The sequence below is a fragment of the Halomonas sp. 3A7M genome (assembly GCF_014897875.1).
Lineage (GTDB): Bacteria > Pseudomonadota > Gammaproteobacteria > Pseudomonadales > Halomonadaceae > Vreelandella.
The window spans coordinates 1-49,997 of sequence record NZ_JABUZD010000119.1 but is presented as its reverse complement, the minus strand read 5'-3'; the positions used below and the strand labels follow the sequence as shown (position 1 = coordinate 49,997).

Below are 49,997 nucleotides of genomic sequence, written 5' to 3'. Positions count from 1 at the left end.
GCGTACTTTACGGATTCGCTGCCGTCTTGGCAAGTGGTTTTTTGGGAAAATGTGAATAAACTTTAGCTTTTAGGCTTGGCCTTGCGCATAACGGCCAATACCGGGCCTGAGCACACATAAGCACCAAAAAGCAGTAGCAGCATTACAGATGGTTCCACTGAGATCATTACGAACCCTAGCACTACCGCTAGAAGCACAACAAAAGGTACAGGCTTTTTGAAATCGAGGTCTTTAAAGCTGTAATAACGAATATTGCTAACCATGAGCACACCCGCTGCCCCTACAACAAACAGCATTAGCAGCTTAAAACCTACCGCATCCGCATCAAAACTATGGAAGGTCCACACACTTGCAGCCACTAAAGCGGCAGCGGATGGGCTTGGCAAGCCGATAAACCATTTCTTATCAACACTACCAATCTGCACGTTAAAGCGCGCCAGGCGCAGTGCAGCACAAGCCACATAAAGAAATGCCACCACCCAGCCAGTTTTACCGATATCTTGCAAAATCCAGGTAAAGGCCACCAATGCAGGCGCCATACCGAACGAGATCATGTCGGAAAGGCTATCGTACTCGGCGCCAAACTCGCTTTGGGTATTGGTCATACGGGCAACACGACCATCAAGCCCGTCAAGCACCATGGCGATAAAAATTGCCACTGCTGCCGAAGTGAATTCTCCGTTAATGCCAGCGACCACCGCGAAGAAGCCTGAAAACAGCGCAGACGTAGTAAACAAGTTAGGTAATAAGTAAATGCCTTTTCGGCGAATTTTCTTACCGTCTTCAACCGCTTCTTCAACCACTTCCGTTTCGCGCAAAAAAACGCTAGCAAGATCTTCATTACTTACGTTGTCATGACTTACGCTGCCATTGCTTACCTTTTCGTGACTAGCGTCTTCTTGCTCTCCAGCACCACTAGCTTCTGTTTTCTGGCCTTCTTGAGGCACTGACTGCGAGGCCTGTTTACGCTCTTGATCGCGAGCATCCTGGGTCATAAATATCATCCGTTTGAAGTGAAGTCACAAGCACAGTGATCCCTTTTCATTCTACACGGTGACGCTAACTCAGCCAGTCAATTGCAGCATGCGACGCCAAACGACTCGGGGCGCAACAATGTGCGCCCCGAGACTTTAACTAGCGTACTAACACGCTAACCGCTTAGTTTTTCGATTTATCAACCAACTGGTTGGCAGCGATCCACGGCATCATGCCACGTAGCTTAGCACCTACTTGCTCAATTTCGTGTTCAGCATTCAAGCGACGACGTGCCGTCATCGACGGGTAGTTGGTGTTACCTTCCTGGATGAACATTTTGGCATACTCACCCGTTTGAATACGCTTGAGTGCATTGCGCATTGCGGCACGAGACTCATCGTTAATCACTTCAGGGCCAGTCACATACTCACCGTACTCCGCATTGTTGGAGATGGAGTAGTTCATGTTGGCGATGCCGCCTTCGTACATCAGGTCAACAATCAGCTTAAGCTCATGCAGACACTCGAAGTAAGCCATTTCTGGCGCATAACCTGCTTCAGTCAGCGTTTCAAAGCCAGCTTTAACCAGCTCAACTGCGCCGCCACACAGAACTGCTTGCTCGCCAAACAGATCCGTTTCAGTCTCATCTTTGAAAGTAGTTTCGATGATACCGCTACGGCCACCACCAACGCCTGCCGCGTAAGAAAGCGCCAATTCTTTGGCATTACCAGACGCATCCTGGTGGATAGCGATCAAGTCAGGAATGCCGCCACCTTTAACAAACTCAGAACGAACCGTGTGACCTGGCGCTTTCGGCGCGATCATGATGACATCTAGATCTTTGCGCGGCTCAATTTGGTTGTAGTGGATGTTAAAGCCATGAGCGAAGGCCAAGGTCGCGCCTTCTTTCAAGTTCGGCTCTACTTCTTGCTCGTAGATCGCTTTTTGATTCTCATCCGGCGCCAGAATCATGACAACGTCTGCGGTTTTGCACGCTTCTGGAACGCTTGCCACTTTCAGACCTGCGGCTTCTGCTTTGGCGGCAGAGGAAGAACCTTTGCGCAGAGCAACCGTGACGTCGACGCCAGACTCTTTCAAGTTATTCGCATGGGCATGGCCTTGCGAACCATAACCAACAATAGTGACTTTCTTGGCTTGAATGAGGGACAGATCACAATCTTTATCGTAATAAACGTGCATAGCGAGACTCCAAAAATCGAATTTGATCAAAAAATGATCGTTATATAGGAATAATTTATATAGGTCGTATCAGCGTTGATGGCCACCCGTGCCGTCTTTTGCAGCACTGGGCTTTGGCGTTGAGATCACTCTACGCCACCGCCACCATTGCGTAAAACGCTATATTTGCAACATACTATTTCTAATTATGAAACGTCGATCTTAAAAGTGGGCTTCTATGGATTTTCGCTTATTAAAGCATGTGGTAACGCTGGCCGAGACGCTGCACTTTGGCCGCGCCAGCGAGCTTTGTCATATCAGCCCATCCACCTTAAGCCGCTCAATTCAGCAGGTTGAAGCCGAGCTAGGCACGCAACTATTTGAGCGCGACAATCGCCATGTCACGTTAACCCCTCAAGGCTTAGCGTTTCAGCGCTATGCAAAAGAGACCTTAGAGCAATGGGAAATGCAGAAGCGAACACTGGCCGCCACGGTGGCACAGCTGAGTGGCGAAATAAGCATTTACTGTTCGGTAACCGCGAGCTATAGCTTTCTCTACGAACTACTGAGTGATGTGCGTACTCGGCACCCTGGTATCGAGTTAAAGCTGCATACCGGCGACCCCGCTGATGCCATGTCACGGGTACTGGAAGGCGCAGACGATATGGCCATTACCCCCCGCCCGCGGATTCCACCCAGCGCTCTGGCCTTTAAATCGCTTACCCGCTCACCGCTGCTGTTTATTGCACCTACAGAAGCCCACAACTGGCTGCCCAGTCAGCCGGAAAGCTCAACAGCCGAGCAGTGGCGTGATGTCCCGATGATTCTTTCAGAGGCTGGGCTATCAAGGGAGTACGCCAACACGTGGTTTAAAGCGATGGGCATTACGCCGCGCATTTATGCTCAAGTAGCTGGGCACGAAGCAATTGTAAGTATGGTGGGGCTGGGATTTGGCGTGGGAGTGGTACCCAAAATCGTGCTAGATAACAGCCCGCTGTCCGAACGTGTGCAAGTACTCAACGTAAAACCCGAGCTACCCCACTACGATGTCGGAGTTTGCGTGCTTAACCGACGCCTCAAAAATCCGATGATTGACGCGTTTTGGGCGACTGTGACACCAGGTTAACGTGTGCTTAAAGGATACAAAAAAAGCCGCCCTGATAAGGACGGCTTTGCCAACGACAGATTCAGCTAGCATGTTACGTTTACAACGATAGAACTTTATCGCCGCGAGCGATACCGGACACCCCGGTACGCGCCACTTCAAGAATGCCTACCGGCGCCATGGCCTGTAGAAAAGCATCCAACTTAGCGGCGTCACCGGTAATCTGAACGGTATAAAGGCTTGGCGTTACGTCGACGATCTGCGCCCGGAAAATATCCACCGTACGCTTCACTTCATCGCGGGCAGCGCCTAACGCTTTTACTTTCACCAACATCAGCTCACGCTCAATGTGGTTACCTTCCGTCAGGTCGACCAGCTTCACCACATCAATCAGCTTATTAAGATGCTTGGTGATTTGCTCAATCACTCGGTCATCACCCACGGTGGTCACCGTCAGGCGTGACAGCGACGGGTCTTCGGTCGGTGCAACGTTCAGCGTTTCAATGTTGAAGTTACGCTGGGAGAACAGCCCGACCACACGTGACAGCGCACCCGGTTCGTTTTCCATCAGAATCGAGATGATATGACGCATCAGGTACGCTCCGTTTTAGACAGCAGCATGTCACGCATGGCACCTAGCGGCACCTGCATCGGATAGACGTGCTCAAAGGGATCAACCTTCACATCCAGGAACACCAGCTCATGCTTGTCGGCAAAGGCGCGCTCTAGCGCCGGTTCCAACTCATCAAGGGTATTCACGGTGATTGCGGTAAATCCGTAAGCCTCAATGAGCATGTGGAAGTCTGGCAGCGACTCCATATAGGAGTGCGCATGACGGGACTTGTAGTTCAAATCCTGCCACTGCCGCACCATGCCAAGCGATGCATTGTTGAGGTTTACAATTTTGACGCCCACGCCGTACTGCTTACAGGTAGAGAGCTCCTGCATCATCATCTGGAAGCTGCCTTCCCCTGTTACACACACGACGTCGTCGTCAGGGAAGTTCTGCTTGATACCCATGGCAGCCGGGAAGCCAAAGCCCATGGTGCCCAAACCACCCGAGGTGATCAGACGGTTAGGCTTATCAAACTTGTAGTACTGAGCAGCAAACATCTGGTGCTGGCCAACATCCGTCGTCACGTAGGCTTCACCGCGAGTAACACGGCATAGCGCTTCGATAACTTCCTGTGGCTTCAACACTTCGCCTGGCTTAGAAGGCTCATATAGCTTGCCTTCACGCTCGGCGCGCCAGCCGTCAATTTTTTGCCACCACTCGGTCAGCGCTTCAGGCTGCGAAATTGACTGCCCCTGAACCAGGCTGATCATTTCATTAATGACGCTAGACGCTGGCCCAACGATAGGCACATCTGCGCGTACGGTTTTAGATACCGAACTTGGGTCCACATCCACGTGAATGATTTTTGCCGTGGGGCAGAACTTCGACGTGTTGTTGGTCACTCGGTCATCAAAACGCGCGCCAATAGCGATAATCAAATCCGCATGGTGCATGGCCATATTGGACTCATACGAGCCGTGCATCCCTAACCAGCCCAGGCACTGCCGATCACTTTGCGGATAGGCGCCAATGCCCATCAGCGTTGTGGTAATGGGGAAGCCGAGCTGTTTGACCAAATCGGTCAATCCTTCGCTTGCCTTGCCAGTTACCACGCCACCGCCGGTATAGAACACCGGACGTTTGGCTTTCAGCATCAACTCAACGGCTTTTTTAATTTGCCCCGTATGCCCCCGGGTAACCGGGTTATAGGAGCGCATCTTGACCTTTTTCGGGTAGACGTACTCATAGCGCTCGGTCGGTGCCGTCATATCTTTAGGAATATCGACCACGACCGGACCCGGGCGACCAGTCGCCGCGAGATAGAAGGCTTTTTTCAGCACTTCTGGAATCTCAGACGGATGCCGAATTGAGAAGCTGTGCTTCACGATGGGGCGAGTCACCCCCACAATATCGGTTTCCTGGAAGGCATCGTCACCAATCAGGTGGCTCATGACCTGACCGCACAACACGACCATTGGAATCGAATCCATATAGGCAGTCGCAATGCCGGTAACCGCATTGGTAGCACCAGGACCGGAGGTGACAAGCACCACGCCTGGCTTACCCGCCGCACGGGCATAGCCGTCTGCTGCGTGAGTTGCAGCCTGTTCGTGACGCACGAGAATGTGCTTCACCTTGTCCTGGCGGAACAGCGCATCGTAAATGTGCAGCGCCGCGCCGCCGGGATAACCATAAATGTACTCTACGCCCTCATCCTGCAAGAAGCGGGCGATCATATCTGCGCCGGAAAGCAGTTCCACTGTGTTTCTCCCCTGGAGGTCTCGAGTGCGATCCGCAGGACATCCTGCGGTGTCGAGTGCGGCGGTATGCCGCTGCCGGCCCATGCCGGCACCTGATGCCAAACCCTGGCATATGGCCCGGTTAGGGCCTGCACTCTCATCGGAAGCACCGGTATATCATCAAATACGCCAGTAGCTACCTTACACGACGGTTTGCCGTGTCGGGGCGTTGGCCAGGTCGGGCGGTTAGCCCAAGCCCGGAAGTCCTTCGGCGGGTAAAGGCTTTCGCCTACCCTTCGCGCGGGGATTAGGGGTTGCCCGTTGGTTCCGCGCCCGCAAATCAGGAACACACAAGATTCCATTAGCGCCCTCAGCCTGTCAACCTCCGATCAGGACAAACGCAACAAACGTCGCAGTTAGCCATTAAAAAAGCCCCGCTAGCAGAGCTAACGAGGCTTTTGCCCTATTTCATTGCGCAGGCTAGCTGGGGTTCATTGCGCAGGCTTGCTGAGGATCACTGCACAGACGCGTTGAAAACGTAGGCGTTTTAATTACCCACCTTACTCAAATACCAGCTTGCCTTCACTCGCACTGATATGAATAGTGTCGCCAGGGGCATATTTGCCCGCCAGCAGGTCTTGAGCCAATGGGTTCTCGATGCGGCTTTGGATCGCCCGCTTCAGCGGCCTTGCGCCATACACCGGGTCGAAACCGACCACCGCCAGCTGGGCCATAGCGTCATCGCTAATTTCCAGACTCAGGTCATGCTCAGCTAAGCGAACTTTCAAACGCTCTAACTGAATACCGGCAATCGCCTGAATTTGCTCTTGGCCAAGGGCGTGGAACACCACCACCTCATCAATGCGGTTAATCAACTCAGGGCGGAAATGGTTACCCACCACTTCCATCACTGCATTTTTCATGACTTCGTAGTCGTTATCATCTCCACCCATGCGCTGGATGATGTCCGAGCCCATGTTAGAGGTCATCACGATCACCGTATTACGGAAATCGACTGTGCGACCTTGCCCATCAGTTAAACGACCATCCTCCAGCACTTGCAGCAGGATATTGAACACATCCGGATGCGCTTTTTCCACTTCGTCCAGTAGCAGCACCGAGTAGGGCTTACGACGCACCGCCTCAGTTAAGTAGCCACCCTCTTCATAACCTACATAGCCTGGGGGCGCACCAATCAAGCGAGCCACGGAGTGCTTCTCCATAAACTCCGACATGTCGATACGCACCATTGCCTCTTCAGTATCGAACAAGAAGTTAGCCAGCGACTTACATAGCTCTGTTTTACCCACCCCGGTTGGGCCGAGGAACAGGAACGAGCCGTTGGGTCGATTGGGGTCAGACAACCCTGCCCGCGAGCGGCGCACGGCGTTAGCCACTGCCTCTACCGCTTCATGCTGGCCAATCACTCGCTCATGCAGCGCTTCTTCCATGCGCAGCAGCTTGTCTCGCTCGCCTTCCAACATTTTGGAGACAGGTATGCCTGTCCAGCGAGAAACCACCTCGGCAATCTCTTCTTCGGTAACGTTTGAGCGCAGCAACTGGTGGCTGGCAATATCAGCTTCGCCTTCGCCCGCTTCGCTGATTTTCTTCTCAAGCGCCGGAATTTTGCCGTACTGAATCTCTGACATACGACCTAGATCGCCCTGGCGACGCGCTTGTTCAAGGTCAATGCGCGCCTGCTCAAGCTCCGCCTTAAACTGCGCTGCGCCCTGAATGCTGGCTTTTTCAGCTTTCCAGATTTCATCCAAGTCAGCGTATTCGCGCTCTAATTCGTGGATCTGGTTGTTCAGCGCCTCAAGGCGTTTCTTAGTGGCTTCGTCGGTCTCTTTCTTAAGCGCTTCGCGCTCCATTTTCAGCTGAATTAGCCGACGATCCAGCCTATCCATCTCTTCAGGCTTAGAGTCCAGCTCCATGCGGATACGTGACGCTGCCTCGTCGATCAGGTCAATGGCTTTATCGGGCAACTGCCGATCAGTGATATAGCGGGTAGAGAGCTTAGCCGCGGCGATAATCGCCGAGTCGGTAATATCCACGCCGTGGTGGACTTCGTAACGCTCTTTTAAGCCGCGCAGAATAGCTACCGTGTCCTCTTCAGAGGGCTCATCGACCAACACCTTCTGGAAGCGACGTTCCAGCGCGGCGTCTTTTTCAATGTATTTGCGGTACTCATCCAGGGTGGTCGCGCCTACGCAGTGCAGTTCACCACGCGCCAGCGCAGGCTTAAGCATGTTGCCTGCATCCATCGCACCTTCAGCCTTACCCGCACCCACCATGGTGTGCAGCTCATCAATAAACAGGATGACCCGGCCTTCTTCCTGGGAAAGCTCTTTAAGCACCGCTTTCAGACGCTCTTCAAACTCGCCACGGAATTTGGCGCCCGCCAGCAGCGAGCCCATATCCAAGGAAAGGACGCGCTTCTCTTTCAAGCCTTCAGGCACTTCACCGTTCACAATACGCTGGGCCAGCCCTTCCACAATGGCGGTTTTACCCACCCCTGGCTCACCGATCAGTACCGGGTTATTTTTGGTACGACGCTGCAGCACCTGAATCGTGCGGCGAATTTCATCATCACGACCAATCACCGGATCCAGCTTGCCATCTAACGCACGCTGGGTTAGATCCATGGTGTATTTATTAAGCGCTTCGCGCTGGTCTTCGGCATTCGGGTCGTCGACCTTAGCACCACCGCGCAAGCTATTGATTGCGGCTTCCAGGGCTTTCCGGTTGAGCCCTGCCTCTTTCATCAGCTTGGTAATCGCACTGTTCATTTCCAGTGCAGCCAGAAGTACCAATTCACTGGCAATAAACTGGTCGCCGCGTTTCTGCGCTTCCCGGTCAGTTAAATTGAATAGTTTAATGAAGTCGCGAGATGGCTGAACGTCACCGTCGAACTGGCTCACTTTAGGTAAGTCATCTAGCTGCTTCTGCAAACCGTCGCGCAGGCGCGAGCTACTGCCCCCAGCTTTTTCAACCAAGGCTTTAATGCCAGTGTCTTTGGTATCGAGTAACGCAAGCAATAAGTGCGCGGGATCAAGCTGGTTATGGCCGTGCCCAACCGCAAGGGATTGTGCCTCAGAAATAGCGGCCTGTAATTTGGCAGTAAATTTATCGAATCGCATGGAGTTCCTCCTGGGGGAGCCGTGCGTTTGGACCCACGGTGTTTCCCAACAACTTGTCTTTAATGTGCTAAAAACGTTTAGCTTGACAAGTTTAATGGAGTCAGTTCCACGCATTTCAAGAGCTGTGCATAACAAGCTCGAAGGAATAACACTACTTAATTGATCCAGATCACACTTGCCATGCGTCCAGTGTTGCCATTGTCTCGGCGGTAGGAGTAAAAACGCGACTCGCAGGCCGTGCAGAAGTGGCCTCCGCTGATGTGATGAATCCCCAGCGCTTCTAAACGAAAGCGCGCCAAGCGATAAAGATCCGCCATATAGTGACCAAGACGATAGGGGCTGTGGTCAAACGCTTCAGCGGTCTCAGGGTGTACCGCGACAAAGGCACCATACACTTCGGGTCCGACCTCAAACTGAGCATTTGAAATAGCCGGCCCGAGCCATACCAAAATGTCGTCAGGATCGCAGTTCATCGCGGCGACGGTCGCTTCCAATACGCCACCCGCCAGCCCGCGCCAGCCAGCATGGGCAACGGCTACCTGAGTCCCTTGGCGATTGCAGAACATCACCGGCAAGCAGTCTGCGGTTAACACCACACAGGCATAGTCGTTGCTGCTGGCAACCGAGGCGTCTGCTTCCGGTGTATCGTCTTGATACGCCTGCTGAACGCGTGCGCCATGGGTTTGGTTAAGCCACAGCAGCGGTCGATCATCGCCGATTTCTTTGTGCAACAAACGCCGACATAGCGCGACATGATCAGCATTATCGCCTACGTGGCTCGCTGGATTGAAAGCGGCAAAATCATCCTGGCTCGGCCCTGTTTCCCGAGTGGTCACAAACGCCCGCACATTCGCGGGGGCTGGCCAATCAGGCAACAGTAGCGTGGGCTTCAGATCAATCGCGTCGCTCATCTCATGGTCTCACTATCTTCGCGCAGGTAATCCAACAACATCAGTAGATCATCGGGCAAGTCAGCATGAAAAGTAAGCGTTTCACCACTTACCGGATGCACAAAGCTGAGCTTCCGAGCATGCAGCGCCTGACGCGGAAATTCACGCAAAATCTCTTTTAACGGCGCAGCAGCACCCGGCGGCAGCTTAGCACGGCCACTATAGAGCGGATCGCCAATCAATGGGTAGCGGGCATGAGCCATATGAACGCGAATTTGGTGGGTACGCCCGGTTTCCAGCTGGCAACGCACATGGGTATGCGCGCGAAAGCGCTCAACTACCCGAAAGTGAGTCACTGCCGGTTTTCCGGAAGCCGTGACCGCTTGGCGCTTGCGGTCTTTTGGGTGCCGACCAATGGGCGCGTCGATGGTGCTGCCCGACACGGGCTTGCCAATCACCACTGCATCATATTGACGAGAAACGCTGCGCGCCTGCAACTGCTCAACCAGCGTCGTTTGTGCGGGCAACGTTTTTGCCACCATCATTAGACCAGTGGTGTCTTTATCCAGGCGATGGACTATGCCCGCCCGAGGCACTTCTGCCAGTGCAGGATGATGATGGAGCAACGCATTCAACAACGTGCCATCAGGATTGCCCGCGGCGGGATGAACCACCATGCCCGCGGCCTTATTGATGACCATCACCGCATCGTCTTCATAAACGATATCAAGCGGAATATCTTGGGGCTCAAAACGAGTATCGTCTTCAATAGTCGCTTTTAGCGCTAATATTTCGTGGCCGTGCAGCTTGGCCTTCGGTTTTACTTTAGCGCCGTCGACGGTGAGCTCACCGGCGTTGATCCACGCTTTCAAACGCTCGCGGGAATAATCGCTGAACAACTCAGCGGCGGCTTGGTCTAAACGCGCGCCAGCTAATGTCGCGGGTACTCGCTGCGTGGCTTCAACAATACGAGACATGAACAACCTCTTTAAGACGCAAACACCGCGGCTACCCTATAATGCTTTTAACTCTTCAAACGGCATTAGAGTGTCGCTAAGCCTGCGTTTTGCGTCTAGGTGATTTATAGTGGGCGAACTGCGACCTATTCTACCATTTCTACTTATGGCCATCGTCGCTTTTCGGTGATTGAGGCTTGTTTGCAACGAGGATGATGATGCGCGCTTTTTCCGCTGCCAACCGCTTTGGCGTTCTAGCCTTAAGCCTTGCCCTTTTGGCAGGCTGTGCCAGTAACGACACCACACCTGAAGAAGAGGATGAATTCTCAGGTGTGCAAGAACGTGAACTCTATGAACTTGCCCGCACAGCGCTGGATAGCAACCGTTTCCCAATTGCCATTGAGCGACTGGAAGCGCTTGATACCCGCTACCCATTTGGCCCCCATGCCGAACAAGCTCAGCTTGAGCTAATTTACGCTTACTACGAAAACAGCAATTGGGAAGAGGCACGCGCCGCTGCCAGCCGCTTTATTCGCTTGCACCCTGATCACCCTCAAGTGGATTACGCCTACTACCTGCGCGGCCTTTCCGCTTGGCAGGCAGGGCGATTTAGCCTTGAACGCTTGCGCCTGATTGATATTTCTAAGCGTGACTTGGGTGCTTCACGGGATGCTTACAATGACTTCCGCGAATTAATTCAGCGTTTCCCCCAAAGCGAATATGCAGCGGATGCCCAGCAACGCATTGTGTATCTACGTGAGTTGCTGGCACGCCATGAACTGCACGTGGCCGATTACTACTTGCGCCGCGGTGCCTTCCTGGCCGCCGTTGAACGAGGTCGCTGGGTGATTGAAAACTATCCGGAGTCCGACGCAACGCGTGACGCGCTGGCAACCATGGTAGAAGGCTATCAAGGACTTGGCATGGACGATCGCGCCAACGAAGTGCTTACCGTGCTGCGCGAAAATGCGCCAAACCATGAGCAGCTTAGCAATGGCCGTTTCAAGCCTAAGCACCTGTAAATAAGCACTTATGAATAAGCGCCTGTAAAATAACGTCTGGTCCAATGGCCGAATAGGATGGATTAGCCAGGTGTACACCGCCCTAAATCATGCAGAAGCACGATTTAGGGCGTTTTTGATGCTTAATCGCCAGGCTGCCAGCCATTAACAATCGGGTAGCGCCGGTCGCGCCCAAACCCTCTGGGCGTCACCCGCACTCCGACCGGGGCTTGGCGGCGTTTATATTCACAGCGATCAACAAGCTTCACTACTTTATAAACATCCTCTTCATCAAACCCAGCGGCGATAATTGCCTCAGCACTCATATCGCCTTCAATGTAGCTCACCAAAATGGCGTCTAGGACGTCGTAATCAGGCAACGAGTCACTGTCCTGCTGGTCGGGAGCTAGCTCCGCACTGGGCGGGCGCTCAATCACTCGCTCTGGAATAGCGGGCGACTGGGTATTGCGCCAGCGGGCCAAACGATACACCCAGGTTTTGTAGACGTCTTTGATGGCGTTATAGCCACCCACCATGTCGCCATAAAGCGTGGCGTAACCCACGGCCATTTCGCTTTTATTGCCGGTCGTAAGCACCATCAGGCCTTTCTTATTGGAGATCGCCATCAGCAGAACGCCGCGACAGCGCGACTGCAGGTTCTCTTCAGTGGTATCCCGCTCGGTGCCCGCGAAACTTTCTGCTAGCGTGCCCATAAACGCTTCGACCATCGGCTCGATAGGCATTACGTCATAATGAACGCCCAGCATGTCCGCCTGTTCGGCAGCGTCCTGCTTCGAGATATCCGCCGTATAGTGATAAGGCATCATCACTGCTTGTACACGCTGAGGACCCAACGCATCGACGGCGATCGCTAAGGAAAGTGCGGAATCGATACCACCGGAAAGCCCCAGAACAACGCCTTTAAAACCACTTTTGTTGACGTAGTCGCGCAGCCCTGTCACCAGCGCACAGTAAAGGCTCTCTTCAGGCTCAACTTCTGGCTCAATTTCACCCACTTGGGGTTCCCACGTATCAGCGCTCGTTTGCAGCAGTTGAACGGGCATTAAGCCTGCTTGCCAAGAAGGCGCCAGCACTTTAAGTTCGCCTTGGGCGTCTACACAGCTAGAACCACCGTCAAAAACCAGCTCATCCTGCCCGCCGATCGTGTTCACATACACAATCGGGCGGTTTACATCCTGGGCACGCTGCTCTAACAGGCGCAAGCGCTCGCTGGGCTTATCCTGATGATAGGGCGAGGCGTTTAAGCTGATCAGTACTTCTGCGCCGGCTTCGCGGGCAGCATTAACAGGCGTACCTTCCCAAAGGTCTTCACAAATCAGCAGCCCTAGCTTGGCGCCTTTGTGCTCGTAAACCAGCGGTTTGGTGCCCGGCGTAAAGTAGCGCTGCTCATCAAACACCTGATAGTTCGGCAGTGCCTGCTTGGCATACTCCGCTTCCCATTGGCCGTTATACAGCACACCCGCCAGGTTATACCGCTTCCCTTCACGAACGCCCGGATAGCCAATAATCACCAGCACATCGCGGGCGATTTTTTCTGCCATCTTCGCCCGCGCTTCACGCAAGCGAGCTTCCATCGAGGGGCGAAGTAGCAGATCTTCCGGTGGATAACCGGACAAGAAAAGCTCTGGGAAGACAACAATATCCGCCCCATGCTCGATCCTCGCTTCGCGCACCGCTTCAATGGCGCGTGCAGCATTGCCGGGAATATCTCCCACTAAAGGGTCGAGTTGGGCCATTACCAGCGTTAAGTCTTGCATGGGCGTTAAAATCTCTTGAGAATCTTTAGAACACGTTGCCGCTCACCTACGTACATTGTCCCGCAAGGGCTGCCAACTGGCAAAGGTTAGCCGGCGCTCATGTTACTCTAGCTATTATTACATCCCACCATGGGAGTCATAGAGGATGAACCTTTTGATCATTCGGCTGATTATTTTTGCCGTGCTGTTCTATGTGGGCCTGAAACTTTATGGTCTCTACCGAGAGCGCAAACTTTCCCACCAACAGAGTGAACCCGAACGCCATGAAGGCGGACAAATGGTGCGCTGCCGCTGGTGCGATGTCCATGTTCCGGAAGAAGAAGCCCTACGCGATAGCGAACAGTGGTTTTGCTCAAGCGCTCATCGGGATCGTTTTTTGCAAGAGCAACAAGATAAGCAGAACCGCGATTAAAACCGCTACCGATAGACAACGTCAGCCATCAGCTATGCCAAATCCGTGATTAATCGATCTACCGTCGGCTGAAAGGGTGCTGGGTCGATAAGTGGCTCACGCCCTAATAGCTGATCAACCAATACGTGGGTAGACGCAGGTGCAAGCACTAACCCATTGCGGTAGTGGCCCGCATTGACATAAACACCGGACCATCCTGGCAGCGCCCCAATAAATGGAATGCCGTCCGGGGAGCCAGGGCGCAACCCTGCCCAATGATAAGCAACCGGGTGATCTGACAACCCAGGCACAATACTTTCAGCGGTCTGTTTGAGTGACGCCAGTGCTTCACTATCGGTCGTTTTATCAAAACCCGCTTCTTCTAAGGTTGAGCCTACCAACAGCAACCCATCACTACGCGGGATAATATAGCGACCATCTTTCAATACCACGCGCTGCACCAATCCTGGCGGCGCTTGATAAGCAATCATTTGGCCTTTTACGGGGCGTACCGGCAGGCGAATCGTTAAGCTTTCTAACAGCTTGGCTGTCCAGGCGCCACCACATACCACCACCTTTTCAGCGCGCAGCTCCCCTTGCGCGGTCGCAACGCCCAACACCTGTTGGTCATGCGTTATAAAACTATTTACCTCACAGCCTTCATTCAGCACAACGTTCGGCATTGCCAGCAGCCGAGCGCGCAGCGCCTGCCCAAGGCGTGGGTTGCGTACACTGCCAAGTGTCGGCATCCACAACGCACTCTCCTGCGCTGCTGCCACCATGGGCTCCTTCTGACGCACAAACTCAGCGCTAACACGCTCCAGCGGCTTGGCTAAGCCTCTCGCCCAGCCAAGCGCAGTGTCCGCATCATCAACGTTGAGATAGAGCAGCCCTTTTTGGCGATATTCAGGATCAATGCCGGTTTCTTCCAACAAGCGTAGCGACAACGTGGGATACACGCCCTCTGACCAGCGCGAAAGTTGCGAGATGGGCGGCGCATACCGCCATGGGTAAAGCGGCGAGACAATGCCGCCACCTGCCCAAGAAGACTCCTGCCCGCAAATGCCGCGCTCCACTAAAGTAACTTGCTGGCCAGCATCTGCTAGCTGCAGTGCCGTCATCATACCGATCACGCCACCGCCAATAATTAAGAAATTGCTCACAACGTTTGTCCGCTTTGGCTTACATAAAAAACGATCACCGCGAGGTAGGCTGTAGAAAAAACACACGCCTGGAGCCATCATGCCAGCTAACAATAACGGCGTTCCACACACGCGTATCCAAGGCTTTACCCTGATCGAACTTATTATTGCTCTTCTGCTTATTTCAGCCTTAGCCGCCTGGGGAGTGCCAAATTTTCAAGCACTTGGCCGAAGCACAGCCGTTACCGCCGATATTAACAGATTGCAGTCTGCCTTTTCGCTGGCTCGCAACACAGCCATCACGCAGCGTAAAACGACCACGGTTTGCCCAACCAATCAGCAAAGAAACAGCTGCACCAGCGACTGGAGTAATGCGCTACTGGTCATCAAGGGGGACGCGATAAATCAAATAACCAGCAGCGATGTCGTTCGTGTCTTTCCTAAGGAGCAGGCAACTACCGTCACTTATAATCGTAACAGGCGGCGTGTGAGCTATAGCACGCTTGGCCACGCAAACGGCTTCAATGGCCGTTTTTATATATGTGCGGCAAGCGCTCCAGGAAAAGTGCTCGTGCTCAGCCGACTGGGGCGCCTGCGCATCGATGAAACGCCCGCCGATTGTTGATCGCGACAGGCGTTTAACCACGGCTAACTCAGGCGATGCCATCCAGATAGCGCTCAGCATCTAGCGCTGCCATGCAACCACTGCCTGCAGAGGTAATCGCCTGACGATAAATATGATCCATCACATCACCACAGGCAAAGACGCCTGGCACGCTGGTAGCGGTAGCATTGCCTTCAAGGCCTGATGTCACCTTGATATAGCCGCCATTCATGTCCAGCTGGCCCTCAAAAATCCCCGTATTAGGGCTATGACCGATAGCGATGAACAAGCCGGGCGCGTGAATCTCTTTGGTAGAACCATCTTTAGTCGACTTAACGCGCACGCCCGTCACACCGCTGTTATCGCCCAACACCTCGTCCACTTCGTAGAACCACTCAAGGGCAATTTTTCCTGCTTCAACTTTCTCAAACAGCTTGTCCTGGAGGATTTTCTCGGCGCGCAGCGTGTCGCGACGGTGCACCAAAGTAACCTTAGAGGCGATATTTGAAAGGTACAGCGCTTCCTCAACAGCGGTGTTGCCGCCCCCCACCACAATCACTTCTTGATTGCGATAAAAGAAGCCATCGCAGGTAGCGCAAGCAGACACCCCTTGCCCCATAAATTGCTGCTCGGTTGGCAAGCCCAGATAGCGTGCGCTGGCACCGGTGGCAATAATCAGCGCATCACAGGTGTAAATGCCGCTGTCCCCTTTTAAGGTATACGGCTTCTCACCTAAGCTGACCTCATTGATATGGTCGAACAACACTTCCGTATTAAAACGCTCAGCGTGCTGCTTCATGCGCTCCATCAACTCTGGCCCCTGAACACCTTGTGCGTCGCCGGGCCAGTTATCGACATCGGTTGTGGTGGTCAATTGGCCACCTGCCTGCAGGCCGGTAATCAGCAGCGGTTTTAAGTTAGCACGGGCTGCGTAAACCGCTGCCGTATACCCGGCAGGGCCGGAACCAAGAATAATTAAACGTTCATGACGCGTTTCCATGACACCACCTTTGTCACAATTGAGCAGATATCGTTTGCAAGAGAGTCTGCCTGAAATGGCGTCAAGTACAAGCAATTACAAGGGTTAGCCTTCGCGATTAGGCGAAGACGCCTTGAAAGCCGGGGGTGAAACACCCATGTGCTATTAATAAGATAAGCCATACTGGGGATAAGCCACATTAAAGCAAAGCAGTGACCGTCGCGCCTAAGCATTGCGATCAGCAAATTGTGATCAGCAATTCGCTTAAGGCCAAGCAATCATAGGAGAGACCAATGGGCAAGATACCCGATACGCTCACCACGCTAGAAGTAGGCAACCAGCAGTATCATTACTATAGCCTGCCAAAAGCCGCCGACGCGCTCGGCAACATTGACCGGCTACCCAAAACGCTCAAAATTCTGCTCGAAAACCAGCTGCGCTTTGGCGATGACGAAAGTGTTGATCAAGAGGACATTCAGGCGCTAGTGGACTGGCAAAAAGAGGGCAAATCAAGCCGTGAAATAGGCTACCGCCCTGCCCGCGTCCTCATGCAAGATTTCACCGGCGTGCCAGGGGTTGTAGACCTTGCCTCTATGCGCGCTGCCGTTGAGAAGCTCGGCGAAGATCCCGCCCGCATTAACCCGCTTTCCCCTGTTGATCTGGTTATTGACCACTCGGTGATGGTCGACAAGTTCGGCAATGCTGCCGCGTTTCAAGAAAACGTCGATATCGAAATGCAGCGCAACCGTGAGCGCTACGAGTTTCTGCGCTGGGGCCAGCAAGCGTTCGACAACTTTAGCGTTGTCCCCCCCGGCACCGGCATTTGCCACCAGGTTAACCTCGAGTACCTGGGTCGCGCAGTGTGGACAAAAGAGCAGGATGGCCAGACGTTTGCCTACCCGGACACCTTAGTCGGCACCGACTCCCATACCACTATGATCAACGGCCTGGGCGTACTTGGCTGGGGCGTCGGCGGTATCGAAGCGGAAGCCGCCATGCTTGGCCAGCCGGTCTCGATGCTGATTCCAGAAGTCGTTGGCTTCAAGCTGAACGGCAAACTGCGCGAAGGCATTACCGCCACCGATCTGGTGCTTACCGTGACTGAAATGCTGCGCAAAAAAGGCGTGGTAGGTAAGTTTGTTGAATTCTACGGTGATGGCCTTAAAGATTTGCCGTTGGCCGACCGTGCCACTATTGCCAATATGGCACCAGAGTATGGCGCGACCTGTGGCTTTTTCCCTGTAGACGACGAAACGCTTAACTACATGCGCCTTACCGGCCGTGAAGATGACCAAATTGCGTTGGTAGAGGCCTATAGCAAGGCGCAGGGCTTATGGCGCGAACCTGGCGATGAGCCGATCTTTACCGACTCCCTCAGCCTCAACATGGACGAGGTAGAAGCGAGTCTTGCTGGCCCGAAACGCCCCCAAGACCGTGTGGCACTGAAAGACATGGCCGCCGCCTTTGACAAGTTCATGCAAGAGGACGCCAGCGCGGACACAACCGCAAACGGGGAATTCTCCTCGGAAGGCGGTCAAACTGCGGTAGGGGTTGAACGCAGCTTTAAACATGACACCAGCCAAACCGTTAAACTTAACGATAAGGATTTCAGCCTCGATCCAGGTGCCGTGGTAATTGCCGCTATCACCTCATGTACCAATACCTCCAACCCCAGCGTCATGATGGCAGCCGGGCTGCTGGCACGTAATGCACTCCAAAAGGGGCTTACCACGAAACCTTGGGTTAAGACCTCGCTTGCCCCCGGCTCCAAAGTGGTGACCGATTACTTAGCAGCCGCGAACTTAAGCGATGACCTGAATGCACTGGGCTTTAACTTAGTGGGTTATGGCTGTACGACGTGTATCGGCAACTCCGGCCCGCTGCCCGATGAGATCGAAAAAGCGATCAACAGCGGCGACCTTGCCGTGGCATCGGTGCTTTCAGGCAACCGTAACTTTGAAGGCCGTGTGCACCCGCTAGTCAAAACAAACTGGCTCGCCTCACCGCCCTTGGTGGTCGCCTATGCGTTAGCCGGTAACGTACAGTGCAACTTAACGACCGACCCGCTTGGCCAGGACAATGACGGCAACCCGGTTTATCTCAAAGACATCTGGCCTTCTCAAGCAGATATCGCCACTGCCGTTGAACAGGTCAACACCGAGATGTTCCGCAAAGAGTATGGTGCGGTATTTGAAGGCGACGATACCTGGAAAGCGATCAACGTTCCTGAAAGCAAAGTTTACCAGTGGCCTGAATCGACCTACATTCAGCACCCGCCGTTTTTCGAAGGCATGGAGCGTGAGCCGGACGCCATTGAAGATGTTGAAAACGCCCGAGTGTTAGCCCTGCTAGGCGACTCGGTGACCACCGACCATATCTCCCCGGCCGGCTCTATCAAACCCGATAGCCCTGCGGGTCGTTATCTGCAAGAGCATAGCGTTAAGCCCGTCGACTTCAACTCCTACGGCTCACGTCGAGGTAACCATCAAGTAATGATGCGTGGCACCTTTGCCAACGTGCGCATTAAAAATGAAATTCTGGACGGGGTTGTTGGTGGTGAAACCCGCCACGTTCCCAGCGGCGAGCAAATGGCGATTTACGATGCTGCCATGAAATATAAGGAGGAAGGCACTCCCCTAGTGGTGATTGCTGGTAAAGAGTATGGCACCGGCTCTTCACGGGACTGGGCAGCAAAAGGCACCCGCTTATTAGGTGTGCGCGCGGTTATCGCCGAGTCCTATGAACGTATTCACCGCTCAAACCTAATTGGAATGGGCGTGGTACCGCTGCAGTTCCCTGAAGGTGAAAGCCGTGCAACGCTTGGTTTGACCGGTGATGAAGAAATATCAATTGCTGGCTTAAGCGATTTAAGCCCAGGGGGCAGCGTAAAAATTGTCATCAAAAATGACGATGGGGAACGCACCGTTGATGCCAAGTGCCGAATTGATACCGTCAATGAGCTGGCTTACTACCGCCACGGTGGTATCCTTCACTACGTGTTGCGCAAAATGATCGGCGCAGCTTAAAGGCAAAACCTACCAATGCTTGCATAGCCCCCACCATGGTGGGGGCTTTTTTTTGCGCCCTGGTTTTGCTGTTTGGCTTCTCGCTATTAAGCTTAGAAGGCCCTGCGGCGATAAGCACGATACTCGGGCGACCAGCACGCTCTCTCGATACGCTCACGTAATTCGGTGCCGCTTGTTTTAAGCGCCACGCCGTTTTGCTGGGCCTGGGCTGCGACTTCAAAGGCAATCGATTTACTAATATCACGAATCCGCGACAACGGCGGTAGCAGTGCGCCCTTGCCCTCCTTAACCAGCGGCGCTTCGCGCGCCAGCGCCCGAGAGGCGCTCATCAACATTTCATCAGTCACGCGATTAGCATTCGCGGCAATCACACCTAAGCCAATACCGGGGAAGATATAGGCATTGTTACATTGGGCAATTGGATAGGTGCGGCCGTTATACACCACCGGTGCAAAAGGGCTGCCAGTCGCGACTAGCGCTTGGCCGTCGGTCCAGCGAATCACATCTTCGGGTACCGCTTCTGCCTGAGAAGTAGGGTTCGACAGCGGCATAATCACCGGATGTTCGCAGCCCGCGTGCATGGTACGCACCACTTGTTCGGTGAAAATACCGCGCTTGCCGCACACACCAATCAATATCGTTGGTTTCATTTGGGCAATGGTTTCTTCAAGCCCCTGACCATTCCAGTTAGCCACCAGCTCCGAATCGTGGGCCAAACGGCGCTGGAAATCCCGCTGCCAAGGCTGATCAGTGGTCATCAATCCATCTCGATCAACAATAAATATTCGCGCCCGTGCTTCGCTTTCAGTCAGCCCCTCTGCCTGCATGGCCACGACCACCTGCTCAGCAATACCACAGCCTGCCGAACCGCCACCAACAAACACTACGCGCTGCTGGGCAATCGTTTCATCGCGGGCCTGGCACGCCGCCATTAAGGTGCCCACTACCACTGATGCGGTACCTTGCACATCGTCATTAAAGCAGCATAAATCGTCACGGTAGCGCTCTAAAAGCGGTACCGCATTGGCCTGGGCAAAGTCTTCGAACTGCAGCAGAACGTTCGGCCAGCGACGTTTTACAGCGGCAATAAATTCCCCCATAAACGCATCGTACTCTTCCTGGCTAACCCGCTCATGACGCCAGCCCATATACATAGGGTCGTCCAGCAATGCCTGATTGTTAGTGCCCACATCAATCATAATCGGCAACGTATAGGCGGGGCTAATACCACCACAAGCGGTATAAAGTGCCAGCTTACCAATGGGAATGCCCATCCCACCAATCCCCTGATCACCCAGCCCTAGAATCCGCTCACCATCGGTGACAACAATCACCTTAACGTTATCCTTGGTGGCACTGCGCAGGATATCGTCCATATGCTCGCGATCCGGATAGCTGATGAACAGCCCCCGGTGATTGCGATAAATATTAGAGAACTCCTGACATGCCTGCCCAACCGTAGGGGTATAAATAATCGGTAGCATCTCTTCTAGATGCTGAGAGACCAAGCGAAAGTACAGCGTTTCATTGTCGTCTTGGATGGCACGCAGATGAATATGCTTCTCTAAATCACTATGACACTGTTGATACTGGCGATATGCTCTCGACAACTGCTCGTCAATGGTCTCCACTTTTTGCGGCAATAAACCAATCAAGTTAAACGCTAGCCGCTCCTCTTGAGTAAACGCGCTGCCTTTGTTCAATAGCGGCATTTCAAGCAAAGAAGGACCGGCGTAAGGAATGTACAGGGGGCGTTTACTCTTCGTAGACATAGGCACTCTCTTTTTATGTCGATTGCTATTGCAATGCAGCAACGCTGGGCGTTGGCGGCGTTTCGCATAATGTAACATGCTAGTACGACAAAGGTGGGAGGGACATAAATAATGGCAATAAAAAAACGCCTTGGTAGCTACCAAGGCGTTCATAAAAAGCATTAAAACTGATCAACCACTAGCAGCTTTTAGCAGCAGGTTGGCGGCCTTCAACACCGTTAAAAAAGAACGGCCGCAGCTTAACGCCCACCATGTTGCCGGCGAACGCCGCAACCATCCATAGCCAGCCATGCAAGCTGCCAGAGGCAATACCGCTGAAGTAAGCGCCAATATTGCAACCAAATGCCAGCCGTGCGCCATACCCCAGCATGACGCCACCAATAACAGCTGCTAATAGGGATTTAAACGGGATGCGGAAGTTGGGAGCAAAGCGCCCAGCTAGGCTCGCGGCGGCAAGCGCCCCCAGCATGATGCCAACATTCATCACCGTCGTGATATCACTCCATACACTCGCCTCTAATGCCGCAGCATTACCCGGCGCTTGCCAATAACCCCACTGACTGACATCGCCACCAACGAGTTCAAACCCTTTCGCACCCCACAGCGCGAACGCAGAGGTAATGCCCCAAGGGCGACCAGCAAGGGCTAACGTTGCGAAATTGAGTAGCGCTAGCGCCACTGCGCCAGTAATCAACGGCCACGGACCCGTTAACCAGCGCTGACTGCCAGGCTTATCGACCAGCGGTGCCTGCTCCAAGTGACCATGACGACGCTTTTCCATAATCACAGTAAACGCAGCAATCGTCGCAAACAGCACCAAGCTAATCGCAATACCACCGCCAGCACCTGCTGCATTCACCAGCGACACAGGCTGAAACGCTGGCAAGCTCTGCCACCACGCAAAATGCGCTGAACCAATCACCGACCCAACAATGAAGAACAGCAGCGTAATTAACATTCGTGCATTACCACCACCTGCAGTAAACAGCGTGCCCGACGCACATCCGCCACCTAACTGCATGCCCACACCAAAGATAAACGCCCCCACCACGACCGAAATACCAATCGGCGCAACAAAACCACTCACGCTGGTGCCAAACAGTGAACCGGCGCTTAACGCCGGAAAAAACAGCACCACTGCAATCGCCAGCATCACCATTTGGGCACGCAAACCACGGCCCCGCCGCTCGGTGATAAATACCCGCCAAGCAGCAGTAAAGCCAAATGCCGCGTGATACAGCACCAGCCCAAGCAAGCCGCCAACAATCATTAAGAGACCAATATTGGCGCCAAACACCACACCGATAATCACCGCGCCCAGCACGATGGCTGCCGTTGAGAGTAATGGCACCCGGTTCTGACTAGGTGCCACTGCAGAAATCGTCGACATAGCTCACCTTCTAACAACGCCAAAAGCGCCTGTTAGAAACAGGCGCTTGGCTGAGTTGGACAATAATGAGAAGCCTAACGCTGGCTGTAGAACGCTGGAAATTCTTTATTCAGCAGTGCATATGCTTTTAAAGAATATTAAACAAAGCGCCCTAAGCCTACCGCGGAACGTAAGCGATCCATGGTGACGGCGGCTTCTTCTCTAGCGCGATCAGCACCTTTTTGCAGCACCGCTTCAATATGTGCTGGGTCTTCCATGAGCGCGATGTAACGCTCGCGGGGTGCGGTTAAGTGCGCATTCAAGTAATCAAACACCTGGTTCTTAGCGTCGCCCCAGCCAATCCCTGCCACGTACTGCTCGCGTAGTGCAGCGGCTTCCTCATTGCTGGCAAACGCTGAGAATATCTGGAACAGCGTGCAGGTGTCTGGGTCTTTGGGCTCACCGGGTTCCAGTGAATTGGTTTTGATTTTGCGCACCAGCTTCTGCAGCTTTTTCTCGCTGGAGAAAAGCGGGATCGTATTGTTATAGCTTTTGGACATTTTGCGACCGTCCAAGCCCTTCAACACTTCGCCTTTTTCATCCACAACGGCTTCAGGCTGAACAAAATACTGGCCTTTAAACATGTGGTTGAAACGTCCAGCGATATCACGCGCCATTTCAATGTGCTGAATCTGGTCGCGCCCTACCGGCACTTTATTGGCATTAAACATTAAGATGTCGGCGGCCATTAACACCGGGTAACCGAACAAGCCCATGGTGACGCCTTTATCAGGGTCTTGGTCACCGGCTTCTTCATTTTCAGCGACCGCTGCTTTGTATGCGTGGGCGCGGTTCATCAGCCCCTTGGCGCATACACAAGACAGCATCCACATTAATTCGGGAATTTCAGCGATATCCGACTGACGATAAAAAATGGCGTTATCGGTATCTAACCCTAGCGCAAGCCACGTGGCGGCAATTTCCAGACGCGACTCTTGCACACGCTTCGGATCTTGGCATTTGATCAGCGCGTGATAGTCAGCAAGAAAGTAAAACGACTGTACATTGGGGTCTTGGCTTGCCTCAATGGCAGGCTTAATAGCCCCCACATAGTTACCAAGATGTGGCGTTCCGGTCGTGGTAATCCCGGTCAGCACGCGGGTTTTGGCTGTCTGACTCATAGTGTGGATCCAGCTGGATAAAGGTCAAAAAAGGTAAGTCATTGTACACTTAATGCCAAACTACCGTCGCCTGTGTCTGATGGCTTTCCTCACTCTCCTCTACTTTGATAAATACAGGTAGGCTCTGCGCCAGTAACGTTTCACTATCGGTATTGGCATTAGTAATAACCGCACCTAACGCCACTACCCAAGGTTGGCCGTCACGCTCAATGGGCGTAAATAAGCAACTATCGTGTTCGCAGTCATCGCCCAGCAGCGTGGTTAATGGGTGCGCTACGACATCTTCCCAGCGGAGAGTTTGATCGCTATTGATGGTGAGCACGTTGCTTCCCCACTCCAATTCACTAAAAGAAGCCACTGCTTGCGAGGCGGCTATTTCAGCGCGCATTTGCGCTAACGTCGACGCCCGGTAATTACTCGCTAAGCGTTCATCCACAAACGCAGATTGAACGCAGATAACGCCAATAATCAACGCGCTAGCTAACAGTGCCATCACCACAACTAGCGCAGCGCCCTGCTCCTGCGTTCGCGGTCTAAGCTGCATATCGCCTCCTTGCTCACACTCCATACATCTCATGGGCTAGCCGAAAACGTAGGCTGCAGAACAGCCTCTCGATGGGTAACGTGGAAATCGATATTGGCCCCTTGCCGACCTAATGGCAGTGACACCACGCTAACCCCATTGGTGGCGGGTGCTCCAAGCGGTTCATCCCGCTCACAGCTAGCGCCAGCGTCATAATCAAAGGTGACCAGCGGCTGAGCCTCCTGCATATCCTGAACCGTGCAGCGACAGCCAGACTCAATTACCACGCACTGCAAGCGAAAAAAAGGCGCTCCGTTTGAGTCGGTAGCGCCGTGCCTGCGTAGGGTGTCGGTAATCGATGTCGCCGCGTAAAGAAGCGCTTCCTGATTCCGCCCCAATTGATCCACCTGCTTAAACGTATGAAAGGTGCTTAAGAAAAGCTGTCCAGCACCTAGAATCACCACCATACCAATGGCCATGGCGACCAGTAGTTCTGTTAACGTAAAACCGCGCTGCACATCCATGGCAGGCCCACCTTTACGGCTGGTTGGGAAGTTGGAACACGTAGTTGAAGATATCGTCGGACTCATTAGGCTCAGTCCGCAAGCGCACCACCACATCAAACCGACAGCCTTGGCGCTCAATACGACTCTCTTGCCCCTGGGCATAGCCAAGCGCCGCCTGTTGACCTGCAAACCAATGGCTGTGCCATGCGGACTCAATGGTGGCTAACGGAATCGTGTCACAGTCTTGGTACGAGGAAAGTGCTGCCCATATCCGCTCTTGGGCATCTACCGCTGCGACGTTCGCTAGCGACTGCGTGTAGCCTGCACTAGCGCTTTGCAGTGCTGTCACCTGCATCGCGGCAACGCCTATCAGCCCAAACGCTAAAATCACCAGCGCGATAAGCGCCTCGATTAGCGAAAGGCCGCTTTGCCTAACCATTTACCAGCACGCCTCAGGCAGGCGCTCGCCCCGCGCATTAAATTGAATATCGCTGTTACAACCGTCAGTTTGAGATGTTGCCGCCGTCAGTAAAAACCCACCATCGTCCTCACTGCCGTCATCGGCCGTAATCATGTAATTACCATCGGGAGAAGAGGGAGTAAATGAGCAGTCGGCATAAGCGTATTGGCGGGAGTAGCAGCGCTCAAGCTCGGCGGCGGCCTGCAACAGGCCAGCATGGGCATCTGTGCGTAGCGAACGCTCAACATAGCGGGTGTAACTGGGGTAGGCAATGCCCGCCACTATGCCAATGATAGCGACGGCAATCAGCATTTCAATGAGCGTAAAACCGTGCTGACGAGCTTCCTGGCGCCCAGCACGGTTAGCAAAAGGCAAAGGCACTGAACGCGCTCCTGTATCAGTTGGCCCATACGCTGAGTATGTCGCAAACCGATAGGCTTTGCATCAGTCGCTTACAATCACCTGCTCACGCAGCTCTTTCGGCATAGAGAAGGTAATATTTTCTTCGCGGCCCTGCAGCTCAACAGGCACCTCTGCGCCAAACGTTTGCAGCTTGTCGATAACACCTTTCACCAGCACTTCTGGCGCACTGGCCCCGGCGGTGACACCAATACGGCTAACACCTTCTAGCCACGCTGGCGCAATTTGGTCGGCATTATCGATTAAATAGGCAGGCGTGCCCATCCGCTCGGAAAGTTCGCGCAGGCGATTAGAGTTGGAGCTATTGGGGCTGCCGACGACCAACACCAAGTCGCTATCTGCCGCTAGCTCACGCACCGCATCCTGGCGGTTTTGAGTGGCATAACAGATATCATCTTTGCGTGGCCCCTGGATCTCTGGGAACTTCTCCCGCAATGCATCAATCACCTTAGCGGTGTCATCCATCGAGAGCGTGGTTTGAGTCACAAACGCCAGCGCTGACGGGTCATTGACGGCTAACTTCGCCACGTCCTGCTCATCTTCGACCAGGTAAATCTGGCCACCGTGAGAAGTGTCGTAACGCCCCATGGTGCCTTCGACTTCCGGATGACCTTCGTGACCAATCAAAATGCACTCTTGGCCGCGCTTAGCATAACGCAACACTTCCAAATGCACTTTGGTAACCAATGGACAGGTCGCATCGAAGACTTTGAGACCACGCTGCTCAGCCTCTTGTTGCACGGCACGGGAGACACCGTGAGCCGAGAAAATCACGATCACGTCGTCAGGCACTTCATGCAGCTCTTCAACGAACACCGCGCCACGTTCGCGCAATGTTTCAACCACAAAGCGGTTATGTACCACCTCGTGGCGTACGTAAATGGGCGGACCGAAGACATCTAGCGCGCGGTTGACGATGTCGATCGCGCGATCCACGCCAGCACAAAAACCGCGCGGGTTCGCCAGCTTGATCTGTATTGGCTGAGAGGACTCTGATGACTGCATAAAAGCGCCTTGATGCAACTTGCATCGCCGGTTAAATGAAAACGAGTGCTTAAAATCAGTGTTTGGTGATGGGCGTTACGTTCAGCACATCGACTTCAAACGTCAACGTGCGACCTGCTAGCGGATGATTAAAATCCACTTCCACACGGTCGCCATCTATGGTTTTGACCACGCCAGGCAATTCCGTTCCCGCTTTATCAGCAAATGACATCACCATGCCGATTTCTGGCGCTTCATCACCGAAATCGGCGCGCTTCAGCGTTTGAATATTTTGCGGGTTATGCTGCCCAAAGGAGTGCTCAGGTGTGATTTGAAACGACCCGCTCTGGCCTGCGGCCATCCCTTTAATCGGGTGTTCGAAACCAGGTGGCAAGTTACCGTCGCCATACTGGAACGTCGCCGGGGCTTTCTCTTTGGTGGAATCGACTACCGTGCCATCTTCCAGCTTCAGCGTGAAGTGCAGGGTAATCTCCATACCATCATCAATTAGGTAGTCCATGGTTCCTCACTCGTCACTCTATGGCTTTCAATCACGCTGCTGTAGCGCGGCTTTCTTACGACGTCGATCACCCATTATCGACTCCCAAATTAACCCCACCGCTCCCAGCGTAATGCCGATATCCGCCACATTAAAGGCAGGATAGTACCAACCAGCGGCATGGAACGATAAAAAGTCCACCACATAGCCATGTACTAAACGGTCATACAGATTACCCAGGGCACCGCCAATAATCAGCGGCAACGCCACGGCCAGCAGCTTTTCATCGGCCTTAACGCGGGAAAGCCAGACGGTTAAGCCAATGCTGGCACCAATGGCAATCAGCGCAAAGAACCAGCGCTGCCAGCCGGGATGGTCCGCTAAAAAGCTGAACGCAGCGCCAGTATTGTGCAGCAGCGTTAGGTTGAAAAACGGCAGCACCTCAACGGGCTGGGCGTAATTCAACAAATGGCTGGCGGTGTATTTGGTCAGCAAATCTAACACGATGATCGCCACCGCTAGCCACAGCCAGCGCAGCGGCCGCCGCATCGGCGGCCGCTGGTGTGGATCATTGGTGGTTGACGCAGTGTTAGGCATAGTAACGAATCTCGCCGCTGCCTTCTGGAAGATTGCTGATACAGCGACCACACAGGTCGGAATGCTCAGCATGAGTGCCTACATCAGCACGATGGTGCCAGCAGCGCTCGCACTTCTGGTGCTCGCTTCCGCTAACCGCCACTTTCAAGCCTTCAAGCTCGGTGCTTTCTGCGTTGGCGGCATCCACTAGCGGTGCTAGATGGACTTCACTGGTGAGCATCACGAAGCGCAGCTCGTCGCCCAATTTAGACAGCGTAGCGTTCAGTTCATCGCTCACGTAAAGCGTAACTTCCGCCGCCAAGCTGCCCTTGATGACTTTGGCATTACGGGCGTCTTCCAAGCACTTGTTCACCGAATGCTTCACTTCCAGCACTTGCTCCCAGAAGGCACGGCCCAGCTCAGCGCCATCCTCTAAGGTGCCAAGCCCAGTGTAGTAAGTTTCCAGCAGTACGCTGTCGCCACGCTTGCCAGGAATATGCTCGTAGATCTCCTCAGCGGTAAACGACAGGATCGGTGCAATCCAGCGGCTCAGCGCTTCAACCACATGATAAAGCGCGGTTTGCGCGCTACGGCGGGCGAGTGAATCCGTTTGGGTGGTGTACTGGCGATCCTTGATGACATCCAGGTAGAAGCCGCCTAATTCCCGTGCGCAGAAACCGTGTACCTGCTGATACACATCCAGGAAACGGTACTCTTCATAGGCTTTTTCGATACGCCCCTGCAGCTGTGCCGCACGGTCAACCACCCACTGATCCAGTGCCAGCATATCGCCAAAAGCCACCTGATCGTTAGCCGGATCAAAACCGTTCAAGTTAGAAAGCAAAAAGCGTGCAGTGTTGCGGATACGACGATACACATCGGCGGTACGCTTCAAGATTTCATCCGACACCGCCATTTCACCGGAGTAGTCGGTAGACGCTACCCAAAGGCGTAAAATATCAGCGCCCAACTTATCCATCACACTTTGCGGCGCGACCACATTCCCCAACGATTTGGACTGCTTACGGCCCTGTGAATCGACGGTAAAGCCATGGGTTAGTAGCTGACGATATGGCGCATGACCATCAATCGCCGATCCGGTCAGTAGCGACGAATGGAACCAGCCACGGTGCTGGTCCGAGCCTTCCAGGTACAAATCAGCACGCGGGCCACTTTCATGACCATGAGGGTGCGAGCCACGCAGCACATGACGATGCGTGGAGCCGGAGTCAAACCAGACATCCAATGTATCGGTGACTTTGTCGTACTCAGCAGCTTCGGCACCGAGTAGCTCAGCGGGGTCGAGTTTAAACCACGCTTCAATACCCTCTTGCTCGACACGCTTAGCCGCCTCTCCCATCAACTCAACCGTCTTGGGGTGCAGCTCGCCCGTTTGCTTATGCAAGAAGAACGGAATCGGCACGCCCCAGTTACGCTGGCGGGAGATACACCAGTCCGGGCGATTAGCGATCATGCTATGCAAACGCGCCTTGCCCCACGCGGGGGTAAATTCGGTGGCTTCGATGCCTTCCAACGCCCGCTCACGCAGGGTTTTACCGTCTTTACCTTGAATATCCATGCCCACAAACCACTGGGCAGTGGCACGATAAATCACCGGGGACTTATGGCGCCAGCAGTGCATATAGCTGTGCTTGATGGGCGTGTGCGCCATTAGCGCATTAACCTCGCGCAGCTTCTCAACGATATGCGGGTTAGCTTTCCAGATCATCTGGCCGCCGAAGAACGGCAGATCATCAGCGTAAACACCGTTCCCCTGCACTGGGTTAAGCATGTCGTCAAAGCTCATGTCATGCTCACGGCAGGTGATAAAGTCATCCATACCGTAAGAAGGCGCTGAGTGAACGATGCCCGTGCTACCCACTTCGGACTCAACGTAATCCGCGAGGTAAACCGGCGAGAGGCGGTCATAGAACGGATGACGGAAATTGATTAGATCCAGCGCTGCACCTTGCGCGGTAGCGATTACGCTGCCCGTCAGCTCAAAACGCTCTAAACAGCTTTCCACCAGCTCTTCTGCGAGCAGCAGCAGGCGTTCGCCGGTATCCACGAGCGCATAGGTAAACTCAGGGTGAACGTTCAACGCCTGGTTAGCGGGGATTGTCCAAGGCGTGGTGGTCCAGATCACCACCGCCGCAGGCTTGGGCAATTCGCTTAGACCAAAGGCCGCCGCTAGCTTGTCGGCATCTTCTACCGGGAAAGCGACGTCGATGGCGTCGGATTTCTTATCGGCATATTCAACTTCCGCTTCAGCCAAGGCCGAGCCACAATCAAAGCACCAGTTGACCGGCTTTAGGCCTTTGAACACATAGCCCGCATCCACCATTTCCGCCAAGGCACGGATTTCGCCCGCTTCATTAGCGTAATCCATCGTGCGGTATGGGTGGTCCCAGTCACCGATGATGCCCAGGCGAACAAAGTCAGCTAGCTGCGTTTCGATCTGCGCACCGGCATATTCACGGCAAAGCTCGCGGGCTTTACCCGCGGCCAAATGTTTACCGTGGGTGGTTTCTACCTTGTGCTCAATAGGCAGACCGTGGCAATCCCAGCCTGGCACGTAAGGGGCATCAAAACCCGCCAGATTCTTCGACTTAACAATAATGTCTTTAAGGATTTTATTGAGAGCGTGACCAATATGGATGCTGCCGTTGGCGTAGGGAGGGCCATCGTGCAGAACAAACAGCGGCGCACCCGCGCGGGCATCGCGCAAGCGCTGGTATAGGTTCATATCCTGCCATTTAGAAACGCGCCCTGGCTCCTGCTTCGGCAGCATGCCGCGCATAGGAAAGTCGGTTTCTGGCAAGTTTAGCGTGTGCTTATAATCCATAGTCCGGTCAGCCGTCGTTAGCATCGGCGGCGTTATCCGCCGAAGAGAAATCAGAAGAAGCGGTCTCACGCCCAAGCGGGGCCGAGGCCAGCGGAAGAGAATTCATGCAGCCAGCACCCGCTGCTGCGAAGTAGCGGCGCGCTCTGGCTTGATCGTGTTCAATTTGCGTTTTTAGCGCATCAAAGTCGTCAAACTTCACTTCCCCACGCAAACGCGCGCAGGGGTAAACCGTCAGCCGCTGACCATAGAGGTCGCCTGAGAAATCCAACAGATGAACTTCCAGCGTGGGGCGTTTAGACCCCACCGTTGGCCGAAAGCCAACATTCGCTACGGCGGGATAACGCTGACCATTAGCCAGCTCGGCCACCACAGCAAACACGCCGCGCAGCGTTAATGGCTGAGGCAACAGCGGCAGGTTAGCAGTGGGCACACCAATAGTGCGCCCTAGCTGCTGGTCGCGTACCACACGGCCATGCAGCGAATACGACCTGCCCAGCAGGCGTGCAGCCACGTCAAAGTTACCGCTGGCCAGTAAGGTACGCACGCGTGAACTGGATACCCGCTCGTCATCAACTTTAAAGGTGCGCGTGTGCTCTACACCAAACCCTTCCACCTGCCCGACAGTTTTAAGCAAGGTGAAGTCGCCACGGCGGTCGCAGCCAAAGCGGAAGTCATCACCCACCACCAGATGCTTCACCCCCAAGCCCTTAATTAGCACTTGATCGATAAACTCGCGCCCGGTCAGGCTGCGCAAGGCATCGTTGAAAGGCAGGCACAGCACCTGTTCGGCACCATGATCACGCAGCAAGCGAACTTTTTCACGCAGGCGGGTAAGCCGCGGCGGTGCTTGATCACCAGCAAAAAACTCCCGCGGCTGAGGCTCAAACACCACCACGGTCAACGGCACCTTCAAGCGCGCCGCATGCTCACGGCACTGCTGCAGGATCGCCTGATGGCCGCGATGCACACCATCAAAATTACCGATGGTGGCAACGCAGCCCCGATGAGCCGCTGTCAGATTGTGCAGACCTCGAATGACGTGCATGGCACCTCTTTTTTAAAAGCCTTTTTTAAAAGCGTTTGATTATAACGAACGCGCTGATCAGGTGCAGGGGAAGATTACTTTCGCCCTGGCATCACCTTTTTAATCACCCTAACGCTGCCTATTGGCGCATCAGCTATTCATCTTAAAGTGACGCAGCCGCAGGCCAAACGCGGTCAACCAGGCAAAGTAAAGCCCGCCACCCAGCACGACTAACCCTGCTACCCAGCGAATGCGCTGCCACAGTTCAAAATCAAGCCACTCCTGCCAGTCGGGGGCAGCCAGATAAAGCGCAATACTCATCAACGCGCTACCGCCCACCAGTTGTACTGCGTAGCGTCCCCACCCCGGCTGAAAGATCAACACCTTCTGGCGATAGAGCAGATATCCCAGCAGCCCAGCATTTAAAAATGCCGACAGTGCAGTCGCCAATGCCAAGCCTGCGTGAGCAAGCGGCCAAATTAACAGCAGGTTGAACACCATGTTAGCCACCATGGCGATAATGCCCACTTTGACCGGTGTTTTAGTATCCTGACGAGCAAAGAAGCCCGGTGCTAACACCTTGATCAGCATAAACGCCACCAATCCAAAGGCGTAAGCGCGTAGGCTCATGGCGGCCATTTGAATATCGGTATCGGTCATTGCCCCGTAGTGGAACAAGGTAATCAAAAACGGTTCTGCCAGCACGGCCAGTGCCAGCGCGGCAGGCACCCCCAATAGCAGCACAACGCGAATGGCCCAGTCTAGCATCGCTGAAAAGTGTTCGGTGGACTGCTCCGCATGACGCTTGGAAAGTGCAGGCAAAATAATTGTGCCAATCGCCACACCGAAGACCCCAAGCGGAAGTTCGACCAACCTATCCGAATAGTACAGCCAAGACACGCTGCCCGCCGTTAACAACGAGGCCAACACCGTATCCAGCAGTAAGTTAATTTGCGATACCGATACGCCAAACAGCGCGGGAGCCATCAGCTTCAGAATGCGCTTCACGCCTTCGTGGGCAAAATTTGGCCACGGGGTCGGCAGCAACCCAAGGCGCAGCAAAAACGGCACCTGAAACGCTAACTGGGCAGCACCCGCAATCAACACCCCCCAGGCCAGCGCCATGGCGGGCTCTTCCATTAACGGCATTAGCAGTAGCGCCGCGCCAATCAGCGAAATATTCAGCAGCACGGGGGTGAACGCGGGTACCGCAAAGCGGTTCCAGGTATTCAGCACGCTACCCGAAAAAGCGGTTAACGAAATCAGTAGCAAATAGGGAAACGTCAGGCGCAGCATGTCGGCTGTCATGGCCAGCTTTTCGGGGTCGCGCCCGAAGCCGGGGGCAAATACCCACACCAGCCACGGGGCGCCCAGCATCGCCAACGCTGTTATTAGCGCCAAAATAGCCGTCAGGCTGCCCGCTACCGCATTCAGTAGCTCGCGAATTTCCTGCTTACTGCGCTGGGTTGAGTACTCTGAAAGCACCGGCACAAAGGCTTGGTTAAACGCCCCTTCGGCAAACAAACGGCGCAGAAAATTAGGAATTTTAAACGCAACGAAGAACGCATCCGAGCCGTTGCCTGCCCCCAAGAAGGTGGCAACCACCACATCGCGCACCAACCCCATCACACGCGACAACATGGTCATGGCACTGACCACTAACCCAGAGCGCATCAACCCGCGGCGCGGGGGCGACATATTTGCTTGCGGTGGCGTGTTGGCGGTCATCACTCAATCCATAGCGACTAAAACAAGAGACCCAAAGTCGCCGCGGGCAACGCGACGTATAGACACAAAAAAACCGGCCGCAGCCGGTTTTTTTATGGCGCCTGCCGGCTTACGCCGCCAGAGCCTTAATGCGCTTGTTCAAGCGGCTTTTCAGACGTGCAGCTTTCTTCTTAGAAAGAACGTCTTTATCAGCGATGCGGTCGACAACCGGCTGCATTGCCCGGAACTCTTCCATCGCTTTGCCATGATCGCCGGTGCTGATCGCTTTGATCACACGCTTGATGTAGGTGCGGACCATGCTGCGCTGGCTGGCTTTCAGGACGCGACGAGTCTCGGCCTGGCGGGCGCGCTTGCGTGCTTGCTTGCTGTTCGCCACAGGTATCTCCTTGGAGAATAAAGGTTGCCAATAAACGGCAACGGATTAACTATGTGTTTGTCGGTCGGCTTTCACCACGACATTTCCGTCAGAATCTTTCCACAATAACCAATTGATTTGGAAGCAATTAAAATACTACCAAATGGTGTAACGAGCAGTTCAAAATCTGCCCGTCCACGGGTCTTGTCTGAGAGGATGGCATAGTCTATCACGCGTTAAGCGGGCTTGCCAGCGCTTGTCAATGCTTTTCCCGCACAGATTGCCACTCACCCGTTATGGCAATGCCTGCCCCGTTGGCGCCAGAATTTTGCGCAGAAAACGCCGCGTCCGCTCATCTTGAGGATTGGTAAACAGCTCCTCAGGCGGCCCTTGTTCGACAATTTGTCCTTCATCCATAAACACCACCCGGTCGGCGACGTCTCTGGCGAACTGCATTTCATGGGTCACCACAATCATGGTTTGCTGCTCGGCGGCGAGCTGTTTCATTAAGCTCAGCACCTCTTCCACCCATTGCGGGTCCAGCGATGAGGTTGGCTCGTCGAATAGAATCACATCGGCATTCGCGGCCATCGCACGCCCAATGCCTACCCGCTGCTGTTGGCCACCGGACAGCGATGCTGGGTAAGCATCCGCCTTATCGGCCAAGCCAATGCGCTCTAAAATCTCCCTTGCCCGAGCGTGCGCCTGAGCCTTAGGCAGCTTATCAACGACAATCATGCCTTCGCTGATATTTTCTAACGCCGTTTTGTTGGCAAATAGCCCATAGTTCTGAAATACGAAAGCGGTTCGTCGGCGTAGCGCCAGAATATCGGCACGACTAGCACGCCGGGCATCGACCCTTAAGTCGCCTACCGTGATGTGTCCCGTTTCTGGGCGTTCTAGAAAGTTAATACAGCGCAGCAGGGTTGATTTACCGGTACCCGAGGGACCAATAATGACGATGATTTCACCCTGCTCCAGGTGCAAATCAACGTCGGTAAATACTGGCTGCTGGCCAAAACGCTTACTGACAGATTCGAGGGTGATCATCGCTGGTACGCCTTATTCAGATACGTTTCCAGACGGCGCTGGCCCCAGGAAAGCGCTTCCACCACCACCCAGTAAATAATCGCCACCAGCAGAAATGCTTCCAGATAGAGAAAGCTGCCCGAGGCTTCTTTTTGGGTAGCGCCCATCATTTCGGTAACACCCAGGGTAAACGCCAGGGAAGTCGCTTTAATCATATCGATGAAGTAGTTCATCAGCGTTGGCGTTGCCACGCGGGTGGCTTGAGGCAGAATAATCCGCCGCATCAATTGAGACTGGGTCATACCGATGGACAGCGCCGCTTCGGTTTGGCTGCGGTCAATACCGACAATCGCCGCGCGAATGGATTCCGCCATGTAGGCCGAAAAGTGCAGCGTTAAGCCCAGCACCGCTGCGGTCACCCCGTTGATGGAAATCAGCGCGTTAATCAGTTGGGGCAAGCCGTAATAGAACAAAAACAGCTGCACCAATAGCGGCGTTCCGCGAAAAAACGAGATAAACAGCATTGCCGCGCCGTTCAACACCGGCACTCGCGATACCCGGATGACCGCCAACAGGCAGGCAATGATCAGCGCCAACAACATGGCGATGCTCGCCATTTGCAGCGTTAACGGTAAATAGCTCAATAGGACCGGCAACAGGCCCCACATATACTCCACATTCAACATGGTTATTCCAAGGTCAGTTTCGCAACGTCGCTATAAGCGAAACGGCCGTGGCAGTGCCACGGCCGCAATCAGTTGCTGGTCGTCTAAAGATAAACGCCGCGATTATGGCTGGGTGATATCAGTATCGAACCATTTTTGCGATATTTCACCTAATGTACCGTTTTCACGCAGCTCTTCCAGGGCGGCATCTACGCGGTCACGCTGAGCACGGCCCTCTTCATCATCACGAAACGGCAGCGCGTTTTCTATGATGGTGAACGGCTGGCCAGCCAATGCAAGCGGCAAACCGCGCTCGCTGATCACCTGGCTGGCGCTAACGCGATCCATCACAAATGCATCGATACGGCCAAGCGCCACATCCTGCTCGACGTTGGATTCGTAGGTACGGATATCGATCTCATCGGCATTAGGCTGTTCACGCAGCAACTGCTCGTAGTTAGAGCCCAAGTTCACCGCAACGCTTTTGCCAGATAAATCTTCAACACCGTGAATGGTGTCATTACCTGCCCGCACAACAACCTGGGCACCATCGTAAACATACGGAGCGGTGAAGGCGTACTTCGCTTTGCGCTCATCGGTAATGGTGATTTGGTTGGCAATGGTATCAATGCGCCCAGACTCCAACATGCCCGCCAAGCCAGAGAAACTCGCTGTCACGAACTCAATCTCATCGCCAGTCACATCACCAACGGCGTTCATGACATCGACTTCAAAGCCTTTCAGTTCGTTTTGCTCAACAAACGTAAAGGGGAAATACCCCCCAGACATGCCGACGCGCAGCGTATCCGCGTAAGCAGCGGCAGACAGCACACTACCCACAACGCTAAGCGAAAGAACAGCAACAGCTTTTTTCCAACGGCTCACATTCGCCATATTCATTTTCCCCTCTAGGGCACCTAAGCCCCCTGCTTTAAACGTGGGCACCGGTTGCGACGTTCGTCGAGCATCTACCAGTGCAATGAGGCCAAGATACCAGCAAAAAAGAAATAATAAACAGCTTTCTTAGTCTTTTTTGGAATTTAGGATCAACCGGTGGTGCTATTGAAGATGACGTGCTCAGCACGTGTTCCACACATAACCACTCCTATCACCATTACTATTAGTATGCTTACACTTATACTCTAGTCCTTGTACTATACATTTATAAGGTGATTTGCAGACTGGGGAGATAATCGTGGCAACTAAACCTGATGCAGAACAAAGATTTGCAGCACAAACAGTGCGTTACACACGTCGCGCCTACCAAGCGTCATTGAGCCGAGGCCAGAAAGTCGTGGAAATCGCCAACGGAAATCTTGTCGAAACGCGCCCCGATGGCAGCACTTATGTGTTGAAAAAAGCACCCGCTAAACACAAAATTCCTGTAGGCGTGAAGCTGAAGGTGACCTAATGGATCCAACACCAAGGTTGAGAATGTTTGCTGGCCCCAATGGCTCAGGCAAAAGCACCATTCAGAGTGTCATACCTGCACATCTGAAAGGGGTTTACATCAACCCAGATGATATTGAACAAAGCGCCAAGGACACAGGCGCTATCTATTTTGGTGATTATTCTGTCGACATTTCAAAAGCGGATATCAAACACTATTTCTATCAATCGCCTTTAACACGAAAAGCGTCTCTGGCACCTCTGCTTGAAACATTACTATTTGAAGACAACTGCCTTTCCTTTTGTAAAACCGAACCAAACTCCTATATCGCTTCAATTGCCTCATCGCTCATTCGTGATCAGCTTATCGCCTCTAGAATTAGTTTTACGTTTGAAACTGTAATGTCATCAGAAGACAAGATAGAAGTATTACAGGCATCCCGTGCAGCAGGTTTTAAAAACTATCTCTACTACATTGCCACCGACGACCCAGACATTAACGTCCAACGAGTTCACAACCGAGTAGAATCGGGAGGACACACCGTACCAGAAGATAAGATTCGTCAGCGTTACCATCGTTCACTCGACTTATTAATAAATGCCATCAAGCTTGCTGATCGAGCGTTTATATTCGATAACTCAGGTAATGAAGACATATGGCTAGCAGAAGTAACTCCGGAAGGAGAAATTGAACCTAAAGCGGAAGAAATACCCGACTGGTTTTACCGAAGCGTTATACAGAAGCTCACTCCTGCCTATTAAGAAGCTAGCTCACGTCTGGACTTTTTCTCCGTTGCGGAAGCCCCCATTCTTAGCAGAGTGAACGAGAAGGCGAGCAGAAATGATGCCTCAGATGGCTAAACCTTGGCCTTACCAGAAATAACGGCTTTAAACCCTGCCTTGGTGATCGGCTGCTGATTGACGTCAACCACCTTGCCGCCTAAACGGGCCAATGATTTGGCAAGAGAAACCAACCGCGCAAGCTGGAGCTTGCTGGGCGAAAGAGAGCGACCACTCTCATTCACCTTAATAGTGACACCCTTAATTAAGTACTGGCTATTATCATCGGTAAAAGAAGGAAGTTGCCCAGGAGGAAAGGCGTTTTCAACAACGATAGGGTTACGTGAAGACTCCCCCATCACCGTAAAGGCTTTCGTACTAGGCTCATACACCGCTCCCGCAGATGCCAGCGCTACGCTTAAGCGCTCGTTTAGCCCAGGTGAAGGGGTTTCAAACAGCACTTGCACGCCCCAAGAAGTACCGCCCTCATTCGCCAGCGTGGGAACATCATCCGCTTGCATTTTAGCGCCCATCGATAGCTTTCTGGGCCGATCAGCAGGCTGGGAAGCGCTTCTAAACTCGCCGCTAAGAATTAAATACATAGCAACAAAGCCACAGGTCAGGCTAACCCACATCGTACCAATCGCCACCACTAGCGCGAGCGTATAAGTATCCATACTATTTTTATTATCCCTGCGGCACCCGCAGCGCCTCTAAGCCTCAGTCTATAAAACACCCTGTTGTTGCTAGCACGGCCCAAAATGAGCCTGCTAAGTGATTATGGTAGAAAAGCGCGTCATCACAAGCCACCCTTGGTCTATAGCACCTTTCAAGCTACCCCAACATCACTTGCGTATGCACCACGCCGCTATACCCGAGTAACCCACCGCACCGTCATTCCCGAGTAACCCTCCGCACCGTCATGCCCGAGTAACCCACCACACCGTCATTCCCGAGTGGGGTTATCGGGAATCCATTCTGACCTTTGCCCGATACTACCCAGCAGCCTGCCTCACCATGGATTCCCGCTAAGGGCATGCGGGAATGACGAACCTGGGGCGTAACCTCTGTGAGTGGCGGGTGCAAGCTACCCCAACATCGCCTTAGTATGCTCGCGCTGCTGCTTCACCGCACCATCTAATATACCCAGCAGCTTTTCATAATCCTCCGGCATCGCTTTATCCATGCCGGTGTCTTCAAAGCGTTGTAAAGTGGCTTGAGTGTCCGCTATGACAGTTTGCAGCTCATCGATAACGTGTTGTTGTTCTTCATTAGTCATACGTCACCTCAGTAAAAAAAACCGGCCCCCAAAGGGAGCCGGTTTAGTGTACTACTTAGTGATACAGCAAATGCTCTATCGAAACTAAGCCTCAGATTAACCCAGCAGTGAAAGAACGTTCTGCGGAATCTGGTTGGCCTGTGCCAATACAGAAGTACCAGCCTGCTGCAGGATCTGCGCGCGAGTCATATTGGCGACTTCTACCGCGTAGTCAGCATCTTCGATGCGCGAACGAGCTGCAGAGAGGTTAGTCTCATTGGTGCTCAGGTTGGTAATGGCTGATTCAAAACGGTTCTGCACAGCACCCAGCTCAGAACGCAGGCTGTCCAAGGCTTCCAGCGGGTTTTTGGTGGCGTCCGCATCGCTAAGCGCTTCTTGAGTCAGATCACCATCTTCGGTAATGAAGATTTCATTTGCAGCACCATCAGTGATCTTGCCATTGTCATTAACATAGACAGAGGCAGCAGCTGAATCGGAAAGAGTGAAGTCTCCTTCAAACCCGGAAGTAAAGACAGCTGCGCCGCCACCACCGAGGGCATCAGTCACCGCATTAGCGTTACTAATATTATACTGATTAGCAGCTGTACCTTCACCGTCTAAGTCTACATCGTAAGCGTTAGTTGTATCGTCTTGAATCTGATTCTGAAGATCTTCAAAGGCGATGGTTTCGTTTTCAGTATCTACTCCGGCGCCACCGTTCGCACTATAAACCGTATCGTCTGCAGTAGTAATGCTACCAGCAGTACGGCCTCCTTCAGCAAGCTCACTGACCAAGTCTTCAATCGTAGCGACAGGATCGCCGCCCGTATTTGTTACGCTTAGATCAGCAGAACCAGCGGTACCCGTCAGGTATAAGTTTTCGCCTGTAGAGGCAAGCGTTAGTGCACCAGAAGATGAAACGTTAACTTCTTTGACTCACCAGCGCCTGGTGTTAGGCCAAGATCGGTGGCTAAGTTACCAGCATTTCCATCTACAGCTACGCCAGCACGGTCGAAGCTGAAAGTGTTAGTGTCAGCGTCGAGAGTGTATACAGTATCGGTAGTACCCGGATCTAAAGTAATTTCAGCGCCATCTTTCAGATTCTGGAACACATCACCAACGTTAGAAGCGGTGTTGAACGCTGCGTTTGTACACTCGTTCGAGGTGCCAACTTGTTCAAAGTCATTGGCACGTAGGTCTTGAATCGACGCAGCTTTATTGGCGGTACCCGTACCGTTCACATTAAAGCCGCCTAAATTCAATGTTTCAGCATTGATCTGCTGTAGGTTGACAGAAATGGTCTGGCCATCGTTAGCACCTACCTGAATTTTCAGGCCGCTATCTTCTGCCAGCACTTTAGTGCCGTTGAAGTCAGTTTCTTCAGAGATACGGTTAATCTCATCCAGACTCAGAGTTAGTACCGTTTTGAGCCTGAACAGACAATTCACGAATACGCTGCAGGTTGTCATTCACCTGATTCAGCGCGCCTTCAGCGGTTTGCGCAATGGAGATACCATCGTTAGCGTTACGCTGAGCCTGGCCGAGACCGGTGATCTGTGAAGAGAAGCGGTTAGCGATGGCTTGGCCAGAGCTCAAACGCTCCATAGAGGTTTGCAGCGAGTTTTGTGATTTGGACAGGTTGGACTGGCCAATCATGGAAGTAATGTTGGTATTGATCACTGACATGGTGTGATTCTCCTTGCATGAACACTGGCCGGAAGGCCTGCTATTCGGCCACTTTGTGCGCCGTTATTAGAATTAACGGCACAGTGAGAAGAATCTTTAGGGCGGTTAGTAAAAAAAAGATGTAATGTTTGGTAACTGTAGGGTGAGAGGCTTACTTTTACGTGGGCAACAAAAGGGCGGCTTACGCCGCCCATTGCGGGTGCCTCGCTTCGCTCGTTACACCGCACTACTTATCTGTGGCTACTCAACCGAAGCGTTAAGGTTATTTCTTGCGGCCTAACTGATTATCCAGGGCATCAAACTGCTGGGCAATCATCGCATCTAGCTGACCGAACTGGGTGCGGTAGCGGGAGATGGTGCCTTCAATGGTTTTTTCCATACGCTCGAAACGGTCGTCCAAGCTTTTAACACGGTTTTCCGCGCCGCTAATCGCTAGTTTTACCACGCCATTGTTGCCCAGCATCTGTTCGATTGTAGTGTTTAGCCTACCCGCCATGCCGTCGCCCTCGTTTTCACCGGCAAAAAAGTCATTGAGGGCCTGGGGGTTATTGGCAACCAAGTCATCTAGCGTCTCCTCATCGACCTTGAGCTTGCCATCTCGCTGCAGAGTGATGCCTAGCTGGTTAAGGGTCGACAACTCACCGCCTTCTACCCCGCCGGTTAATACACTGCGCAGCCGGGATTCGATGGTGCGCACGGTGTTATCGCCCAATAGCTCGCCAGCGGTTTCGCTATCGCCGGTAAAGCTAGTGAGCTTGCCAATGGTGCCTTTTAAGTCGTTAAACGCTTTTACAAAGCCATTAATCGCTTCGCGCTGCTTTAGCGTGTCGCGCTCAATATTAATGGTGCTGGAAGCCGTTTCGCCGTCCACGATATTGAGTTCAGCAAGATTTAGCGTTACGCCTTGAATCGCGCCTTCAACACTGTTTTCTGCACTACTAATCGCAATGCCATTAACCGTAAGCGCGGCATTTTCACCTGGGCGTTTTGTTAGCGCATCTTCAGCAAAGGGGCCGGGGAGCACGGCGCCATTGGTATCAACAAAGCTAAAGCTTTCAATAGAAGCGTCTGCGCCAGTGGTTTTAGAGCTAAGTGCCAGCCGGTAGCCCGTGCCATCATTGATAATCGTGGCGTTAACACCAGCTTCTTTATCAGCGTTAATGGCATCACGAATATCTGCAAGGCTACTGCCTTCTGCGATGTTGATATCGACGCTCTCCCCATCGCCAAAGGTCAGCTGCATTGCGGTGGCCCCTTGTAGATCCAGGGCGGCGTCCCGCTCTGCCACGCGGTTTGAGGCCAGCGTACCAGAGGTGGCCAACTGGCTGACCTCTACCCGGTAGCTGCCCGGCAGCGCATCAGCGGCAGCAGTCGCTTTAATGGCATCGCCACGCACATTGGCGGAAAGGCTTTGGTAGAGCTTGGGGTCATTGATTTTGGCGACCGCATCTTGAAACGAGTTCAGCGACGTTTGAAGTTGACCGAAAGCAGAAATTTTCGCCTGCTGCTGTTTCTTTTGAAGCGTAATCGGCGCGAGTTTGCCTCGCTCAGCCGCTTGAAGCTGATCAAGCAAACCAGTGAGATCAAGGCCAGAACCAACGCCAAGAGAGGTTATCGTCGCCATGCGGGGGTATTCCTCAGTGCAAAAGGCTAAACCACAAGACCCAGGCACGCATGCGCACGCCCGTTTATTTAATAGCACTGCTATCGGCAGAAAAGCGCACAACTTTAGCGCCTTTTCGCGCTTTCGCCGATTTTCATACTTTTTTACTAGAAATGAGAATTTTCTAATGAAAACGCCTGCAGGAAGCAGGCGTTAGCGTAGGCGTTCAACAACCACCAAATTACTTTAGCGACTATTTACGCCCAAGCTGAGCGTCAAGGGCATCAAACTGCTGGGTTAAATAGTTGCTGGTTTGGTTCATCTGGGCAATCATGCCGTCTAACTGGCCGAATTGAGTGCGATAGCGGGAAATGGTCTGCTCAATAGACTGCTCCATATTCAGATAGCGCTCACCCAGAGATTCTTTGAGGCTTTCCGCACCGCTAATCGCCCCCGACACTCTGCCGTTGGAACTAAGCAGCTGCTCTATTGTGGTGTTAAGCTGCCCCGCCATGCCTGACTCATCCGCATCGCCAGCAAAGAAGGTTGAAAGTGCCTCCTGATTATTGGCAATGGCGTTATCAAGCTTGTCGCTATCAACTTCAAGCGTGCCATCGCGCTGTAAAGAAATGCCGATATCGCTGAGCATGGAAAATTCGCCTTCCACGCCACCGCTGAGCACGCTGCGCATGCGAGACTCAACGATACGGACAGTGCCATCACCTAGCAGATCACCCGCAGCACCGGTTTCAGAATTGAAACTGGTCAGCGCGCCGATGGTGCCCTTGAGGTCGTTATAGGCATCGACAAAGCCCGTAATCGCTTCACGAACAGCGCGTGTATTCTGCTCGACTGCCACGGTGCTATCGCCCTCATCTTGAAGGTTAAGCGTCACGCCTTGAATCGCCCCTTCAACCTGATTGGTAGGGCTGGTAATAGCAATGCCATTCACCGTCAACGCGGCATCGGTGCCTGCTTGCAGGGTGTTATCGGTGTCGGCGGCGAAGGGCGCTGTGCCTGCATCAGAAAAGCTAAAGCCGGTAATAGAGGCATCCGCACCGGTTTCGCTGGAACTAAGCGCCAGCCGGTAGTTGGTGCCGTCGTTCACAATGGTGGCGTTAACGCCTGAATCCTCACTGGCATTAATCGCATCGCGAATATCTTCCAGGCTGCTATTCGCACCGATGGTGACGTCTTTACTGGCCCCATCACCGAATGTGAAGGTTAGCGTTTGCTCAGTGGTCGTTTGCGGCGCGTCCAGTTGATCAACACCTGTGGAAGCCAGCGTGCCACGAGTAGCGAGTGTATCAACGGTGACATTGTAACTACCGGGCTGCGCTTCGCCATCTGCCGTGGCAGTAATGGCATCGCCTCCCACATTCGTGGAAAGGCTTTCATACAGCGCACTGTCGTTTAACTCAGCGGAGGCAGTTTGAAATTGGGAGAGCGCACTTTGCAGCTGACCATAAGCAGAAATCTTGGTCTGCTGGGTTTCCAGTTGACGCTCTATAGGCTTCAGCTTCCCTCGCTCAGCATCTTGCAGTTGATCCAGCAAGCCGTTGAGGTCGAGCCCTGAGCCAATACCGAGTGATGAAATGGAAGCCATAAGTTACTGCCCTTTTTTTAAATAACGCCCAACACGCTGGCGCTGCTCATACGTAAGAATGTGATTTATATTTAATACTATCGACCATTAAAGCTTAGACTTGAGCCTATTTGGCTTTTTTTACGTACTAAAAAGTAATGAATTGTAAAGAATGACGCTTACATAAAGCTAAAAAGGCATAACACCATCAATTTTAATTAATACTTTTTGCTTTTCCCCTAGCGGCCCACATGTTGAATTATCTAGATGACAGAAATATGTCAGAAAAAGGTCGGCGGTTGCTTTGACACCAATCCATCATAGACCTTGGTCTAATACCCGCATTGCTTTATAATGCACTGCAACAAGCCCATTTTGGGGCTGTTTGCAGGAGAACGACTTATGCCTTCCGAGGTGTCACAACCCGCATCCACCGTAGTGTCTGCCGCTTATCATGTGCAGCGCAGCCTACGCCACTGCCTTTCTACCGTTGCCGAGCTGCTTTACGATAACGGCCATGTGCTCGAAACCATTACCTTGCCGCAGCGTGGCCTCGCCCGACGCGAGCTGGCTCATTTGAAGGGGCATTGCCCTAGTTGGAAAACATGCCAACGGGTGCTTGAAGAGAGCGGTGCCGCTGAATTTAATGATTACGACCGCTTCGTACTGACGTCTATGGGGCGGGAGCTAATGTTTGATATGTTTGGTCAGGGTGCTGCCGACTGCGCGTAATCGCGTTTGCTTTGCTCTGCACGTTCTAAATACGACGCTCTAAATACGACGTTTTAAATACAAAGCGCCCGCAGCCCCTTGAAAAAAGAGCTGCGGGCGCTTTTCTATTAGCGTGATGTGCTTAGCGCAGTCCAAGCAGCGATAGAATAAACAGCACAACAACGATTAGACCAATAATATAGATAATGTTACGCATAACGGCACTCCTTGCTTTTGCGTTTAAAGGCTTGCTTCAAAGAAAGCAACACCTTGGGATAACATTTCCAGCCTAGCAGTGATTGATAATGTTTGCGTAATTTACCCTCGGCGGGTATTAACTCACTCGCTTAAGAGACAGCCCGACGATTCGTCTCACTCCCCCTTATGCCCAAGACTCATGAGATACAGCGCTGCCGCCAGCGCCAGCACCGAAAGCGCGAGGTAGATGGCTTCCAGTGGCGTCGTGAAACGGATATCCACCACAGCGCGGAAAAACTCAATAATTACCGCCAAAATCACCACGCGGGCAATCTTGTCCTTGAGTTGATCCAGTGAGCCTACGTTAAACGGATGCTTGGGATAGCGCACTTCCGCCTGGTCGATCCGGGAAACAAACAGCCGATAGATACCTAGCCCAAAGATCAGCAGCACAATCGCTATTAAATAAACATCAACGGCGATGATGATGTCCGGCACCAGGGTGTCGTGGATATCTTGAGAGCTATCCACCAGGTAGTAGCGCAGTACGTCACCCACCACGGTTAAGATATCCAGCGTGCCAACAATAAACAGCATCAGTGAACCCAACAGGCTTGGCACTACCGCCAGCATTACTAGAAAGCGCGAATTCCAAAGCACCGTTTCAATCCGCCGCTCCCAGGAGGATTGTTCACGGGGCGTTTTGGGCGCAGGCGGCAGTGCTGAATGTGGCGATGGTGAGTTCGATGATGATGACTCAGACGGTGCTGGATCAGACATGGTGCGTGCTTGCTCCTTTTAAAAAGCCGTCAGCTTAGGCGGCGCTAGGATGATCGTACGCGAACTTATAGCACGTTGATCAGCACAACCGTAAACGTAACTCCGGTGAGTAGAAAACCCAGCGAGAGCATAATGCCGTCTCTGGCGACTAAACCTAAACCAAACAGGGTAAGCGCCAAACCCGCGCCGTTGGCGCTAAACGGAATAAACTCCATCGGCGGCATGGCTAGCGCGATAAGCAGGCACATCACGGCGGTGACGCGTATCCCGATATAGCCAGTCATCCACGCTAGGCGCACACCTAGTAAGCTATCAATCCATGTGGCGGGCTTTTTCATGTAGTGAATAGCTTTATCGAATTTGTTTCGGGCAATAGAGCGTTTTACCAGCCATTTAGGTAACCAAAAAGTTTCCCTGCCGATTAATAACTGAACGGACGTGAGCAACACCAACGCCGCCATAAGCGTTGGCATACCGGGAATATCACCGATGATAGGCGCAAGTGTGATTAGCCCAGCAAGCAACAATAGTGGCCCAAATGAACGCCTGCCCACCGCGTGAACCACGTCGTCTACGCTTACCTTGGCTTTTTCACGCTCCATTCGCTCCATGGTGTTAATCAGTTCGGTTAAGTTCGATGCATCCTGCATATCACTCATTGGCGTTTCTGCGCTCCGAGCCCTGTATCAATGGGTCTATTAATGGTTATGTCGACGGCTGGGGATTTCTGCTGAGCCGGAAGGGAGCCGCTAGGCCTGGGGCGTGCTGGCAAGCTTGCTGCGAATAAAATCACTATGGCTAACGTGTAAAAGATCTGCCAGCCGCCGGATACGGTGCTCTTCGAGCGGGTCGATACTGCCGTCTGCCCAAGCAAGCTGCCACATTAACGCTACCAACTCGCAGCGCTGCTCATAACCGTAGTGCTCTTTTATCAGGCTAACAAACTGGTAATGATCGACGGCATCATCCACTTCTGCTTCCGCCAACGTCATTAACTCGTTAACGTCGCTGTCACTTAAGTGGTAGCGGCTGATTAACATCTGCTTCAGTGCGGCGCGTTCAGCATCGCTTTTATCGTAATCGGCACGCATGACTTCACAGAGCAGCGCCGCCGTTGCGAGTTCTAGCGTCAGGGTTTGATTATCACGCTGCTCAGGTTCTGCCAGCGCGCGTTGGAAGAAATTGCTAATGGCATCCAGCACGGTTTCTCTCCTGTTAATAAACCTGCCACTTCGACTGGCGATATGGCACTTAGTGCCCTTTACGCCTAAGCGCCCACCCTCACCTCACTATTCACCAATCACGATTCACGATTCACCAATCACTCCTTACGCTTCGCCAACTGCTCTTTTAGCTGCTTGGGCACTTGCTTGATAATCAGGCGATCCTGGTTTTCATCGTACTCAATGCTGGACCCGAGCAGGTGGGAGTCAAAACTGATCGATACGCCCCCAGCACGCCCGGTAAAACGGCGAAATTGACTGATAGTACGCTTATCCGGCGGAATCTCTGGAGAAAGGCCGTAGTCAGCATTACGGATATGGTCGTAAAACGCTTTGGGCTGCTTTTCGTCCACCAGCCCCGAAAGTTCTTCTAACGTCATTGGCTCGCCACGGCGCAGCTGCTCGTTGGCGTAGTCAACCAGGGTGTCGGTTTTTTCTCGGCTGGCTTCGTCGTCGTAGTCCTCTTTTTCGACGTAATCACTGAAGGCTTTCAGCAGCGTGCGGGTTTCAGCAGGAGCATCAATGCCCTCTTCCATTCCCAGCAGCGCTATCAAGCCATCGGCTAGCTTTTTGCCGCCGCGGTCTTTTAAAAACGACACATATTGTGCGCTTTCAGAATCGCTCTGCCACTGGGTAAGGTTTACCCGTGCCGCCAAGGTGAGCTGGCTGGTATTAAGCTGCGCGGCGGGCACTGCTTGGTGCTCTGCGTTAATGCCAATACCTTCCCGCTGATGAACTAAGCCTAAAAACAGCGTCTCGGTATCGCCCTGGCGTAGATGTGCGAACACTAAGTAGCCGCTAACGGAGAGCTGCTCTTGCAGTGTTTGCGCCAAGCGTTCGGCAATCGCAATAGAAAGCTGGGTAAAATCTTGCTCTTCTGCCATATACGCCCGAAGCCAAGCTACCAGCGGACCAGCCTGCTCGCCCTGCTCAGCAAATCGCCCCCACCCTTTGGCTTTGGTGTTGTAGGTGTCATTTAGCGAATTCACCAAGCTTGCCATCACAGGATCGTCGTTGGCCGCGGGTGTTGACGCAGGTGCCGCCGTGACGGTCAAACGTTCACCATCTAGTGATGGATCAAGGCGGTGCACAATACTTTGCAGTAGCGGCATAAGCGGGAGTTACCTTTTATTTAAGAGCGATTTAGCTAAGAACGGTTGATTAAAAAAACAAATCATCAAAAGAGCGGTGTTGGCAAAGAACCGCTCAACAGGCAATCCGCAGGTTTAGGGCTTTAAGCGATAACCGGTGCGGAAAATCCAGGCAATGGTGGCAAGGCTGGCCGCAAGGAAGAGCATGATCATCGCCACGCTGGCCGCTAAGCTAACATCGCCAATGCCGTAGAAGCTCCAACGGAATCCACTGACCAAGTAGACCACGGGGTTGGCTAACGTCACGGTTTGCCAAAACGGCGGCAGCATATCAATAGAGTAGAAACTCCCCCCCAAAAACGTTAGCGGGGTGATCACCAGCAAAGGCACCAACTGCAGCTTGTCGAAACCATCTGCCCAAATGCCGATAATAAAGCCCAGCAGGCTGAAGGTGACCGCGGTCAGTATCAGGAAGGTGAGCATCCAAATCGGATGAGCGATCTCCAGTGGCACAAATAAGCTGGACGTTGCCAGGATAATCAGCCCCAGAATGATCGATTTCGAGGCAGCAGCGCCCACATAACCGACCACCACTTCTAAATAAGAGATGGGCGCTGAGAGAATTTCATAAATGCTGCCGGAGAACTTCGGGAAGAAAATCCCAAACGAGGCATTAGAGACACTCTGAGTAAGTAGCATCAGCATAATCAGACCGGGCACAATAAAGGCCCCGTAGCTGACCCCGTTAATTTCGCTGATGCGTGAACCAATCGCCGCGCCAAACACCACAAAGTAAAGCGAGGTTGAAATCACTGGCGACACAATGCTTTGCAGCAAGGTACGGCGAGTACGCGCCATTTCTGCCATATAAATGGCACGAACGGGGTAGAGATTCATGGGCGCTCCTTTACCAAGTCGACGAAAATATCTTCCAACGAGCTTTGCCGGGTGTGCAGGTCTTTAAAGCCAATGCCCGCCCTTTCCAACTGAGTGAGCAGCGCAGAAATACCGCGCCCATCCTCTTCCTGACGGCCATCGTAGGTGTACACCAACTCATAGCCATCTGCTGCCAAACTCAGCTCGTCTTGATCAAGGGACGCAGGCAATGCAGAGAGCGGCGTGTGCAGCTGAAGCGTTAGTTGCTTGCTGCCAAGCTTGTTCATCAGCGCTGCTTTCTCTTCCACCAACACAATCTCACCGCGGTTGATGACACCAATGCGGTCGGCCATTTCTTCGGCTTCTTCAATGTAATGGGTGGTGAGAATGATCGTGACACCATTATCCCGCAGCCCGCGCACCACTTCCCACATATCACGGCGTAGCTCGACGTCTACCCCAGCAGTGGGTTCATCTAGGAATAGAATGCGTGGTTCATGAGAGAGCGCTTTGGCGATCAATACACGGCGCTTCATGCCACCGGAAAGGGTCATCAAACGATTGTTGCGTTTGTCCCACAAGGCCAGCGACTTAAGCACTTTCTCGATATGCGCTGGATTCGGCGGCTTACCAAACAAGCCTCGGCTAAAACTGACCGTATTCCATACCGTTTCAAAGGCTTCGTTGGTCAGCTCTTGAGGTACAAGACCAATACGTTCACGGGCCTGACGATAGTGGCTAACGCTATCATAGCCATCGACTAACACGTGGCCCTGGGTTGGATTCACCAGCCCGCACACCACGCTGATTAACGTTGTTTTGCCCGCCCCGTTGGGGCCAAGCAGGGCAAAAATTTCACCGCGTTGAATGGTTAAATCCACACGGCTAAGAGCTTGAAAGCCACCTTCGTAGGTTTTGTTCAAGCCTTCAATAGTAATAATGGGATCGTTCAAGGCGTGCTCCTCACACCGCGACAGCATTGCCGCGGTGCTTGACGGATGTTCGGCGCCATTAACTGCGGCTGGTAATTTCCAACAGGTGGTAACCAAACTGGGTTTTGACCGGGCCGTGTACCTTGTTCAGGTCACCGCTGAAAACGACCTTGTCGAATTCCGGTACCATTTGGCCGGGGCCAAAGCTACCCAGGTCACCGCCTTGACGGCCAGAAGGGCAGCTAGAGTGCTGCTTGGCCACTTCTGCGAAATCACGACCGTTTTCGATCTCTTGCTTCAGTGTGTTGCACTGCTCTTCACTGCTTACCAAAATATGACGGGCGCTGGCACGTGCCATAACAAACTCCTAAGTAATAAAAAAAGAACCTACATAATCTGTTGCTGTTTCATTTTGCCATAACCGTCATCGCGGGTGCGCTTCGCTTACCCAATGGGATGGACTCCTCCTCACCCTACTCCGGCGTCAG

Annotated in this window: 49 protein-coding genes; 8 read left to right on the top strand and 41 right to left on the bottom strand. The window is 53.1% G+C overall.

Going from position 1 to position 49,997, the window contains the following annotated elements:
* Window positions 1-62: 62 nt before the first annotated feature.
* Together pssA and ilvC are read right to left on the bottom strand one after the other, a co-directional pair.
* Window positions 63-995, bottom strand: coding sequence for a CDP-diacylglycerol--serine O-phosphatidyltransferase (gene pssA, locus INT19_RS11470; RefSeq protein WP_193060823.1), 933 nt, complete (start codon window positions 993-995; stop codon window positions 63-65).
* A gap of 163 nt (window positions 996-1,158) precedes the next feature.
* Complete coding sequence (gene ilvC, locus INT19_RS11465) at window positions 1,159-2,175, bottom strand: ketol-acid reductoisomerase (protein ID WP_016916053.1); 1,017 nt, start codon at window positions 2,173-2,175, stop codon at window positions 1,159-1,161.
* 217 nt (window positions 2,176-2,392) lie between these two features.
* Between ilvC and ilvY the strand changes: the two genes are divergently transcribed.
* Window positions 2,393-3,280: an HTH-type transcriptional activator IlvY gene (ilvY, locus tag INT19_RS11460; protein ID WP_193060822.1), complete on the top strand. Its 888-nt coding sequence runs from the start codon at window positions 2,393-2,395 to the stop codon at window positions 3,278-3,280.
* Between the two features lie 79 nt (window positions 3,281-3,359).
* Here the strand turns inward: ilvY and ilvN are convergent, their stop codons facing one another.
* From ilvN to rluD, 5 genes are all read right to left on the bottom strand, one after another.
* Entirely contained in the window at window positions 3,360-3,851 is a 492-nt protein-coding gene (gene ilvN / locus INT19_RS11455; RefSeq protein ID WP_027336791.1) for an acetolactate synthase small subunit, read from the bottom strand.
* On the bottom strand, window positions 3,851-5,575 hold the full coding sequence (locus tag INT19_RS11450) for an acetolactate synthase 3 large subunit (RefSeq protein ID WP_089040765.1): 1,725 nt from the start codon (window positions 5,573-5,575) through the stop codon (window positions 3,851-3,853). The genes ilvN and INT19_RS11450 overlap by 1 nt, the downstream gene beginning before the upstream one ends.
* Window positions 5,576-6,114: 539 nt before the next feature.
* The gene (gene clpB / locus INT19_RS11445; protein WP_089040764.1) at window positions 6,115-8,694 is read right to left on the bottom strand and encodes an ATP-dependent chaperone ClpB; all 2,580 of its coding nucleotides are present in this window, start codon (window positions 8,692-8,694) and stop codon (window positions 6,115-6,117) included.
* Window positions 8,695-8,849: 155 nt separating this feature from the next.
* Window positions 8,850-9,605 (bottom strand): peptidoglycan editing factor PgeF, encoded by a 756-nt coding sequence (gene pgeF / locus INT19_RS11440; RefSeq protein ID WP_193060820.1) that lies wholly within the window; start codon window positions 9,603-9,605, stop codon window positions 8,850-8,852.
* On the bottom strand, window positions 9,602-10,561 hold the full coding sequence (gene rluD, locus INT19_RS11435) for a 23S rRNA pseudouridine(1911/1915/1917) synthase RluD (protein WP_193060819.1): 960 nt from the start codon (window positions 10,559-10,561) through the stop codon (window positions 9,602-9,604). The genes pgeF and rluD overlap by 4 nt, the downstream gene beginning before the upstream one ends.
* A gap of 197 nt (window positions 10,562-10,758) precedes the next feature.
* On the opposite strand from rluD, the gene INT19_RS11430 reads away from it, so the two are divergent.
* Entirely contained in the window at window positions 10,759-11,562 is an 804-nt protein-coding gene (locus INT19_RS11430; protein ID WP_193060818.1) for an outer membrane protein assembly factor BamD, read from the top strand.
* Window positions 11,563-11,684: 122 nt separating this feature from the next.
* On the opposite strand, the gene INT19_RS11425 is transcribed toward INT19_RS11430, so the two are convergent.
* Window positions 11,685-13,319, bottom strand: a complete 1,635-nt coding sequence (locus tag INT19_RS11425; RefSeq protein ID WP_095603762.1) for an NAD+ synthase — start codon at window positions 13,317-13,319, stop codon at window positions 11,685-11,687.
* 145 nt (window positions 13,320-13,464) lie between these two features.
* Between INT19_RS11425 and INT19_RS11420 the strand changes: the two genes are divergently transcribed.
* Window positions 13,465-13,731 carry a PP0621 family protein gene (locus INT19_RS11420; protein ID WP_038478351.1) on the top strand — a complete coding sequence of 89 codons (267 nt, stop codon included), beginning with the start codon at window positions 13,465-13,467 and terminating at the stop codon, window positions 13,729-13,731.
* A gap of 32 nt (window positions 13,732-13,763) precedes the next feature.
* On the opposite strand, the gene thiO is transcribed toward INT19_RS11420, so the two are convergent.
* A complete protein-coding gene (thiO, locus tag INT19_RS11415) occupies window positions 13,764-14,873 on the bottom strand; it encodes a glycine oxidase ThiO (protein WP_193060817.1) in 1,110 nt (369 codons plus the stop codon).
* A gap of 79 nt (window positions 14,874-14,952) precedes the next feature.
* Between thiO and INT19_RS11410 the strand changes: the two genes are divergently transcribed.
* Window positions 14,953-15,477: a GspH/FimT family protein gene (locus INT19_RS11410; protein ID WP_193060816.1), complete on the top strand. Its 525-nt coding sequence runs from the start codon at window positions 14,953-14,955 to the stop codon at window positions 15,475-15,477.
* 28 nt (window positions 15,478-15,505) lie between these two features.
* Here INT19_RS11410 and trxB read toward each other — a convergent pair whose 3' ends face one another.
* Window positions 15,506-16,456 (bottom strand): thioredoxin-disulfide reductase, encoded by a 951-nt coding sequence (gene trxB / locus INT19_RS11405; protein WP_193060815.1) that lies wholly within the window; start codon window positions 16,454-16,456, stop codon window positions 15,506-15,508.
* 272 nt (window positions 16,457-16,728) lie between these two features.
* On the opposite strand from trxB, the gene acnA reads away from it, so the two are divergent.
* On the top strand, window positions 16,729-19,461 hold the full coding sequence (gene acnA / locus INT19_RS11400; protein WP_193060814.1) for an aconitate hydratase AcnA: 2,733 nt from the start codon (window positions 16,729-16,731) through the stop codon (window positions 19,459-19,461).
* Window positions 19,462-19,553: 92 nt separating this feature from the next.
* On the opposite strand, the gene INT19_RS11395 is transcribed toward acnA, so the two are convergent.
* From INT19_RS11395 to INT19_RS11315, 17 genes are all read right to left on the bottom strand, one after another.
* Window positions 19,554-21,233, bottom strand: coding sequence for an NAD-dependent malic enzyme (locus INT19_RS11395; protein WP_226912669.1), 1,680 nt, complete (start codon window positions 21,231-21,233; stop codon window positions 19,554-19,556).
* Between the two features lie 178 nt (window positions 21,234-21,411).
* A complete protein-coding gene (locus tag INT19_RS11390) occupies window positions 21,412-22,623 on the bottom strand; it encodes a YeeE/YedE family protein (RefSeq protein ID WP_193060812.1) in 1,212 nt (403 codons plus the stop codon).
* A 137-nt stretch (window positions 22,624-22,760) separates the two neighbouring features.
* A complete protein-coding gene (locus INT19_RS11385; RefSeq protein ID WP_193060811.1) occupies window positions 22,761-23,783 on the bottom strand; it encodes a tryptophan--tRNA ligase in 1,023 nt (340 codons plus the stop codon).
* A gap of 49 nt (window positions 23,784-23,832) precedes the next feature.
* Window positions 23,833-24,327 carry a pilus assembly PilX family protein gene (locus INT19_RS11380; protein ID WP_226912668.1) on the bottom strand — a complete coding sequence of 165 codons (495 nt, stop codon included), beginning with the start codon at window positions 24,325-24,327 and terminating at the stop codon, window positions 23,833-23,835.
* Between the two features lie 29 nt (window positions 24,328-24,356).
* Window positions 24,357-24,830: a PilW family protein gene (locus INT19_RS11375; protein ID WP_193060809.1), complete on the bottom strand. Its 474-nt coding sequence runs from the start codon at window positions 24,828-24,830 to the stop codon at window positions 24,357-24,359.
* A 13-nt stretch (window positions 24,831-24,843) separates the two neighbouring features.
* Window positions 24,844-25,251 (bottom strand): type IV pilus modification PilV family protein, encoded by a 408-nt coding sequence (locus INT19_RS11370; RefSeq protein WP_193060808.1) that lies wholly within the window; start codon window positions 25,249-25,251, stop codon window positions 24,844-24,846.
* Complete coding sequence (locus tag INT19_RS11365; RefSeq protein WP_193060807.1) at window positions 25,252-25,653, bottom strand: type IV pilin protein; 402 nt, start codon at window positions 25,651-25,653, stop codon at window positions 25,252-25,254.
* Window positions 25,654-25,716: 63 nt separating this feature from the next.
* Entirely contained in the window at window positions 25,717-26,697 is a 981-nt protein-coding gene (ispH, locus tag INT19_RS11360; RefSeq protein ID WP_038478382.1) for a 4-hydroxy-3-methylbut-2-enyl diphosphate reductase, read from the bottom strand.
* Between the two features lie 55 nt (window positions 26,698-26,752).
* Window positions 26,753-27,196, bottom strand: a complete 444-nt coding sequence (gene fkpB / locus INT19_RS11355; protein ID WP_038478384.1) for an FKBP-type peptidyl-prolyl cis-trans isomerase — start codon at window positions 27,194-27,196, stop codon at window positions 26,753-26,755.
* Between the two features lie 27 nt (window positions 27,197-27,223).
* The gene (lspA, locus tag INT19_RS11350; protein ID WP_089040749.1) at window positions 27,224-27,772 is read right to left on the bottom strand and encodes a signal peptidase II; all 549 of its coding nucleotides are present in this window, start codon (window positions 27,770-27,772) and stop codon (window positions 27,224-27,226) included.
* Complete coding sequence (ileS, locus tag INT19_RS11345; protein WP_193060806.1) at window positions 27,765-30,596, bottom strand: isoleucine--tRNA ligase; 2,832 nt, start codon at window positions 30,594-30,596, stop codon at window positions 27,765-27,767. The genes lspA and ileS overlap by 8 nt, the downstream gene beginning before the upstream one ends.
* 7 nt (window positions 30,597-30,603) lie before the next feature.
* Window positions 30,604-31,641: a bifunctional riboflavin kinase/FAD synthetase gene (ribF, locus tag INT19_RS11340; RefSeq protein ID WP_120386314.1), complete on the bottom strand. Its 1,038-nt coding sequence runs from the start codon at window positions 31,639-31,641 to the stop codon at window positions 30,604-30,606.
* 129 nt (window positions 31,642-31,770) lie between these two features.
* Window positions 31,771-33,348: a murein biosynthesis integral membrane protein MurJ gene (gene murJ, locus INT19_RS11335; protein ID WP_089040746.1), complete on the bottom strand. Its 1,578-nt coding sequence runs from the start codon at window positions 33,346-33,348 to the stop codon at window positions 31,771-31,773.
* 109 nt (window positions 33,349-33,457) lie between these two features.
* Window positions 33,458-33,724 (bottom strand): 30S ribosomal protein S20, encoded by a 267-nt coding sequence (rpsT, locus tag INT19_RS11330; RefSeq protein WP_009722795.1) that lies wholly within the window; start codon window positions 33,722-33,724, stop codon window positions 33,458-33,460.
* Between the two features lie 273 nt (window positions 33,725-33,997).
* Window positions 33,998-34,753, bottom strand: coding sequence for an amino acid ABC transporter ATP-binding protein (locus INT19_RS11325; protein WP_193060805.1), 756 nt, complete (start codon window positions 34,751-34,753; stop codon window positions 33,998-34,000).
* Window positions 34,750-35,418, bottom strand: a complete 669-nt coding sequence (locus INT19_RS11320) for an amino acid ABC transporter permease (protein ID WP_089040744.1) — start codon at window positions 35,416-35,418, stop codon at window positions 34,750-34,752. The genes INT19_RS11325 and INT19_RS11320 overlap by 4 nt, the downstream gene beginning before the upstream one ends.
* Window positions 35,419-35,520: 102 nt before the next feature.
* Window positions 35,521-36,291 (bottom strand): amino acid ABC transporter substrate-binding protein, encoded by a 771-nt coding sequence (locus INT19_RS11315; RefSeq protein WP_193060804.1) that lies wholly within the window; start codon window positions 36,289-36,291, stop codon window positions 35,521-35,523.
* Between the two features lie 301 nt (window positions 36,292-36,592).
* Here INT19_RS11315 and INT19_RS11310 point away from each other — a divergent pair, with 301 nt between their 5' ends.
* Both INT19_RS11310 and INT19_RS11305 read left to right on the top strand, forming a co-directional pair.
* Window positions 36,593-36,808, top strand: coding sequence for a hypothetical protein (locus INT19_RS11310; protein WP_193060803.1), 216 nt, complete (start codon window positions 36,593-36,595; stop codon window positions 36,806-36,808).
* Window positions 36,808-37,548 carry a zeta toxin family protein gene (locus INT19_RS11305; RefSeq protein WP_193060802.1) on the top strand — a complete coding sequence of 247 codons (741 nt, stop codon included), beginning with the start codon at window positions 36,808-36,810 and terminating at the stop codon, window positions 37,546-37,548. Before INT19_RS11310 ends, INT19_RS11305 begins: the two co-directional genes overlap by 1 nt.
* 95 nt (window positions 37,549-37,643) lie before the next feature.
* On the opposite strand, the gene INT19_RS11300 is transcribed toward INT19_RS11305, so the two are convergent.
* The 7 genes from INT19_RS11300 to fliD (INT19_RS11275) all read right to left on the bottom strand — a co-directional run bounded on the left by INT19_RS11300 (window position 37,644) and on the right by fliD (INT19_RS11275) (window position 43,719).
* A complete protein-coding gene (locus INT19_RS11300) occupies window positions 37,644-38,243 on the bottom strand; it encodes a hypothetical protein (RefSeq protein ID WP_193060801.1) in 600 nt (199 codons plus the stop codon).
* A gap of 410 nt (window positions 38,244-38,653) precedes the next feature.
* Complete coding sequence (locus tag INT19_RS11295) at window positions 38,654-38,845, bottom strand: hypothetical protein (RefSeq protein ID WP_193060800.1); 192 nt, start codon at window positions 38,843-38,845, stop codon at window positions 38,654-38,656.
* A gap of 96 nt (window positions 38,846-38,941) precedes the next feature.
* Window positions 38,942-39,619 (bottom strand): flagellin, encoded by a 678-nt coding sequence (locus tag INT19_RS19770; RefSeq protein ID WP_226912667.1) that lies wholly within the window; start codon window positions 39,617-39,619, stop codon window positions 38,942-38,944.
* Window positions 39,620-39,723: 104 nt separating this feature from the next.
* Window positions 39,724-40,272, bottom strand: coding sequence for a hypothetical protein (locus tag INT19_RS19765; protein ID WP_319022072.1), 549 nt, complete (start codon window positions 40,270-40,272; stop codon window positions 39,724-39,726).
* On the bottom strand, window positions 40,223-40,510 hold the full coding sequence (locus INT19_RS19760) for a flagellin N-terminal helical domain-containing protein (protein WP_319022071.1): 288 nt from the start codon (window positions 40,508-40,510) through the stop codon (window positions 40,223-40,225). The genes INT19_RS19765 and INT19_RS19760 overlap by 50 nt, the downstream gene beginning before the upstream one ends.
* A gap of 262 nt (window positions 40,511-40,772) precedes the next feature.
* Entirely contained in the window at window positions 40,773-42,134 is a 1,362-nt protein-coding gene (gene fliD / locus INT19_RS11280) for a flagellar filament capping protein FliD (RefSeq protein WP_193060799.1), read from the bottom strand.
* Between the two features lie 232 nt (window positions 42,135-42,366).
* A complete protein-coding gene (fliD, locus tag INT19_RS11275; protein ID WP_193060798.1) occupies window positions 42,367-43,719 on the bottom strand; it encodes a flagellar filament capping protein FliD in 1,353 nt (450 codons plus the stop codon).
* Window positions 43,720-44,100: 381 nt separating this feature from the next.
* On the opposite strand from fliD (INT19_RS11275), the gene INT19_RS11270 reads away from it, so the two are divergent.
* On the top strand, window positions 44,101-44,430 hold the full coding sequence (locus INT19_RS11270) for a hypothetical protein (protein ID WP_193060797.1): 330 nt from the start codon (window positions 44,101-44,103) through the stop codon (window positions 44,428-44,430).
* A 351-nt stretch (window positions 44,431-44,781) separates the two neighbouring features.
* On the opposite strand, the gene INT19_RS11265 is transcribed toward INT19_RS11270, so the two are convergent.
* The 7 genes from INT19_RS11265 to INT19_RS11235 all read right to left on the bottom strand — a co-directional run bounded on the left by INT19_RS11265 (window position 44,782) and on the right by INT19_RS11235 (window position 49,867).
* Window positions 44,782-45,387: a YqhA family protein gene (locus INT19_RS11265; RefSeq protein WP_226912666.1), complete on the bottom strand. Its 606-nt coding sequence runs from the start codon at window positions 45,385-45,387 to the stop codon at window positions 44,782-44,784.
* A 65-nt stretch (window positions 45,388-45,452) separates the two neighbouring features.
* Window positions 45,453-46,046: an exopolysaccharide biosynthesis protein gene (locus tag INT19_RS11260; RefSeq protein ID WP_193060796.1), complete on the bottom strand. Its 594-nt coding sequence runs from the start codon at window positions 46,044-46,046 to the stop codon at window positions 45,453-45,455.
* Between the two features lie 90 nt (window positions 46,047-46,136).
* Window positions 46,137-46,589, bottom strand: coding sequence for a tellurite resistance TerB family protein (locus tag INT19_RS11255; RefSeq protein ID WP_089040734.1), 453 nt, complete (start codon window positions 46,587-46,589; stop codon window positions 46,137-46,139).
* Window positions 46,590-46,708: 119 nt separating this feature from the next.
* A complete protein-coding gene (yejK, locus tag INT19_RS11250) occupies window positions 46,709-47,722 on the bottom strand; it encodes a nucleoid-associated protein YejK (protein ID WP_193060795.1) in 1,014 nt (337 codons plus the stop codon).
* A gap of 114 nt (window positions 47,723-47,836) precedes the next feature.
* Window positions 47,837-48,598, bottom strand: coding sequence for an ABC transporter permease (locus tag INT19_RS11245; protein WP_193060794.1), 762 nt, complete (start codon window positions 48,596-48,598; stop codon window positions 47,837-47,839).
* Window positions 48,595-49,530: an ABC transporter ATP-binding protein gene (locus tag INT19_RS11240; RefSeq protein WP_193060793.1), complete on the bottom strand. Its 936-nt coding sequence runs from the start codon at window positions 49,528-49,530 to the stop codon at window positions 48,595-48,597. The genes INT19_RS11245 and INT19_RS11240 overlap by 4 nt, the downstream gene beginning before the upstream one ends.
* A gap of 58 nt (window positions 49,531-49,588) precedes the next feature.
* On the bottom strand, window positions 49,589-49,867 hold the full coding sequence (locus INT19_RS11235) for a peptidylprolyl isomerase (RefSeq protein ID WP_009722821.1): 279 nt from the start codon (window positions 49,865-49,867) through the stop codon (window positions 49,589-49,591).
* Window positions 49,868-49,997: the final 130 nt, after the last annotated feature.

What these genes read in the sequence shown, in the direction of transcription:
- pssA (WP_193060823.1), bottom strand. Translation starts at nt 995, where the DNA reads ATGACCCAGGATGCTCGCGATCAAGAGCGTAAACAGGCCTCGCAGTCA.
- ilvC (WP_016916053.1), bottom strand. Translation starts at nt 2,175, where the DNA reads ATGCACGTTTATTACGATAAAGATTGTGATCTGTCCCTCATTCAAGCC.
- ilvY (WP_193060822.1), top strand. Translation starts at nt 2,393, where the DNA reads ATGGATTTTCGCTTATTAAAGCATGTGGTAACGCTGGCCGAGACGCTG.
- ilvN (WP_027336791.1), bottom strand. Translation starts at nt 3,851, where the DNA reads ATGCGTCATATCATCTCGATTCTGATGGAAAACGAACCGGGTGCGCTG.
- clpB (WP_089040764.1), bottom strand. Translation starts at nt 8,694, where the DNA reads ATGCGATTCGATAAATTTACTGCCAAATTACAGGCCGCTATTTCTGAG.
- pgeF (WP_193060820.1), bottom strand. Translation starts at nt 9,605, where the DNA reads ATGAGCGACGCGATTGATCTGAAGCCCACGCTACTGTTGCCTGATTGG.
- rluD (WP_193060819.1), bottom strand. Translation starts at nt 10,561, where the DNA reads ATGTCTCGTATTGTTGAAGCCACGCAGCGAGTACCCGCGACATTAGCT.
- INT19_RS11430 (WP_193060818.1), top strand. Translation starts at nt 10,759, where the DNA reads ATGCGCGCTTTTTCCGCTGCCAACCGCTTTGGCGTTCTAGCCTTAAGC.
- INT19_RS11425 (WP_095603762.1), bottom strand. Translation starts at nt 13,319, where the DNA reads ATGCAAGACTTAACGCTGGTAATGGCCCAACTCGACCCTTTAGTGGGA.
- INT19_RS11420 (WP_038478351.1), top strand. Translation starts at nt 13,465, where the DNA reads ATGAACCTTTTGATCATTCGGCTGATTATTTTTGCCGTGCTGTTCTAT.
- INT19_RS11410 (WP_193060816.1), top strand. Translation starts at nt 14,953, where the DNA reads ATGCCAGCTAACAATAACGGCGTTCCACACACGCGTATCCAAGGCTTT.
- trxB (WP_193060815.1), bottom strand. Translation starts at nt 16,456, where the DNA reads ATGGAAACGCGTCATGAACGTTTAATTATTCTTGGTTCCGGCCCTGCC.
- acnA (WP_193060814.1), top strand. Translation starts at nt 16,729, where the DNA reads ATGGGCAAGATACCCGATACGCTCACCACGCTAGAAGTAGGCAACCAG.
- INT19_RS11395 (WP_226912669.1), bottom strand. Translation starts at nt 21,233, where the DNA reads ATGTCTACGAAGAGTAAACGCCCCCTGTACATTCCTTACGCCGGTCCT.
- INT19_RS11390 (WP_193060812.1), bottom strand. Translation starts at nt 22,623, where the DNA reads ATGTCGACGATTTCTGCAGTGGCACCTAGTCAGAACCGGGTGCCATTA.
- INT19_RS11385 (WP_193060811.1), bottom strand. Translation starts at nt 23,783, where the DNA reads ATGAGTCAGACAGCCAAAACCCGCGTGCTGACCGGGATTACCACGACC.
- INT19_RS11380 (WP_226912668.1), bottom strand. Translation starts at nt 24,327, where the DNA reads ATGCAGCTTAGACCGCGAACGCAGGAGCAGGGCGCTGCGCTAGTTGTG.
- INT19_RS11375 (WP_193060809.1), bottom strand. Translation starts at nt 24,830, where the DNA reads ATGGATGTGCAGCGCGGTTTTACGTTAACAGAACTACTGGTCGCCATG.
- INT19_RS11370 (WP_193060808.1), bottom strand. Translation starts at nt 25,251, where the DNA reads ATGGTTAGGCAAAGCGGCCTTTCGCTAATCGAGGCGCTTATCGCGCTG.
- ispH (WP_038478382.1), bottom strand. Translation starts at nt 26,697, where the DNA reads ATGCAGTCATCAGAGTCCTCTCAGCCAATACAGATCAAGCTGGCGAAC.
- fkpB (WP_038478384.1), bottom strand. Translation starts at nt 27,196, where the DNA reads ATGGACTACCTAATTGATGATGGTATGGAGATTACCCTGCACTTCACG.
- lspA (WP_089040749.1), bottom strand. Translation starts at nt 27,772, where the DNA reads ATGCCTAACACTGCGTCAACCACCAATGATCCACACCAGCGGCCGCCG.
- ileS (WP_193060806.1), bottom strand. Translation starts at nt 30,596, where the DNA reads ATGGATTATAAGCACACGCTAAACTTGCCAGAAACCGACTTTCCTATG.
- ribF (WP_120386314.1), bottom strand. Translation starts at nt 31,641, where the DNA reads ATGCACGTCATTCGAGGTCTGCACAATCTGACAGCGGCTCATCGGGGC.
- murJ (WP_089040746.1), bottom strand. Translation starts at nt 33,348, where the DNA reads ATGACCGCCAACACGCCACCGCAAGCAAATATGTCGCCCCCGCGCCGC.
- INT19_RS11325 (WP_193060805.1), bottom strand. Translation starts at nt 34,753, where the DNA reads ATGATCACCCTCGAATCTGTCAGTAAGCGTTTTGGCCAGCAGCCAGTA.
- INT19_RS11320 (WP_089040744.1), bottom strand. Translation starts at nt 35,418, where the DNA reads ATGTTGAATGTGGAGTATATGTGGGGCCTGTTGCCGGTCCTATTGAGC.
- INT19_RS11315 (WP_193060804.1), bottom strand. Translation starts at nt 36,291, where the DNA reads ATGGCGAATGTGAGCCGTTGGAAAAAAGCTGTTGCTGTTCTTTCGCTT.
- INT19_RS11305 (WP_193060802.1), top strand. Translation starts at nt 36,808, where the DNA reads ATGGATCCAACACCAAGGTTGAGAATGTTTGCTGGCCCCAATGGCTCA.
- INT19_RS11300 (WP_193060801.1), bottom strand. Translation starts at nt 38,243, where the DNA reads ATGGATACTTATACGCTCGCGCTAGTGGTGGCGATTGGTACGATGTGG.
- INT19_RS11295 (WP_193060800.1), bottom strand. Translation starts at nt 38,845, where the DNA reads ATGACTAATGAAGAACAACAACACGTTATCGATGAGCTGCAAACTGTC.
- INT19_RS19760 (WP_319022071.1), bottom strand. Translation starts at nt 40,510, where the DNA reads ATGTCAGTGATCAATACCAACATTACTTCCATGATTGGCCAGTCCAAC.
- fliD (WP_193060799.1), bottom strand. Translation starts at nt 42,134, where the DNA reads ATGGCGACGATAACCTCTCTTGGCGTTGGTTCTGGCCTTGATCTCACT.
- fliD (WP_193060798.1), bottom strand. Translation starts at nt 43,719, where the DNA reads ATGGCTTCCATTTCATCACTCGGTATTGGCTCAGGGCTCGACCTCAAC.
- INT19_RS11270 (WP_193060797.1), top strand. Translation starts at nt 44,101, where the DNA reads ATGCCTTCCGAGGTGTCACAACCCGCATCCACCGTAGTGTCTGCCGCT.
- INT19_RS11265 (WP_226912666.1), bottom strand. Translation starts at nt 45,387, where the DNA reads ATGTCTGATCCAGCACCGTCTGAGTCATCATCATCGAACTCACCATCG.
- INT19_RS11260 (WP_193060796.1), bottom strand. Translation starts at nt 46,046, where the DNA reads ATGAGTGATATGCAGGATGCATCGAACTTAACCGAACTGATTAACACC.
- yejK (WP_193060795.1), bottom strand. Translation starts at nt 47,722, where the DNA reads ATGCCGCTACTGCAAAGTATTGTGCACCGCCTTGATCCATCACTAGAT.
- INT19_RS11245 (WP_193060794.1), bottom strand. Translation starts at nt 48,598, where the DNA reads ATGAATCTCTACCCCGTTCGTGCCATTTATATGGCAGAAATGGCGCGT.
- INT19_RS11235 (WP_009722821.1), bottom strand. Translation starts at nt 49,867, where the DNA reads ATGGCACGTGCCAGCGCCCGTCATATTTTGGTAAGCAGTGAAGAGCAG.